Origin of the sequence: Lentibacillus populi (assembly GCA_014642895.1) — a bacterium.
Lineage (GTDB): Bacteria > Bacillota > Bacilli > Bacillales > Amphibacillaceae > Lentibacillus_C > Lentibacillus_C populi.
Window position 1 is genome coordinate 1 of sequence record BMJD01000035.1, and the last position, 44,633, is coordinate 44,633.

The window sequence follows — 44,633 nt, forward strand, 5'->3', positions numbered from 1 at the left end:
AAAAATATTTAAAAAAATAAAATAAAAATAGCCCCTAAGGCGTTGAGCTTCAACGTTTTGGGACAACATTGTTTGATATTCAACTGCAAAACTACGGTAAAAAAATTACAGCATTTGAAATGAAAATGTAATATTATTTTGTCTAAAAATCCTGTTGAAAAATGTTATACTATAGGAGTGTTAATCAAATAAATATGAATAAAAGTGAGATATTGTTTTTATTTATACGAAGCTTCGACATCTTAGAGTACACAACAATAAATTAAAAGGTGATTCAAATATGATAACAATGAAAGATGTTTCAAAAACATATCCGAACGGTGTGACAGCACTTAGTGGTGTCAATATAAGGATTGAACAAGGTGAATTTGTTTACATAGTCGGACCAAGCGGAGCAGGTAAATCAACCTTTGTCAGGCTGATGTACCGGGAAGTAAAAGCATCTAAAGGGTCAATTATTATTAATAATACGGATATGCAACGGTTAAAAGAAAGAAAAGTTCCCTTTTTAAGGCGCAATATTGGCGTTATTTTTCAGGATTTTAAGTTGCTGCCGAAACTATCAGTCTATGAAAATATTGCTTTTGCATTAGAGGTTATTGAAGAATCACCTCGTATGATACGTAAACGGGTAATGGAGGTTCTGGAACTTGTAGGACTGAAAAGTAAAGCCCGGTCTATCCCTGACGAATTATCAGGCGGGGAACAGCAGCGCGTTTCCATTGCCCGGGCAATAGTGAATCATCCGAAAATTGTTATTGCGGATGAACCAACAGGAAATCTGGACCCTGATACATCATGGGGAATTATGCGGATCTTTGAAGAAATCAACTCCAGAGGTACGACCGTTATCATGGCCACACACAGCAAAGAAATTGTCAATACAATTAAAAAACGTGTTATTGCAGTAGAGGACGGGTTAATTGTAAGGGACGAGCAACGAGGTGAATACGGCTATGAAATTTAGAACATTAAAGCGCCACTTTCGTGAGGGCATAAAGAATATTTTTCGTAATGGCTGGATGACGGTTGCCTCAATCGGAGCCGTTACAACAACTTTGATTTTAGTTGGTGTGTTTCTTGCTCTGATGCTTAATCTGAATAAAATGGCAGACAACATTGAAGATGATGTTGAAATAAATGTATTGATCGACCTTACTGCAAAAGAAGATCAGATTAAGCAATTAGGTGACAACATTGAAAAAATGGATGAAGTTGATAAAGTTGAGTTTTCGTCAAAGGATGAACAATTGGAAGGCTTGGTCAAAAGCATGGGGAAGGAAGGGGATTCATGGCAATTATTTGAACAGGATAACCCGCTGAACCATGTATTTATTGTTAAAACAAAAGACCCGCTGGACACAATCGACGTGGCGAACGATATTGCCGATTTTGATAATGTTCAGGAAGTTAATTACGGAAAAGATGTCGTCAATCGATTATTTCAATTTAATCAATATGCGCGCAATATCGGGCTTGTATTAATTGCTGGTTTGGTATTTACTGCGATTTTCCTTATTTCGAATACGATCAAACTGACAATCATGGCGCGAAGTAAGGAAATAGGCATCATGAAATTGGTTGGTGCAACAAACGGATTTATCCGCTGGCCGTTTTTCGTGGAAGGAATGCTTCTTGGAATATTCGGTTCGATCATTCCGATTGCAGCAATTCTCGGTGGTTACTATTACTTGGAAAATAATCTTAGTGAAAGATTTAACCTTAAATTTAGTTTTGTTGAATTATTGCCGTTTAACCCATTTGCCTGGCAATTATCACTCATTATTCTCGTAATTGGTGGATTGATTGGTATTTGGGGAAGTGTGATGAGTGTCCGCAAATTCTTGAAAGTTTAATAGAGGTCCTTCAAAAAGTTGCCAAATGCAAAGCGGTAAACAAAGATTTGGCAGCTTTTTGAAAAAACATAATCCAGAGAAATATTTACAACAGGAGAAGGAGATGCGAGATGAAACGAACAGCCTCATACATACTTGTCGGGTTCCTGTGTGCAGGGACAAGTTTTGCAAGCTTCAGTCATGTTGAAGCAAAGTCAATGGACGATGTAAATGATCAGATCAATCAGTTGGAAAAGGAAAAGGACCAATTAAAAGAAAAACAGGGCGAGGTTACCAATAAAAAAAGTGCTGCCGAACAGAAGATTGATAAAAATTTGTCGAAACAGGATAATGTGGAAAGTCAAATAAAGGGGATAGACCAAAAACTTTCCGATACCAAAAATAAGATCCAGAAAAAGGAAGACGAAATTAAGTCAACAAACGATGAAATTGAGCAATTGAAAGCAAAAATTGAACAGTTAAAGGAAGAAATTAAGGAATTACAAAAAAGCATCAAAGAGCGGGAAAACTTACTTAAGGAACGCCTCCGTGCAATCCAGAAAAGTGGGGGAAGCATGAAGTATATGGAGGTTATACTTGGCTCTCAAAGCTTTGGTGATTTTGTCAGCAGATCATCGGCTGTGAACACCATCATGGATTCTGATAAAAGTATAATGGAAGAACTGGAAGCAGACAAAAGAGCTATGGAAGCGAAAAAAGCTGAAGTACAGGAAAATAAAAAAGAAGTAGAAACCAAAAAAGCTGCATTAGAGAATCAAAAGAAAGAATTGGAGTCACTAAAAGGCCAATTGGATGAACAAGCAGCTGAAAAAGAAAAACTAAAGGCTCAATTGGAAGAAGAACATGAGCATCTGGAAGATTATAAAGTATCCTTGGAAGATGAACAGGAAATTTTACGTGCTCAAGCAGAAGCAACCAGCAAAGCAATAGAACTGGCAAAACAAAAGCAAAACGAGTTGGAACAAAAAGCTAAGGAACAAGCTGCAAAGGCAAGGAGTAATCAAACAAGCTCTAGTTCTTCAGCGCCTCCAACACTCAACAGTTCAAATGGGGGTGCCATGTTTAGCTTCCCTGTTTCCGGACCGATTACTTCAGGGTACGGAAGCCGCTGGGGGACTCTACATGCAGGTATTGATTTTGGTGTAGGAGTTGGAACAGCGGTTTCAGCCGCAGCACCGGGTGTTGTTATTTCTACTAACACGGAATATGATGGTATGATGAATGGCTATGGCAATGTTATACTGGTAGCTCATTCAATTGACGGTGTAACGTATACTACCCTTTATGCACATTTAAGCAGTATTTCAGTTTCGGCTGGACAAAGCGTAAGCAAGGGGCAAACGATTGGAGCTTCAGGTAATACTGGAAATTCAACAGGTCCACATTTACATTTTGAAATCCATAAAGGTGGTTGGAATGCAGCTAAGAGTAATTCAGTAAATCCATTGCAATCACCGTATCTCTACTAACATTTTAATGATATTTGCATTTTTAAAGCATAAAATATATTATTAAAGGCATCGCACATTACGGTGTGATGCCTTTTCCTATAAACTTTGAATCAAAACGTATTGATGGAAATAACTTCTCTTTTACTTGACATATGGGAACAGGAACCACCAATCAGAAAAAAATAAAAATTGGGGTGAAATGATGAAATTCAAAAAACAGTATATTTTTATTTTGATTGCGGCACTTGTTCTAGGTTTTGCTGGTGGTTTTGCTGGCGTTAAGTTAGCACAGCCGGATCAGGCGGAGCAAGACCACAAAGCGGACATTGATTTGCCTTTGGACAAGGATAATGAGGAAATGGAACAACCTAAAAATATGGATAAAGTTGTCCAAGCCTTCAATTTAATTAAAAAGCATTATTTAAAGGATGTTAAGGATCAGGAGCTGATTGAGGGTGCTGTAAAAGGGATGTTAGGCACATTGGATGACCCTTACAGTACATATATGGATGCTGAAACAATGGAACAATTCAATGAAACAATTGAATCATCCTTTGAAGGGATCGGTGCGGAGGTAAGTATGGTTAATGGAAAAGTTACCATCATTGCACCAATCAAAGATTCTCCGGCCGAAGAGGCAGGATTGCGGCCAAATGATCAAATTTTAAAAGTTGATAAGGAAAGTGTTGAGGGATTGGAACTGTACGAGGCTGTTGAAAAGATTCGTGGGAAAAAAGGTTCCAAAGTTGTTTTACAAGTGCAGCGTCCAGGCGTTTCAGAGCCATTTGATGTTACGATCAAACGAGACGATATTCCGGTAGAAACAGTTTATTCCAAAGAAAAAGAAATTGACGGTAAAAAGACTGGTATCCTCGAAATTACTACGTTTTCTGAGAATACAGCAACGGAATTCAAGGAGCAATTAACAAAGCTTGAGGAAGATGGAATAGAAGGATTAGTCATTGATGTGCGAGGCAATCCAGGAGGTCTCTTTAATGCCGTGGAAGATATTTTAAAATTGTTTATTACAAAAGATGTGCCATATGTTCAGATTGAAGACCAAAACGGAGAGAAGACACCATATTATTCGGATTTAAAGGAGAAGAAGGATTATCCGGTCAGTGTTGTCATTGATGAAGGAAGTGCGTCGGCTTCGGAAATTCTTGCTGTAGCAATGAAAGAAGCCGGGTATGATATCGTTGGGACGAAGAGCTTTGGTAAGGGTACGGTACAGCAAGCTGTTCCCATGGGTGATGGCAGCACAATTAAGTTAACATTTTATAAGTGGCTTTCGCCTGAAGGAAATTGGATTCATGAAAAAGGGGTAGAACCGACAATTAAAGTAAAACAAGCCGATTACTTTTATTCGAATCCTGTTCAAATAGATAAGCAGCTAACCTATAATCATACAGGTGATAATATAAAAAACATTCAGATCATGCTACTTGGATTAGGTTATGAACCTGGGCGAAAGGATGGTTATTTTAACAAAGAAACCGAAAAAGCCGTTAAGCAATTTCAGCAGGATAATGATTTACAAGCAACAGGCAAGATTGACAAGGAAACAGCCGGATTGATTGAAGCACAAATTGTTGATCATATTCGCAGTGGCGATGATGATCAGCAAATGGCTAAAGCGCTGGAAGAACTATATAAATAAACAAATCCGCGGGGAAACTCGCGGATTGGTTGTGTTTCGGAAGTAATATCGTGGTAAAATAGGAATTACGGATACGAATAGCAGGAACTAGCTCGCTATATCCCGAATATAAGAAGTGGATATTTAGCTGCTGGAAGGTGATCATATTGATAGAAGCATGGTTAATGGAATTGGCAAAAGGGATTGGCAAGCTATTTTTAAATCCATTATTGTATTGGGCAATTATTATAGTTGTCTTAAGTGGTATGGCCAGAATCAAAAAGGAACGAATGAACTTTGGAACTAAAGTGTTCGATGTGTTTTCAGAATGTAAAAATACATGGCTTGTTTCGCTTGTTACAGGGATTAGTCTGTCAGTGCTTGTTTTGGGTATCGGGATTGCTTTTTCGTATGAAACTATATTCTTGTTAAGCATTGTTACTATTGTACTCGGTCTTGGTTTAAGATTGAACCTTCTTTCGCCAAGCTATACCATTGGATTTACTTACTTTTTATTATTATTTATCCCATACTTTTTGGAGAAGCAAACGTATATTAATCTTGATACAGACCTGCTTACAGAAGCTAACTTTACCGGGTTGGTTATATTGTTGGGCCTGTTGCTACTTGTAGAGGCTGTGTTAGTATTGCGGGTCAAACGAAATGAGTCATTTCCCGATTTGGTTTTGGGGAATCGCGGGAAATGGGTTGGCCAGCATCATATAAAGAAATTGAGTGTCATTCCATTTTTTGTCTTGGTGCCGTCTGGATTAATAACAACATTTGCCCCTTTTTGGCCGTATTTTTCATTAGGTGGGGATACATACAGTTTGCTGCTGGTTCCATTTCTGCTTGGCTTTGATCATGTGGTTAGAGGACATGCACCATACCAGGTTAGGAGAAAATTGGCCAATTCAATCGGTACGCTTGGTGTGCTGGTTTTATTATTCGCTGCCGGAAGTGTGTTTGTTTCCTGGCTTTCACTAGCTGCCGTTATTATTGCTGTTTTAGGCAGGGAGTATATCGGTTATCGGCATCGGATTCATGATAAGGAAAACATACCCTATTTTCATGGATCCGGAAAGGGATTGAAAGTACTGGCTATTATTCCGGATACACCTGCAGATCGATTAGGCATTCTTATCGGTGAAACAATTCATAAGGTCAATGGCAAAAAGGTAAATGATGTAGCCGAATTTTATCATGCATTACAAGCAAGTGGCGCATTTTTCAAGCTGGAGGTTGTGGATGATTCTGGTGAGGTTCGTTTCATAAAGAGTGCACTCTATCAGGGAGATCATCATGAATTAGGCATTGTGTTTACGAAAGAGAAGTACCGGAACGGTGAACGCAAATGGAAAGAAAAGGCTGAATTGAATTGACATCAGGGCGGTGGAACAACACCCAGAGAGCTGAGCATGTTTACGACATCGACAGGAACCGCTAGAATATCGACCGGAAATGCAAGGATATCGTCAGGAAATATGAGACATCGACCGGAACCGCAGGAATATCGTCCAGAAATGCAGAGCATCAACCGGAATTGCGAGAACATCGACTGGATAGCCGGAACATCAACTGGAATGCCGGCAGATCGACAGGAACCGCGCACAAATCAAATGGAATGTGTGCACATCGTCCAGAATCACGTCCGCATTGCCTGGTATCACGGGAATATCGTCCAAAACCGGGCGGAACATCATCCCGTACCACAAGTCTCAGACATAACTAAAAGATAAAGTTACACTTTAAACGTGTATCTTTATCTTTTTTTGTTGTTCGCCTATTAACCCGATTAACACCGTATTCACAGTGTAAACTATAATAATAGAAAAACTCCTTAAATTCAAAAAAATAAATGGTTTTTAGTGATTTGGATCACTAGATAAAGCGATAAAATTTTATATGATATAGCCGATCACTGCTATATTTATAGGACTTTTTAATTGGAAACGCAAAAATTGAATGATGAAGGAGGTTTTACGGTGAGTGTTCAAACCGTGGCATGGGTAACAACATTGTTTTTTATGATGGTTATTGTAATGGTTTTTGGTATTGTTGCACTTAAATCGAGGGAGCGGAGGCCATATGAGCCTATTAAAAAGAAATGGTATGAGGCGCGGAATTTTTATGGTACAGCATTGGTCGTTTTTATGCTGGCCGTAACGATTTATACATTAAGGGAGTTACCGTACGACATACCAGTGTATGGGGAAGAAAACGAACCGACAGTAGTTGAGGTAGAGGCGATACAGTTTGCATTCAAGATGAGTAAAACGGAATTTGCGGCTGGAGAACCGATTGAATTCCATGTAACAAGTAGTGACGTGAATCACGGATTTGGAATTTATGATGAAAATATGACCTTAATTGCCCAAACCCAAGCAATGCCGGATTACACGAACAAAGTGTATATCACCTTTGACAAACCAGGGGCATATCAGGTGCTCTGCTTGGAGTATTGCGGTCTGGCGCATCATGCTATGGTTCAGAAATTTGAAGTCAACTAGTCAAATAGACGGAGGTGTTAAACATGAATGTAAATCAAGTAGCTGAAAAAACGCGGAATAATCAAGTTGTTACCTATCTGGCAATCAGTGGAATTATTGTTATTGCCATGATGATCTTTGGGATTTTGATGCTCCTGCAGCAAGGTGGTGTTATTAATTTGCCACCGGCTACATTCTATCAGTTTCTGACGATACATGGAACAGGAATGATAGGGGTTGCTGCATTAGCTGCCGCTGCAATCATGTGGTATTTTCTAAATAAATATGTAACATTATCTCAAAAAATATTGAGGATAAATTTAGCTTTATTTTTAATTGGTGTCGTAATGGTTATCATTGGTGTTTTTTCCTTCGAATATGCCAGCGCATGGACGTTCTTATATCCGCTGCCGGCTCTGTCAGCAAATGCATGGGGAACGATTGGAGCATTGCTATATCTTGGCGGAATGCTCGTTTTGGGAATTGGGTTTTTGCTCTTCTATCTTGATGCCGGCCGGGCAATTATTAAAAAATATGGCAGTCTGGGCAAAGGACTTGGCTGGGATGTAATTGCTGGCAAAAAGGCTGAACAAGACGCACCGCCCGGGGCTGTTGTGGCAAGTACAATGGTGACAATTGTAAACACGACCGCAATTACAGCTGGTGCGGTTGTACTGATAATGAATATTATTAATGTGATCAATCCAAGTTTTACCTTTGATCCATTACTTGCTAAAAACCTGACATATGCATTCGGACACATTTTTGCCAATGCGGTTATATACATGGCTGTGATTGCTGTATATGAAATCTTGCAGAAATATACGGATCGGCCATGGAAGTCGAGTAAATCATTTTTGGTTGCCTGGACAATGTCGACTGTATTTACGTTAATTATCTATACACACCATTTGCTGATGGATTCCGTTATGCCAAAATGGACATTGATTATGGCGCAGGTTCTATCATATTCGAATGGTTTGCCTGTATTGGTTGTTACAGCGTATGGTGCTTTAATGATCGTATATAAGTCAGGGATTAAGTGGGACATGGCGTCAGGGTTAACGTACGTCGCGATGTTCGGCTGGGTGCTTGGGGTTGTGCCAGCAATTATTGATGCAACAATTGTTGTCAACCATGTGATGCATAATACAAAATGGGTACCAGGTCATTTTCATATGTATATGGGACTCGGTGCGCTTGCGATGATATTCGGATTTATGTATTATGTGGCAAAAGTTGAATGTAATATGCGAATAAATATGCTTGATAAAATGGCGTTTGTTATCTATATACTGGGCATTATGGGGGTAAGCGGATCATTCCTCGTTTCTGGAGCTATTAGTACACCAAGACGCTGGGCCACACATTTCCCGGATTGGATAGGACCAGCACAATTTGGTGCCGTTTCCGGAATCTGTTTGGTCATGGCTGTTTCCATTTTTGTCTGGCATTTTGTGCGTTTTCTAATGAATCGAAATACATTGAATGCTGGCAGCGACTTTAGTAAGAAAAAACTTGCATGATTTAAAAAAAGGGGGAGCCGATAATGAAGCAGGCAGGAATTGGCCTTAGCTTGTATGGGTTGTTAATGATCCCACCTGTTGTTCATTTTTTAGAATCGGTTATGCTGTTCCATATGCTCGTCCAGCTGCCATTACTGATTGTGGCAGGTTGGCTGATGGGCGGAATTTTTATTGGGAAATTCATCAATTTTTTTACAAAATGGAATGCGAGTGGCATCCCAGGTATCTTGTTGTTCATTATTATTACCATGTATTGGATGCTCCCCCGTGTATTAGATGAGGCAGTCAGCCTTTGGTATATGGAGCTGTTCAAATTTATAAGTCTCCCCTTTTTAGCGGGATTGTGTTTACGGGATAGCTGGTGCAAGCTAAAAATAGTCGGTAAAAGTTTTGTTTATTTAAATTACTTGCCAATGTTCGGACTAATGGCATGGCTATACATCGATACACCAATTCAAATATGTAACAATTACTTGGAAGATCAGCAAAAAGTGCTCGGATGGGGATTTTTATTTATCACAATTTGCATGATCATTTATATACTGCAGCAAGTATTTTCAGACCAATCGGAAACCCCGAATCATTAGATTGGTTTTACGAATGCAGCTAGATCATTTTGGATTAAAAATGGAGCGAAAAGGGCACCGATGTTTTTATCGGAATGATCGCTTATATTACCGATATTGAAAAAGGGTAAACGTACAAAGCTTGACATTATTATCAAGAAAAACATGACGCGTTTTTTTGGCAGCCAAGAATATTCCCTCACTACTACATACCTTCAAAGTACTCCCTCCTTGTACGTGAATAGAAATGGTTTGATTGTACTGTATCCGGCTTCGGCCCCAAAACGTTTTAAGGCCATGATCTTAAAATAAATGTTATCAAAATTCCAGGAATCAAACTATCTTTTTAAAATTAAATGCCATTTCCCGCGGGATTTAAAGGCTGCCAAAAAGTAGTGATCGATTTGGTGACATTTTGAACATCCTCTAAAAAATTCCTTTGATATTTTCTTTCCTTTAAAACAAACTATTGATGATGGAATGGAGAAAGGACAGGAAAATGAAAAGTCATTTACTAAGTATGTGGAATGTACTGGATCCCCTTTATTTTCGTTTTACCCGCTTACAATATGTAATGGATCAAAATAAAAAGAAAACACTGTTTCGTGTCAGGCTTACGCGATATAAAGGCAAACCGGTAATACTTCAAGATGGGACAGAAATCAATAAGAATGATGTATTACTTAAAATTCATTTGCACAATGTAAAGATGCTGCATGAATTAAAGCAAGTTAATGGTGATATCAAGCGTGGTGTGTATGTCTATCATATGATTAAACGTTCCTTACCAATACTGGATAGTTATGTCAGACTTCATTGGAAAGCAAATGAAATTAAAGGAATAATCGGAATTACAACATTATATCGAGGTGCTGAACGACTTGGGTTTGAAATTTTTCCGATCAGCAACCCCTATTACATGCTGTATAAAAAATGGACATTTGTACCAATTAACTTTTTAGCAAATGCAGTTTGTCATCATAATCCTGTATATTTGTTTATGTCAAAAGATAAATTATCCCACCTTAACGATCAGTAAGCCCCCTATCATATGCCTATGGATTTCTATAAAGTGTACCGGGGGGCAACTGGCCGTAAAGATTCGATCATAGGAACAAAGACTAAGAACGTCACATCCTTATGCCTTCGTCCTTGTGCCCCACATCGAGTGGGCCTAATGCTAACATTCCGTGGGGAAAAGCGTCCACTTTATTAAAGCGGGGTATCTGACTGAATGGCAATATTATGGAAGGTGATTTCCGGTCTGCTGCCAATGCGGATATTAATTCCGGTTTGACCTAGCCCTTCGCTAATGTAATAAGGCATATTATCTTGTTTGTGCAGTCCTTTAATAATGTGCTGACGTGCAAGTTTTCCCATTTTTGCCAGATGGTATGCTTTAGGGTAGCAGATTTGTCCTCCATGAAAATGCCCCGCCATCAAATAATCAAATTTGTGGTTATCCATATCCAATACTACAGTTGGGTCATGGGTTAAAATGATATTTGTACCTTTTTGAACACGGTGAAATGCTAACGGGACGTCGCTTCGGCCGGTGCTATAATCATCAATTCCAATGATGTTGATCGTACTGCCGTTCACTTCGATTGTTTCACTGGCATTTTGCAATACGTGACAATCATACGCTTCCAGCAGGTTTTTCAGATCGTTTAAATCTTCATCCTTCAGAACGTAATCATGATTGCCAAATACCGCATAAATTCCGTGTCTGGGCTGCAACTCCTTCAGTACTTTCAAATATGGCTTCAGCTTCGGAATACTACGCTTACGATCTAAAAAGTCACCAGTCAAGGCGATGATATCAATAGTTTCATGACGCAATTTTTCTGACAACAGGAGGGGACTCAACGAAATATTTTCCAAATGCATATCGGAAAGATGCAGGATTGATAATGGCTGGTTTTGATTCGTTTGCTCCGTGCCGATTGAAATTTTATTTATGGTAATCTCTTTCGTGTTTTTATAAGCTTTATAAAATAAAATAATTATCGCCATAACAAGCACAATAAGAATAAACAACATTGTATAAACTCCTCTCCAATGGCAATTATAACATGCCAGTGACAATGGTTTTACAGGTAATTGATGGGATTAAAGTGCGTGTTCAAAAAAGAGGATAAAAAGGACCAAGGCCGGCTAAGGTCGCCATGTCCTGTTGCAACGCCGACACTAGCACGTCCAGTAGTCGCAGTTCGAGGCGGCGAAGTTTCGAGCAGCGGGCTTGAACAGGACGTGTCGGTACTTAGTCGAAGATTCCCTATCTCGATGTGTCATTTTTACCGGACTTTTTGAACAACCCCTTAAATGGAGATGATCGAATGAGCCAAACGGTAAAAGCTTTATTTTTACCATTTATGCAACTGCCAACCGGACATCATCATGTTGCAGACGCATTAATCCAGGAACTGGCGAAATGTGAGCGAAACATGAACTGCGACAAGGTTGATATTTTATCCTATAGCTACGGAAAAATGGAGCGCGTGGTCTCGTCCTCTTATTTAACATGGATTAAATTATTTCCAAATGTTTATAATCGCCTTTACCAGTACGTTGCATATAATAAGAGCCAGCAAACCGGTCATTATTTTCTCTATGAAGGACTGTTCTCACATTTTTTAAGGCGGCTAATCAACGAAAAAGACCCAGCGATCATTTTTTGCACCCATGCACTTCCCTCTTACATTGCCAGCAGATTAAAAAGGAAAAAACAGCTTAATAAAATGATCATTAATGTCTATACGGATTTTTTCGTTAATCGGGTTTGGGGGTTGGAAGAAATCGATTATCATTTTGTACCGACCGTTCATGTAAAAAAATTTTTAATGGAAAGAGGCGTTAGCAAGGAACGTATTTTCATAACAGGTATTCCGGTTCACCCAGCCGTTACCAGGCAGGGAAAACAGCGGCCTCTATCCGATAAGCGTGCCGTACTGGTTACGGGGGGAAGTTTAGGAGTTGGGGCAATTGGGCAGATACTTGCCAGCTCAGCAAATGTAAACCGGATTCACTATCATGTGCTTTGCGGTAAAAATGATAGCCTGTACAAACAATTGCTTCGCCAGAACAGACCGAACGTAACCCCATATTCTTATATTACCAGCAAGGATGAAATGAACGATCTGTACGACAAGGTGGATGCAGTTGTCACCAAGCCGGGCGGGGTAACGATTAGTGAAAGCTTGCAAAAGTATAAACCGATTTTTATTTACAATCCTTTACCGGGTCAGGAACAAATCAATGCCAGGCTCCTGGAAAAGCAAGGATTGATTATATCCAGCACAATAAATGAACTGGAGCGGGGGCTTAATCTTTTTTTTTCGGATAAACGTAAACAGGAAATACACAGAAGAAACATGAATGAGTATCATGATAACCTCATGAAGGAGCCAATTTATCAGATTATTGATAAGTGCTTACAAGCTGAATTATTTAAAAAACATTAGCCATTGGCTAATGTTTTTTAATTTGCTTTATTCCGCATGATTTTTTAGCCGAGCATTCGGGTACAATGGACAAAAGAGCACAATGCAAAATGCTCGAATACTTGTTCGGTTTATGTTAGAATAGATAATGGAAATTCCATAGTGGAGCTGAACATTCATTTTTTCCTGTGGAAGATTAGATTTCAAGTTAATTATGATATGATAGATTACAGACGAAAGAACGGAGGCTGGCTTGTGGAAAAACAGTTTGAACTAGTTGCTAACTATGAACCTGAAGGGGATCAACCCAAAGCAATTAAGGAATTAGTTGAAAAAGTGCTGGCTGGTCAGCGGCATCAGACACTGCTTGGTGCAACAGGTACCGGGAAGACATTTACCGTATCAAACGTTGTGAAGGAAATAAATCGGCCGACACTTGTCATTGCCCATAACAAAACATTGGCCGGACAGCTGTATAGTGAGTTTAAGGAATACTTCCCGAACAATGCTGTTGAATATTTTGTCAGTTATTACGATTATTATCAGCCAGAAGCATATGTACCATCAACGGATACGTTCATTGAAAAAGATGCAAGTATCAATGATGAGATAGATAAATTAAGGCACTCGGCAACCTCGGCGTTATTTGAGCGGAATGATGTATTGATCGTTGCCAGTGTATCTTGTATTTACGGGTTAGGTTCACCAGAGGAATATGGAAGTCAGGTTTTATCATTACGGATGGGCATGGAAAAAGACCGTGACCAGCTGTTACGCGAATTAGTCGGTATCCAATATGCCAGAAATGATATTGATTTCCAGCGTGGTACGTTTCGTGTGCGCGGGGACTCGGTTGAGATTATTCCGGCATCACATGAGGAGCATTGTATGCGGGTCGAGTTTTTCGGTGATGAAATCGATCGGATTCGGGAAGTAGATGCATTGACTGGTGAAATAATTGGCGATCGGGAGCATGTAGCGATATTTCCGGCATCCCACTTCGTTACCCGTGAAGAAAAATTGAAAATTGCAATAGAAAATATAAGAAAGGAATTGGCAGAACGACTAAAAGAGCTGCGTGATGAGAATAAATTATTAGAGGCACAGCGCTTGGAGCAACGAACTAATTATGATATTGAAATGATGGAGGAAATGGGCTTTTGTTCTGGAATCGAGAACTATTCCAGACATTTGGCGTTTCGTGAAGCAGGCTCGACACCATATACATTGCTGGACTATTTCCCGGATGACTTTTTGGTAGTTATCGATGAATCACACGTTACACTGCCGCAAATCAGAGGAATGTATAATGGGGACAGGGCAAGGAAGCAAGTTTTAGTTGATCATGGATTCCGGCTGCCCTCTGCACTTGATAACCGCCCATTAAAATTTGCCGAGTTTGAAAAACAAACAAACCAGCTTATTTATGTCTCGGCAACTCCCGGGCCTTATGAAATGGAACACTCACCTGAAGTGACCGAGCAAATCATCCGGCCAACAGGGCTATTGGATCCAGAAATTGATGTAAGGCCGATTAAAGGTCAAATTGATGATCTAATTGGTGAAATTAATAAACGAACCGAGCGAAACGAACGTGTACTTGTGACAACATTAACGAAAAAAATGTCTGAGGACCTGACTGACTATTTGAAAGAAATTGGCATAAAGGTTGCCTATTTGCATTCGGAAATCAAGACGTTGGAACGGATTGAAATTATTCGCGACTTGCGTATCGGTAAATACGATGTACTGGTCGGGATTAACTTGTTGCGTGAAGGACTTGATATACCTGAAGTTTCGCTTGTAGCGATATTGGATGCAGATAAAGAAGGATTTTTGCGGTCAGAGCGTTCCCTGATCCAAACGATGGGCCGGGCAGCGCGAAATGAAAACGGCGAGGTTATTATGTATGCTGACAACATAACCCATTCAATGCAGGTAGCGATTGAGGAAACGAATCGCCGCCGGGAAAAACAAATAGCATATAATGAAGCACATCACATCACACCAACGACGATCAGGAAAGATGTTCGCGATGTGATTAAAGTTACCGTTGCCGCAGAAGATCAGGAGGTTTATGAAGAAAAGGGAACGAACGTGGCGAAACTGCCGAAGAAAGAAAAGCTAAAATTAATCGAGAATATGGAAAAAGAAATGAAAGATGCAGCAAAAGCGCTTGATTTTGAAAAAGCTGCTGAGCTGCGTGATATTATACTTGAGCTTAAAGCTGATGTTTCATAATTACTGCGGAAGGATGACCGTTTCATGCCTAGTAAAGCAATACAAATTAAAGGTGCCAGAGCACATAATTTAAAGAATATTGATATTACCATTCCAAAGAATAAACTTGTTGTTCTGACCGGCTTATCCGGATCAGGGAAGTCATCACTAGCCTTTGATACGATCTATGCAGAAGGGCAGCGCCGCTATGTTGAATCGCTATCTGCCTACGCCCGTCAGTTTTTAGGGCAAATGGATAAGCCGGATGTCGATACGATTGAAGGGTTATCACCAGCGATCTCCATCGATCAGAAAACGACGAGCAGAAATCCGCGTTCAACCGTTGGAACGGTTACGGAAATTTATGATTATTTGCGGCTGCTTTTTGCCCGGGTCGGCCATCCAACCTGTCCGAGACATGGGATTGAAATCAGTTCACAAACGGTTCAGCAAATGGTCGATCGTATTTTGGAATATCCCGAACGTACAAAACTGCAAATCCTTGCGCCGGTTGTTTCCGGACGCAAAGGTGAACATGTAAAAACGCTGGAGAAATTAAAGCAGGAAGGATATGTACGAATTCGTGTTGATAAGGAAATGCGGGAAGTAACGGAAGAAATAACACTGGAAAAAAACAAAAAGCACTCAATCGAGGTTGTTGTGGATCGGATTGTAGTAAAGGACGGGATTGCCGGGCGGCTTAGTGATTCGATCGAAACCGCTTTGGAGCTTGGGGAAGGTAACTTAATCGTTGATGTAATCGGAGAAGAAGAACTGAAATTCAGTGAAAACCACGCCTGTCCAATTTGCGGATTTTCGATTAGTGAATTGGAACCGCGTTTATTTTCATTTAACAGTCCGTACGGTGCATGTCCAACATGTGACGGATTGGGAACTAAACTGGAGGTTGACATTGATCTGGTGATTCCTGACTGGGATAAAACACTGAATGAACATGCGATTGCAGCATGGGAGCCGATTAGCTCGCAATACTATCCACAGCTGTTAAAAAGTGTTTGTACACACTATGGAATTGATATGGATGTACCTGTAAAAAAACTGCCGAAAAAACAAATGGATATCATTTTAAACGGGAGCGGGAAAGAGAAAATTCATTTTCATTATGTGAATGATTTCGGCAATGTCCGGGATAACCAGATCATGTTCGAAGGTGTCTTAAACAATATAGCAAGACGATATCGCGAAACATCATCAGACTTTATCCGGGAAACATTGGAAAAATATATGGCGCAGAAAAATTGTCCGACGTGTGATGGCTACCGGTTAAAAGAAGAAGCACGTGCAGTTTTGGTTAATGGGCTGCATATTAGCCAGGTGACCGATTTTTCCATAACCGAGGCAAACCACTTTTTTAGCCATCTGGAACTAAGCGAAAAAGAAGAACAAATTGCCAGAATGATTTTAAAGGAAATCGGCAATCGGCTTACCTTCCTTAACAATGTTGGACTGGACTATTTAACCTTGTCACGGGCAGCTGGGACATTATCAGGTGGTGAGGCACAGCGGATCCGGTTGGCGACACAAATCGGCTCGGCGTTAACTGGTGTATTATATGTTCTGGACGAGCCATCCATTGGCTTGCATCAGCGTGATAACGATCGGTTAATCAGCACCTTGAAACAGATGCGCGATTTGGACAATACATTAATCGTTGTGGAGCATGATGAGGATACGATGCTTGCTGCCGATTGGCTGATCGATATTGGCCCTGGTGCAGGAGAACATGGTGGTTCGATCGTTGCCAGTGGGACACCTGAAAAAGTAATGAAGAATAAGCATTCCCTTACCGGTAACTATCTATCGGGTGAAAAATTTGTCTCTTTACCTGTAAAGCGCCGTAAACCGACGAAAAAGAAAATTGAGGTCGTCGGTGCGGAAGAAAACAATTTAAAAAATGTTACGGCTAAATTTCCAATCGGCTTAATGACAGTTGTCACGGGTGTTTCCGGTTCAGGCAAAAGTACGTTAGTAAATGAAATTTTGTATAAATCATTGGCAAAACAGCTCTACAAGGGCAAACACAAACCAGGTAAACATAAGAAAATTAATGGCATTACGAACATTGAGAAGGTAATCGACATTGATCAATCACCAATCGGCCGGACACCAAGGTCAAATCCGGCAACCTATACGGGTGTGTTTGACGATATTCGCGATGTTTTTGCCCAAACGAATGAAGCAAAAATTCGGGGCTACAAAAAAGGCCGGTTCAGTTTCAATGTGAAAGGCGGACGTTGTGAGGCATGTCGTGGCGACGGCATAATTAAAATTGAAATGCACTTTTTGCCTGATGTGTATGTTCCATGTGAAGTGTGTCACGGAAAACGCTATAACCGGGAAACACTAGAGGTAAAATATAAAGGGAAAAGTATTGCCGATGTGCTCGATATGACGATTGAAGAAGCATTGGATTTCTTTGCCAACATTCCTAAAATCAAACGCAAATTGCAAACGATCTATGATGTCGGATTAGGCTATATAAAACTTGGTCAGCCGGCTACTACACTATCTGGTGGGGAGGCACAACGGGTGAAGCTGGCCAGTGAACTGCATCGCCGGTCAAACGGCAAGTCCTTCTATATTTTGGATGAACCGACAACTGGACTTCATGTCGATGATATAAAACGGTTACTCAGTGTCTTGCAGCGGCTAGTCGATAATGGTGACACGGTATTGATCATTGAACATAATCTTGATGTCATTAAAACTGCCGATCATATCATTGATCTCGGTCCTGAGGGCGGGGATCGCGGTGGACAGATTATTGCAACCGGAACTCCCGAGAAAATAGCAGAAACAGAAGGATCCTATACCGGACATTACTTGAAACCAATCCTGGAACGTGACCGGAAGCGGATGGAAGAGGTACTTGTGGAAAAAGAGAAGGTGGGGACGAAGTGATAGAAGAGGATGTTCAAAAAGTCACCAAATGATAAGCGGCGAACTCTAGAGTTGGCGGAAGGGGATCTTCTGCTAAAACCGCCCACGACAATCGCCAACAGCAGAAGTCAGCACGTCCTGTGCAAGCCCGCTCCTCATGTACCTGAGATAAGGAACTTCTACTAAAACCGCCCACGTCCTGTGGGCAACGCAGAAGTCACCACATCCTGTGGAAGCCCGGTGCCGGGAGCTACGCCGCCTCGACCTTCAAGACTCGATTCGGCGACTTTTTGAACACGCACTAGAAAGGTAGTAAGCCTGCTCGAGGGTTTGCTGCCTTTTTGTATTTTTGTGAAAAGCAGCTTGGCAGCGTTATGCTGATTCTCGCTCGACAGGGTAATCCAGTAGTCAAATATTTTGACGCATTCCTTCCATTTCGGTAATGTAAAAGAGGAGGTTGTATGAGAGGAGCAAACAGATGAAACCAATAGAAATGGAAGCTGTACAACAGCATTTGGAACGTTTTATAGATAAGGAAGTTTATGTTCATTTAGAAACAACGAACGGTGCTTATGCAAGCCATGTTAATAGTGAAGCGTACAATGTTGGCGCGTATATTCGTAATGCTAAAGTGAAATTTTCGCAAGCAAGGATTGTTGGTGACGGAAAATCTTATCGAGCCGGATTAAAAATGGAATTTGGCTGGATTTACGCGGAAGGATTGAGCGATTGGACGATCCATGGGGACAATCAATTGTTACTCGCCGGTCATGACCGGGAAGGACGTTTAATGGTTTCCCTGCAGTTAAGTGAAGCACCATTCCGTTATTAACTTTTGAGAGGATGATAGACATGGAAAAACATGTTGTTGTAATCTATCCGCATCCAGATGATGAGTCATTTGGTGCTGCCGGTACGATAACAAAATTTCGTAAACAAGGTGTGTCTGTTACATATTTGTGCGGAACACTAGGTGAAATGGGTCGTAACATGGGATCACCGACATTTGCCAATCGGGAAACATTACCGGAAATCCGCAAAGAAGAGCTGATCAACGCCTGTAAAGCACTTGATATCGATTTACGTATGCTCGGCTATCGTGATAAAACACTTGAATTCGAAGACCGGCAGACGGTAGCAGAACACTTGAAAGATATTTTGGAAGAAATTGAACCAAGTCTGGTGATTACCCATTACCCTGACTATGCCGTACACCCCGATCATAATGCACTAGGCGCTGCAGCTGTTGAGGCAGTCCGGCACATGGATGAAACAAAACGGCCGGTAGTGTGGGCGCAGGCAATTTCCAACAATTTTCCTGATGTACTTGGAAAACCGGATATTGTAAATGATGTTAGAGATATTTTCGATAAAAAAATGGCTGCCATATCGGCACATAAATCACAGGCAAACGGCGTGCTTGGTCAATTCCAGCAAAACCCCAAAAATAAAGCAGAAATCCTGGAAGGCGCTAAAAAAGCGTTAGGCAAAGAGCGATTTTATATTTGGGATTATGATAAATAGCTTCCTAAAACAACAACATCCCTTGCCAAAGGAAAATGGCAGGGGATTTTCAAAAAATGAAGCTTTTCATGTTCCGGGAACGTATACATAAGAGTAGAATGTTTATAAAAGTTCAATCAAAGGGAAAATAAAAGGAACCAGGAGGGGTTCGAATGCCAAAACGTTTAACCAGATCAATCAAGGATCGTAAAGTTGCCGGAGTTTTAGGAGGTATTGCCGAGTACTTTAATATAGATGCCACGATAGTAAGGCTGATATTTGTGATTGTATTAATTCCAAGTTTGTTTACATTATCACTGATTTACCTGGTCGCGACGATTATTATACCAAATGAGGGTGAGGTGTATTAATGTTTCTGAGATGGTTTTTATCGATTTTCTTAAATGCAGTCGCATTAATTGCCGTAGCACAGCTGTTTGATTCCTTTTACCTTGAAGGATTCGGGACGGCACTGCTAGCCAGTTTCATCTTATCTATTCTAAATGTTATCGTGAAACCAATCTTAATCGTGTTAACATTGCCGATTACGGTGTTCTCGCTCGGTTTGTTTTTGTTTGTCATTAATGCGATTACATTAATGATTACGCAGGGGGTAATGGATTCCTCATTTGTTATTAATGGATTCGGTACAGCTATCATTGCCTCTATCGTTATTTCTATACTAAATCTTTTATTGAATCAGCTTGTAAAAGATACGATGAGATAAGCTCCAATTTTATACGATATTCGTAATCGCAGGTACGTGCCCTGCGTTTTTTTTAAAAGTAAAGAAAATTTATAATTTTTAGCGATATTAATTCATGATCAAGAATGGCCATGTCCAGCTCCAGCGCCCAGCGGCTAGTGTGCAACACCCGCCTCCGTACGATAAGTCAACATCGGTTCGGGAAGGAGGAAGGCCGACTAAGAACGGACTTTGCGTCCAACGTCGGCATACCCCTATGAAGGGGCATGTTTCCTTTATCTCCTTCGGTTCAGTCCAGCACATACGCCGCTAAACGGGCGCTTGCGCTTTTCTTATGGCCAAGTGTTACTCCATTCGTAAGAAATATGCTACAATGAAAAGCAGTTATTGACTGGAGGAAACCATACATGGAGAAAGTACGGACAAAAGATTTATTGGCAAATTTTAATTTGACGCTTGTAGCTGGTGAGGATGGCATACATAGGGAAATTATTACGAGTGATATTTCACGCCCGGGAATCGAAATGACAGGATACTTTAAATATTATCCGAAAGAACGCCTGCAATTAATCGGTAAAACGGAAATGGCTTATTTTTTGGAACTTACCGATGACCAGCAAAAGGACCGAGCGGAAAAATTGTGTACCGATATAACACCCGGAATCGTTATCAGCAGGGGGATGGATATTCCGGAAGTAATGATAAATGCTGCGAATGACTCTGGTGTGCCTATTTTGCACTCGCCAAGGAAGACAACCCGCGTGATTAGCAGGCTTACCAATTATCTTGAAGCCAAATTTGCCCCGTTTACCGCAATCCATGGTGTACTTGTCGACATTTATGGTGTCGGCGTTTTGATTACTGGGCAAAGTGGTGTAGGAAAAAGCGAAACAGCACTGGAACTGGTGAAGCGTGGTCATCGGCTGGTAGCGGACGATAGTGTAGAAATACGTCAGGAAGATTACGATAGTTTAATTGGAAATGCGCCACCATTAATCGAACATTTACTGGAAATTCGTGGATTAGGAATTATCAACGTGATGACATTATTTGGAGCAGGTGCTGTCCGGAGTTACAAAAAAATTTCCCTAATTATCAATTTGGAATTATGGGATGAAAAGAAACAATATGACCGGCTTGGACTGGACGAAGAAAAAATGAAAATTATGGATGTGGATCTTCCAAAGGCGACTATCCCTGTTCGGCCAGGAAGAAACCTTGCTGTCATTATTGAGGTTGCTGCGATGAATTTCCGGTTGAAAAATATGGGAGTTAATGCTGCAGAAGAATTTTCCGAACGTTTAACAAACATGATTGAACAGGAAAAAGATGATATGGAATAGGAGTGATTTTGTTGACTTGCAGTGCACCTACACTTGATCGAGTATTTTTGGAGCTTGGTCCATTAACCATTTACTGGTACGGCGTTATCATTGCGTTTGGCGCGTTTATCGGACTATTTCTAGCAACAAGAGAAGCGAACCGGCTTGGTCTGAAGAAAGACATCATCGTTGATTTAATTGTCTTTGCTATTCCGATTGCCATTATTTGCGCACGAATCTATTATGTTATTTTTGAATGGGATCAATATAAGGGTGGCACATGGTGGGATGTGTTCGCCATTTGGAATGGTGGAATCGCCATTCATGGGGCATTAATTGGTTCCGTCTTAACAGCAATTGTCTTTGCTCGAGTGAAAAAGGTTTCCTTTTGGCAGCTGGCAGATATTGTTGCACCAAGTCTTATTTTAGGGCAAGCAATCGGCCGCTGGGGGAACTTCATGAATCAGGAAGCACATGGCGGGCCGATAGCAGAAGCTACATATAATAGTTTTCACCAGTACTTGCCCGATTTCATTATGAATCAGATGTGTATTGACGGGGTGATGTACCATCCGACATTCTTGTACGAATCCTTCTGGGACATTCTTGTGTTTATCTTTTTGTTACTATTAAGACGGTTTAATCCGGTTCGTGGTGAGGTGTTCTTAGCATATGCCATGACATACTCGATTGGACGGTATTTTGTTGAATCGATGCGTACCGATAGCCTCGTTTCCGGTGGGCTGCGTGCCGCTCAAGTCATTTCGATCGTGATTATTGTTGTTGGGATTGCCTTAATTATCTACCGTCGTAAATCAGGCATGGCAAAGCATCGTTATGATGGGACCAAAATTGCATCGAAAGATAAAAAGAAATAGCTACAGCATTGTACCAAAAGATAAGCGGTGAATGCAGCTGTTTGCCAACAGACAGTTTTTTGACCATACAACATAGGGGGATTTGGGATTGAGGGGAATTTTCTATCGGGGTTTTAAACAAGGGGTTCACGTAACATGGACATTAGGAAAGGTTATTTTTCCAATTACCCTTATCGTAACAATTTTACAATATACACCAATTTTACCTTGGATTATTAAGCAGCTCACTCCAGTTATGGGACTGTTCGGTTTGTCCGGTGAAGCGGCAGTGCCATTGGTGCTTGGCAATGCACTTAATTTATATGCAGGAATAGCTGCCATCGTATCGTTTGATTTTTCGGTTAAAGAGGTATTTATTTTGGCGGTAATGCTGTCCTTTTCGCACAACCTATTTATTGAATCAACGGTTGCGGCGAGAGTTGGCGTCAGTGGCTGGCTGATATCGGGAATCCGGATCATGCTTGCCTTGCTGGCAGCGACCCTTATTAACTTGCTATGGTCTGGTGGTGTGGAACCTGCCCAGTATGGATTGATTTCATCGTCTGAGCCCAACTTGGACAGCTGGTTAACGATTGTTGTCCAGGGAATCCAAACAGCGCTAGTTGCTGTTACTCAATTAGCATTAATCGTTATCCCATTAATGATTATCATGCAATTTCTTCGGGAAAAAGGCTTTCTGACAAAGTTTTCAAACGGCTTTGCGCCTTTTACTAAATTGCTTGGGATGGAAAAGAACACATCGATGACACTTGTTGCTGGTTTAACGATTGGACTAGCTTATGGTGCTGGACTAATGATTCAGGCAGTAAAAGAAGATGGTGTATCAAAGCGTGATATGTATTTAGCTTTGATTTTCCTCGTTTCCTGTCATGCGGTCGTTGAGGATACGCTTGTGTTTATTCCGCTTGGGATTCCGGTTTGGCCACTGCTTATCATTCGTTTACTTACGGCAATACTATTAACCATCATCATCGCTTTTGTTTGGAAGCGACCAGAATTCAGCAAAAGAAAGGAAGCTTCGCATGAGCATTCATACAATACTTTTTGATTTGGACGGTACTTTAATTGATACAAATGAATTAATTATTGCATCCTTTGAGCATACGTTTCACCATTATGGGAAACCTTTTTCCCGCGAAAAAGCGATTGAATTTATTGGCCCGCCATTAAAAGAATCGTTTCAGCAGATTGACCCGGCTCAAGTTAATGCAATGATTGCGACATATCGCGAGCATAATTTGCAGCATCATGATGAATATGTCACAGCATTTCCATATGTTGTGGAAACATTGACCCGGCTGAAGAAACATGGTTTGCAGCTTGGGATCGTTACCACAAAGATGCGCCATACCGTTAATAAGGGATTAAAGTTAACGGCGATTGATCATTTTTTTGAAACCATCATTACACTTGATGATGTTACCCATGCAAAACCACATCCGGAGCCAATCGTCAAGGCAATGAGCAATCTGAGTGCACAGCCTGAAACTACACTAATGGTTGGCGATAATTCACATGATATAGAGGCAGGACAGAATGCGGGTGTTGCAACGGCTGCTGTAGCATGGTCGTTAAGGGGAAAAGAAGAGCTGCTCGCGTACAATCCAACCTATATGCTTGATGATATAAGAGATTTGTTAACGATTATCGAGGTGTAAAAATCATGCGCAGGACGAACCGGTATCGTGTTAAAGACGCCAATTCTTTATGGCAGATTTATCAGACTGTATCATTCTGGAAGGTTATGAAAAACTTTATTGTGATCCAGATTGCCCGCTACACGCCATTTTTAGCAATGAAAAATTGGCTGTATCGGACGTTTTTACATATGGATGTTGGCAATCACACCGCTTTTGCCCTAATGGTTATGCCGGACATTATGTTTCCAGAAAAAATTACAGTGGGAACAAATAGTGTTATTGGTTATAATACCACGATATTAGCGCATGAATATTTAATCAAGGAATACAGGATTGGTGAGGTTGTCATCGGAAATGAAGTCATGATTGGTGCAAATGCTACGATATTGCCCGGTGTTACCATCGGTGATCAGGCAATCGTCTCTGCTGGGACACTTGTTCACAAAGACGTGCCTGCTGGCGCTTTCGTCGGTGGAAACCCGATGCGGTTGATTTATACGAAAGAAGAAATGGATAAACGGCAGGCCAATGAGGAAGGTTTTTAGAGAAAGGCTTAGTAAATAGTTGGACAAGACACAATCCCTGCATTCAGGAGACGAAGGTAAAATTCTTTCCAAATTGCCATAACTATGGTATGGTAGAAGCAAGTTAATATGCTGGACGGAGAAATGGAGAAACCACAAATCACTAATGTGAAGAAATCATTAGTGCGATTTGTGGTTTTTTTATTGGGTTCCTGTCCTGCCAAAAGAAAATTCCACTTTCATACATGAATTTGCCAGTAGAAGGGTAATTATATCTAGAGAGTGGTTTTAGGGGAGTGATGAAAAGTGACGCAGTTTTCAAGCTTTAAACGCAATGATATTTTTAACAAATTAACGGAAAAACAGCTGGATGTATTTGTAATAGGCGGGGGGATAACTGGTTCGGGTATTGCATTAGATGCTGTCACACGTGGTTTATCGACAGGTGTTATTGAAATGCAAGATTTTGCAGCCGGTACGTCAAGCCGATCGACAAAGCTTGTTCATGGTGGCCTGCGCTATTTAGCACAATTTGAGGTGAAGGTGGTTGCGGAAGTTGGGAAAGAGCGTGCAATTGTTTACGAAAATGGCCCACACGTCACGACACCGGAATGGATGATGCTGCCATTTCATAAGGGAGGTACATTCGGCCCATTTACAACGAACATCGGTTTGCGTGTGTATGACTTTCTTGCCGGGGTGAAAAAAAGTGAACGTCGTAAAATGCTAAGTCCGGAACAAGCGCTGAACAAGGAACCACTGATTAAACAAGAGGATCTAAGAGGTGCCGGTTATTATGTAGAGTATAAAACGGATGACGCTAGGTTAACGATCGAGGTCATGAAAAAGGCTGTCCAAAAAGGGGCACATGCGATAAATTATGCAAAGGCTGCCGATTTTATTTACGGGGAATCAGGAAAATTGATTGGTGTTGTTGTTCGTGACCAGCTGACAGGCGAGACGTACAATGTTTATGCCAAAAAAATTGTCAATGCTTGCGGACCTTGGGTAGATGATCTGCGCGAAATGGATGGTTCGAAAAAAGGAAAATCACTGCACTTGACCAAAGGGGTGCATCTGGTATTTCCAAAAAAACGCTTTCCCTTACAACAAGCGATATATTTTGATGCCCCAGATGGCCGGATGATTTTTGCCATTCCGCGTGATAAGAAAACGTATGTCGGTACAACGGATACGAGTTATGACGGAAATATCGCTCATCCTACCATGACAGAAGCGGATCGTGATTATTTAATTGATGCGATTAATTACATGTTTCCATCACTTGCTATGAAAGCAACCGATGTTGAATCAAGCTGGGCGGGATTACGGCCGCTAATTGCTGAAGAAGGAAAAAGTCCAGACGAAATTTCTCGTAAAGATGAAATATTCATTTCCGATTCCGGTTTGATTTCCATGGCTGGCGGGAAGTTGACGGGCTATCGCAAAATGGCAGAACAGGCAGTCAATACGGTTGTCAAGCAATTGAAAGAAGAGGAAGGTATTTTATATTCCAAGTCAGATACGCATGATTTACCAATTTCGGGTGGTGAAGTCGGTGGCTCTAAAGGATTTGAGCGCTTCAAAAAGCGGAAAGCAGAGGAAGCCAAGGTACTGGGAATAGATGAAGAAATAGCATTAATGTTAATCAAGAAATACGGTGCAAATATTGATACCATTTTTGAACTTTATCAATCCAAGCAGGACGAAGCCAAAAAAGAAGCGATTGACCCGATTGTTTTCGCACAGCTCATATATGCATTAGAGTATGAGTTAACTTATAAACCGGTTGACTTCTTCATTCGTCGTACTGGTGGATTATTTTTCGACATCAACTGGGTACGTACTCATAAAGACAACGTAATTGCTTATATGGCAAAAGTATTGGATTGGACGGACGAACAGAAAAAAGCATACAGTAACGAACTGGATGACTTGCTTCATGAAGCAGTCCATCCTGAAAAATAATGTTATTTTAACAGATAAGTGAAATCGGCTAATTCGCCGATTTCTCCCATTCTGGCTTCTGACCTCTGACCTCTGGTTATGGCAGAAGTTTTTTATTTTGTTTGCAAAAGCAATCCCTTTTCTGATTAAATATGATATACTGTGTTCGGTATTATATAAGAAAAAACAGGGGGATAACAGTGCAGCATTTAGAGAATAATGTAAGAAAGAGCAAACAAAATAATGTTCTCCCTTTTATTCCTGAAGGTGACTTTTATTTCGCGAAAGGTGTCGAGGCCTTCCGCAGAAGAAAATTTGATCGTGCATTGAAATGGCTGCAGAAAGCGGTTGAGCAGGTGCCAAAAGACCCGTTATACCAGTGTCAAATGTCAATCGTATATACGGAAATTGGCGCGTACCATGAAGCAAATCAGCTGTTAACAAACGTGTTGCAATTTACCGGTGATGAATACACCGATTGTTACTATTTATTGGCAAACAACTATGCACATTTGGGCTTGTTAAATGATGCAAAAAAATATGCTGTATCATATCTTGATAAAGAACCGGAAGGCGAATTTAGTGAAGAGGCCAAAAGTTTGCTTGATTTAATTGACATAGATGAAGATGAGGATTGGGATTTAGAAGAAGAGGATGAACTCCTGATCTATCAGGAAACCGTTTTTTATCATATGGAAAATATGGAATGGGACAAGGCGTTGCCTTTAATTGAAGAAATGATTACTTTATTTCCAGAACATACACCAGTGAATCATGACTACGCTCAGGCACTGTTCTTTAGCGGATTTCAGGAAAAGGCGATCCAGCTAGAACTTGATTTGCTGAGGGATGAGCCGAATTCGTTGGTTAGTCATGCGAATCTAGCCATTTTTTATAATGAGATGGAGCAAAAAGCAGAACGTGAAAAATATCTTCAGGCACTGCAAAATGTATATCCGATTCAAGAACAGCAAAAGCTGCGGATAGCGGTAACATTGGCCAGAACAGGGAATTTTCAGGAAGCAAATAAACGTTTTCGTGCACTTCTCAAAGGTATCGTCAAAAATCATCCGTCATATTATCGCTGGTATAGTGTTTCCCTGTATCAGGCAGGCGCCCTGTCAAGTGCGTTAGCCTTATGGAAAGAGGGCTGCGGGAGACATCCAAAGCTTGCAAAGGAAGAAGGGCTTTGGAAGCATTAACTTGAGCAGAATAATAGACGAAAGTAACCGATTCTTATACCATTAGGTTGGCTTAATAAAAATAGATAAAGGGGCTGAATTACATGTCCGAGGAACGTATGTATGACGTGATTATTGCCGGTGCTGGACCTGCCGGGATGACAGCAGCTGTTTATGCGTCGCGTGCTGATTTGGATACACTAATGATTGAACGAGGAATTCCAGGCGGTCAAATGGCTAACACGGAAGATGTAGAAAACTATCCTGGGTTTGAAAATATTTTGGGACCGGATTTATCGAATAAAATGTTCGAGCATGCCAAGAAATTTGGTGCGGAATATGCTTACGGTGATATTAAAGAGGTAAAAGATCATGGTGATTATAAACTGATTAAAGCTGGCAAACATGAGTATAAAACGCGCGCACTCATTATTACAACAGGTGCACAGTACAAGAAATTGGGTGTTCCAGGTGAAGAGGAATTAGGCGGTCGCGGTGTTTCCTACTGTGCCGTTTGTGATGGAGCATTTTTTAAAGGGAAAGATCTTGCCGTAATCGGAGGCGGGGATTCTGCCGTTGAAGAAGGAATCTATTTAACCCGTTTTGCGAATAAGGTAACGATTATTCACCGCCGTGATGAACTAAGGGCACAGAAAATTATTCAACAGCGTGCTTTTGACAATGATAAGATTGATTTTATCTGGGATACGGTCGTGGACACGATCAATGGACCTGATGGCAAAGTAAGCAGTGTTTCGTTAAGCAATAAAGTCAATCGGGAGAAAAGCGAATTTCCTGCTGATGGTGTATTCATCTATATTGGAATGGTGCCATTAAGCGAACCATTTAAGTCACTTGGCATTACGAACGAAGATGGTTATATCCCAACTAATGAAAACATGGAAACGAGTGTACCAGGCATTTTTGCTGCTGGAGATATTCGTGAAAAAGAACTTCGACAAATTGTAACAGCAACCGGTGATGGCAGTATCGCCGCACAATCTGCACAGGGTTATATTGAAAATTTGCTGGAAGAACTAAAAACAGCACAGTCTTAAAAAAATATTGGAAGTAATTGCATTTTAACGCTGTTGTAACACGCTCGAAACATTTTTGGGGTACAATATAAATAACTAATTGACCCCCTTTTAATAGATAAATTAGTTTTTGCACAGGCGCTTGCCGCCTGTGTATTTTTTTGCTTAAGGGGTTTGTTCGATTTTGTCGATCAGTTCTGCCGATCAATTTCTTGTTGCTTACGAAAGGTTTCTTGTATAATAGTAATAACGGTTTTACGTTCAAAAATCACCTTATTGTAAGCAGTAAATGACAATATTGCTTGCTAATCTGGAATTTTTCAACGTACATTGTAAAATGATTTCCTCTGCAGAAAGAGGTGTAATGTATATGCAACGAGTTACAAACTGCATATTAATAAATAATGACCATGTATTAGTCTTAAAAAAACCGAGACGCGGCTGGTATGCGATTCCTGGCGGGAAGATGGAACAAGGTGAATCCATTAAAGAATCCGTAACAAGGGAATATAACGAAGAAACAGCGTTAACCTTAATGGATCCGCAATTAGCCGGTGTATTTACATTTAATATCTTTGAACAGGAGACATTTATTCAGGAATGGATGATGTTTACCTTTATTTGCCGCCAGTATACTGGTGAATTAACGAAGCATTGTAAAGAGGGGGAGCTTGAATGGGTTCCTGTTAATCGTGTTTGTATGCTGCCAATGGCGGAAGGTGATCGCTTGATATTTAAACATGTGCTTCAATCAAATGACATGTTATATGGTTCATTCCATTACACGACAGAGTACGAGCTGCTTGATATGCGGCTGGATCCGTTCGTTTCCGTCACATCATATGAGGGGGATGCACAGTGAGCAATACCGAACAAGAAACAAAATTGGTCATCATTACCGGAATGTCCGGTGCGGGAAAAACAGTTGTCGTACAGAGCTTTGAAGATTTAGGGTATTATTGTGTAGATAACTTGCCCCCAGCCCTTTTACCGAAGTTTTTGGAATTAATGCGGGATGCAACAAATAATATTCAGCGCGTTGCTTTAGTCATGGATCTGCGCGGCCGTGAATTCTTTGATTCATTGTTTGAAGCCCTCGATATTTTAGGGGAAGAAGATTGGCTTGAAGAACATATTATTTTTCTTGATGCAAAAGACGAAGAACTTGTTACAAGGTATAAGGAAACACGGCGTTCCCACCCGCTTGCTGTCGGAGGACTTCCGCTCAATGGTATTAAACAGGAACGAAAGATTTTGGATGAGTTAAGGGGAAGAGCTCAGCGCGTTATTGATACAACGAATTTAAAGCCACGGGAGTTACGTGAAAAAATTCTCAAGGCATACACAGAGGAGAAACAGGAAATATTCTCTGTTCATATGGTTTCATTTGGTTTTAAATATGGTGTGCCAATTGATGCGGATCTCATGTTTGATGTCCGATTTTTGCCAAATCCGCATTATGTTTCCCACTTACAGCCATTAACTGGGCTGAATCAGGAAGTTTCGTCATATGTATTTAAATGGTCGGAAACAAGAAAGTTTATTGAAAAAGTACTTGATTTACTGCAATTTATGCTGCCGCAATACAAAAAAGAAGGCAAGTCACAGCTTGTTGTGGCGATCGGCTGTACGGGCGGTCAGCATCGGTCTGTCGCTTTGGCCGAACACTTTGCAAAGCAATTATCATCCGGCTATATTACGCACATTACGCACCGGGATATCGATAAACGTAAGGGGCATCACGTATGAGCAGCAAAAAACAGCCAAATGTTGTCGTAATCGGTGGTGGAACCGGAATGCCGGTTCTTTTGCGCGGGTTGAAGGATTTGCCGATTCATCTTACCGCACTTGTGACGGTCGCAGATGATGGAGGAAGTACGGGAAGATTGCGTTCTGAAATGGCGATTCCCGCACCAGGAGATATCCGTAATGTAATTGCTGCTTTATCTGATGCTGAGCCAATGCTGCTTGATTTATTTCAGCATCGCTTTGCCAATGGAAACGGGTTATCCGGTCATTCGATGGGGAACCTGTTACTCGCGGCGATGACTTCTATAACCGGGGATTTTTATACCGGTATTAAAGAAATCTGCCGGGTACTTAATGTAAAGGGAAAAATCTATCCGATATCAAATGAAAATATGTCACTGCATGCGAAAATGACGGATGGCTCTATTGTGTCTGGAGAATCCTCCATTACGCTTGCAAATAAAAAGATTGAGCGGGTATTTTTAAAACCGCAGCCTGTTAAACCATTACCTAATGCGGTTAAGGCAATTGAGCAGGCGGATTTAATCGTGATTTCACCTGGAAGCTTGTACACGAGTATTATGCCGAATCTGATTATCCCGCAAATTGATGTGGCGATCCAGGAAGCAGAAGCTAAGGTCGTCTATGTTTGCAATGTCATGACGCAAGCAGGAGAGACTACTGGATTTACCGCCAGTGATCATGTAAAAGCCATCCATGATCATATTGGAGAGGGATGTGTGGACGCCATTATTGTCCACAATGAACCGATCAAAAAGTCTGTCCGCAGTATTTATGCAGAGGAGAATGCCGATCCTGTCATCTATGATACGGATCAATTGCTTGCCATGAACCTGCAAATTATTGAAGGGGATATTATCAATCATTCACAAGTAACCCTCAGGCATGATACACATAAAATTGCAAAACTGCTTTATTCGATTATTGATTGATAAGCAGCACTTTTAGGGCAGGGAGGTGTTAAGGTGTCCTTTGCATCAGAGATAAAAAAAGAATTAACGTCGATTGAGGTGGATGAATGCTGTAAAACAGCTGAACTCGCCGCATTAATTCGCATGAACGGTGCCATCTCACTGTCGAAACAGGTTTATATGCTTGATGTACAGACGGAAAATGCCGCAATTGCCCGTCGTATTTATACATTAATTAAATCCTCCTATTCGCTGCCTGTTGAACTGCTTGTCAGGAAAAAAATGAAACTGAAAAAGAATAATGTTTACATTGTCAGGTTGAAAGCGAATGTCCGTGAACTATTGGCGGATCTTGACATCCTAATAGAACCTTATACTTTTGTTCGGACAATTTCCGACCAGTTTACAGAAAAAATATGTTGTAAGCGAGCATATTTACGTGGTGCTTTTTTAGCAGGAGGTTCGGTTAATAATCCGGAAACATCTTCCTATCATCTGGAAATTTTTAATTTTTATCAGGAGCATAACGATGCATTGTGTGATCTGTTAAACAGCTTTCATCTTAAAGCCCGTAAACTGAAACGAAAAAAAGGCTATATTACGTATATTAAAGAAGCAGAGAAGATTACCGAGTTTTTAAATTTAATCGGTGCCCATAATGCCTTATTCAAGTTTGAGGATGTCCGGATTGTGCGCGATATGCGTAATTCTGTCAATCGATTGGTAAATTGTGAGACAGCTAATTTAAATAAAACAATTGGTGCTGCATTTCGGCAAATTGAAAATATTAAGCTTATCGAGGAGACAGTTGGATTGGATGTACTACCGGAAAAACTTCGGGAAATCGCCGTTTTACGTGTTCAACACCAGGATGTTTCCTTAAAGGAATTGGGAGAGCTCGTAACAACCGGAAAAATTTCCAAGTCCGGTGTCAATCATCGCTTAAAAAAGATTGATCAGTATGCGGAGCAGATTCGTCGTGGCGGAAAATTTGCCGAAAGTTGAGCAAACATTCATTTTGGATACATTCCATGGTATACTAGTTGAAAATTTAGTTGTCCGTCGTGCTTACAGGTTGAGCAGAACCGATTCTTTAAGCGGACACATGGATGAAGGTTTCCTTTTTTTATAAACTCTCCTTCTTTTAAAGGAGGAGGGTTTTTGTAAGGATAATGATAGCGTTTACAAAACAGGGAGGATGATGAGATTGGTTGAAAGGTCTGTGACGGTGGGGCTTGAGACAGGATTGCAGGCAAGACCGGCGGCTCTATTTGTACAAGAGGCAAATCGTTATGGCTCGCATTTGTTTTTGGAAAAAGGTGGGAAGCGGATTAATGCAAAAAGTATTATGGGATTAATGAGCTTAGCCGTTGGAACTGGAGAAACCATTACGTTAATTGCTGAGGGTGCTGATGAGGAGGTTGCCATTAATCATTTGGTTTCTTTTGTAACAGCAACAAAGGTCTGACAAGAGTCCAATGAAGTAGACAATCAATGGAACCTGGTATTGTATTACCGATAGTTTCTATCCAAGTAACAGAAAATCCCCTGACCACTAGCAGTTCAGGGGATTAATCTATTATTTATCCGTTTTTTTCTCCATAACCTTATCAATTAAACCGTATTCTTTGGCTCTAGCTGCGGTCATGAAATTATCGCGTTCGGTATCACGTTGAATTACTTCCAGCGGCTGGCCGCTTCGTTCAGCAAGGATTTGGTTGATTTTTTCCCGCATTTCAAGAATACGTCTTGTGTGAATCTCAATATCTGTTGCTTGCCCTTGTGTACCGCCAAGTGGCTGATGGATCATGACCTCACTATTTGGTAACGCATAGCGCTTGCCAATTTCGCCGGCTGTTAATAAGAAGGCACCCATTGATGCAGCCATTCCGGTACAAATAGTTGATACGTCAGGCTTAATGAATTGCATGGTATCGTAAATAGCCATTCCAGCTGTGATTGAGCCACCTGGTGAGTTAATATAAATCGAGATGTCTTTATCGGGATCCTCTGCTTCAAGGAAAAGCAATTGGGCAACGATCGAATTTGCCACATTATCATCGATAGCACTGCCTAACATGATAATGCGGTCTTTAAGTAAGCGCGAGTAAATATCATATGCACGTTCTCCGCGGTTAGTTTGTTCAATAACTGTTGGTATTAAATTCATGTGTAAATCCTCCTTGATTCATTCAAATTAATCCATTGGTTTGGATAGTTTTATCATAACCTAATAGGTCAAAAAAGGTCAAACAAAAACGATCGACAAAAAAAGTGGCATTGGCGTTCTATGTATAGTTTGTACAATTGCCCGACATGACCGAAAGAATACACTTTCCATCATACCCTCTTTTATGGAATATAAACTATATTCCATCATATAAGTTTGTATGTATTTTTTGGTCGGCCTTTTTTACCGTATTGGGATATCACTTCAACTTCACCTTTTCCCTCCAGGTAGTTAAGGTAGCGGTGCACCGTTTGATATGCAACAGGCAATTCGTTTTGAATCTGATTGATGGTCAAAGGTCTTTCTTGCTGGAACAAATAATTTTTAATGGACATTAAAGTTGCCTGGTTTATCCCTTTATCAACAAACACATTGTCTTTACCCCCTATTAGCCTGCCGATTTTTAAATTAATCCGGATTCGTGATAACAGGTCTGGAGCTTTAATTGGTTTTAACGCAAAATCAGTTGCCCCGGCATTCAGAAATGTGTTGGCGATCTCCTGCCGTTCGTCAACTGTTAAAATGATAATCGGAACTGTCTGATTGAGCTTTCGTATTTCTTTTGTTGTTTTAACTCCATCCCAATCGGGCATATGATAATCCAGCAATACCAGATCCGGGTCCATTTTTGCAAATAATTCCGCCGCTTGTTTACCTGTCGCTGCTTCTAATACCTTCCATTCAGCAAACTTGCAAATTTCTTTTAATGTAAAACGAATAGCTTCATTATCATCAACGATAAGAATGGTTGTGCTCATTTCTTTGTTCACCTTCTTTTTGGATGGGCAGCATAATATTCATTTGCGTATGGCTTCCGGGGATGCTGTTCACTGAGATGCTTCCATGATGATTTTCTACTACTTTTTTAACGAAAGATAGTCCGATACCGGAAGAATTCTTTGTGCTGAAGCCGTCCTCCCATATATTTCTTAAATGGGATGTTTTGATGCCTGGACCATTATCCTGAACACGAAGTAAAATACCGTTATCTATTCTTTTGACATAGATGTGGATATATCCTGCTTTTCCAGCAAAAGAAGTAATCGCATTTTCTAAAATATTGGAGATTGCCCGGGAAAAACGTATTTTGTTTATATAAATTGGTGGTAAATTTTCCTCGATGTCAATGCCGAGATCAATTTGTTGTTCATTTAAATCGAGATGACTTGTTACATATTCCAATAATTCCTGAATGGAAATTTCCTGTTTGATATTTTCAGATAAAATTTCTGCAATCATGTCCTTCATTTTCAGCAGTGATTTATCCATCCGATTAAAATATTCCTGCAAATCGTCATTTTCCAGTGGCTGCATTTTTAACTGGATTAATGAGGTTAATCCTTCCACCGTTACCAGTGGTGTTTTCAGATCGTGCACCAATGTATTTATTTCCTGATAGACACTTGATTCGATAAGGGCGATCCGTGTTTCCTTTAACTCTTCCTCCTGTTGCTGATATTTTTTCAAGGTGTAAACTTGTTTATTTACCAAATGGACTAATAAGCTTAAAATGACCGCAATAGTGAGGAAAGCTGTAAAAAAGATCGTTGCTAGTGTATTGAATAATTTATTTTCGGTGAAATAGCTGTCGGCAATTTTAATGCTGACCGCAATATCGTTTGTACCGAACCCGAGATGTGAAAGTCCTGGAATAAGCTGCAACCAACTACTTGCCATTAAAATGAAAAACAGGATAAGCGAAAAAATAAAATAAAAGTACTTTTGCTTCGGTATGTAAAGCTGGAGCAGTGAGATAGCTCCAACCGTTACGATATGGCCAAGATAGGAAAAATGCTCATTGTAAACTTGATTAAACAGGATCATTGCTGCCATTGTTAAACCGATAAAGCCTAAAGAAAATGTGATCGATTTCAAATCTCTGGAAAGGGCGAGGGCAAAAAGCATTGCTCCAAAATAAATAAAAAAGGAAATAAGCACGTATTTTGCAATATACGCGAATGCCGTCACTAGAAGCTGTCCACTATCAAGTAACATAATACTGTTGTTTAAATTATCGATGATGTATAATGACCAGTTTGTGATAAATGTTGGAAACATCTCGCCGTATATAAGTAAAAGCAAACCCAGAAAACCTATAAGGGAATAATTCTTTTCTTTGGACATGATAAATTCCTTTCCGAGGGCAGTCATTAAAACTATTGGAAAGCTTTGATGAGCAAAGGATTACCCTCATTTGCTAACGGAATGCTGAATTAAATGGGGTGGACAAATCATCCAACCGGGTAACAAGCGTCGCAGGTACATGGTGTTTTTTCAATGTGGTAAGCAGTTTGTCCGGGTGCTTTACATTTTTTAATCCAATGTAATAATCGGCAAAAGGAACGATCTGCACAAATAACTTCTCCGTTTCGTCATTCTCACGTTGTTCACCGGAAAGATCGACGAGTACAACAGGTAAATTCATATGTTCTGCTTCTTCGACGAGCTGATCTGTTCGTGTCAATTCTTCTGCAAATGATCTTGGTGTATGGGCTATACCGTTGGCACTGTATCCAAGGACGATCACAACGCTTGCATAATCATATAGATCTGTTGCTAGTGCTCTTGGCCGATAGTCCGCTTCCAGATTGAGGTTCTCTGCGATTTTTAACAGAATTGTTCCTTCTGCAGCCTGGCCGGCCGATGTAATTAAAATTTTTTCCCCGCCAATCGGTGCCGGCAAATTAGGATAGGAGTTAATAGGCTTACTCGGGGAAGAACGGATGGTTGTACATAATAAGATGAAGGCCAACATGATACATATAAATACCGGAATATATTTTTTCATTTACTCACCCCCGTTACATGAATTATTTTTTCAAATAAAAAAGGCAAAGCGATTGCTTCACCTTCTATCATACAATAGTACTATCTGAAATGTCATTATTGTTTTAATCTTGGATCCAGTGCATCACGTAATCCATCACCGAAAAGGTTGAAACCAAGCACAACAAAGAAAATGGCGATTCCTGGAAATGCAACAACCCACGGTGCATTTTGCAAAGCTGCACGTCCATCACTGAGCATTGCTCCCCATTCCGGTGTTGGTGGCTGTGCGCCAAGCCCCAAAAAACTTAAGCCGGCTGCATCCAAAATTGCTGTACCAATGCTAAGTGTTGTTTGAACAATAATCGGGGCAAGGCAATTAGGGAGAACGTGCTGCATTAATACTCTTCCATGTTTTGCACCAATTGCACGTGCCGCTTCCACGTATTCCGTTTCTTTAACGGACAGCACCGCCGATCGGACAATTCTGGCAAATTGCGGAACACCGACAATCCCGACAGCAATCATCGCATTCCGTAAACTGGGACCGAGAACAGCTACAAGCGCTATTGCCAGCAGAATACTGGGAAAAGCCATCATAATATCAATTATTCGCATAATGATCTGATCAACCCAGCGCCCAAAATATCCAGCAATCCCTCCTAGGAGAACACCAACGATCAAAGCAATACCTACTGCAATAACCCCGATTTGAATCGAAATACGGGAGCCATGGACAATCCGGCTGAAAATATCCCGCCCAAGTTCATCGGTTCCGAGCAAATGATCGGATGATGGTGCCTGATACCGGTCAATAATATTTTGTTCTATTGGGTTATGGGTGGCAATCATCGGTGCGAATATCGCCGTTAAAATTAAAATTAAAATAATACACAATCCAATGAAGGATGTTTTGCTTTTAATGATTCTTATTAATGAATCTACCCATAACCTGCTTGACTTGGGTTGGATAGACTCATCGACCCTGGTGGCGTCTGGATCAGGTATCGGGTTTGGCTGAAGTGACATATGTTGCACATCCTTTCCTGGTAGTTTTTAACTCTGAAACGCTGCTGTATGTGTCATCAATCGAATCTAATCCTTGGATCTACATATTTATAAAGGATGTCCGTAAGCAGGTTAACCAAAACAAATATTGTCGCAATCATTAATATTGTGCTTTGTACAACCGGATAATCCCGACCAAGAACAGCAAGGTATACATAACGCCCAACCCCTGGCCATGAAAAAATTGTCTCCGTTAAGACGGCTCCGCCCAGCAGTAAACCGAATTGCAATCCTATAACTGTTAACACAGGCAGGAAAGCGTTTTTTAATGCATGTTGAAAAACAACCAGATGCTTCTTCAACCCTTTTGCACTCGCTGTCCGGATAAAATCCTGCCGCATCACTTCCAGCATACTGGAACGGGTCATCCGGGCGATAATCGCCATTGGAATCGTTCCAAGTGCAAGTCCAGGCATTAACAGGTGGGAGAATGCGTCTTTAAAGGCTGACCAGTTTCCGGTTAGGATGCTGTCCAATAAATAAAAGTTTGTTATCGTATCCAGTTTGATCCCTGCTGTTAATCGTCCTGAAGGAGGCAGGATATTTAACTTGACCGAGAGCAGCCAAATCATCATTAAACCAAGCCAGAATATTGGTAAAGATACACCAAACAATGCGCCGGTCATACTAATATTGTCAAACCAGGAATATTGTTTAACAGCGGCAATTACCCCTGCAAAAATACCAATCACTATTGCTAGAATCATGGCAAAGATCGTTAATTCGATTGTTGCCGGAAGTTTATGTAATAGTTCATATCCAATATTCTCTTTTGACTGGACGGATTCACCTAAATCACCCTGAAGGATATCTCCGATAAACCGCCCATATTGGATGATATACGGATCATTCAACCCCAGCTCAGCACGTAATGATTCAAGCTGTGCCTCCGTTGCTTTTTCCCCAAGCATACTTCTTGCCGGGTCACCTGGGATAAGATGAATGAGAGAAAAAGTAAGAATGGAGACACCGATTAGCACGGGGATAAGCATCAATAGTCTTTGTACAATGTATTTAAGCATGATTTGATTCCTCCGTTTAGTGCAGTTATATCCAAGAACCGGCTAATACCATGGTGAAGAAATTGCCAATTCTTGGATTGATTCTCCATAAAATGTGTTCAAACAGTCGCCGCTTATTATTTGCTGACTGTTTGAACCTCCTCTTAAGGGAAATAACTATTAACACCAATTAAAATGTCGGTAAGCTGCTATTTAATGTTCAGTAAATTAAATGGTTCACTGCCTGTTGCATGTGGTACATAATCAACGACCTTTTTACTTGCTGCAATTGGAGGTGTTGTATGAGCAATTGGGAACCATGGCGCATCTTCGTGAATAAGCTCCTGTGCTTGTAAATAAAGCTCTGTACGTTTCTCTTGATCCATTTCCGTTTGCGCTTGTTTTAACAAGTCATGAAGCTCATCACTCTTGTAAAATGCAATATTACCGGCTGAACCCATTTTTGCATTATCTTTGTCCAGCAATACATATAAGAAGTTATCCGGGTCACCATTATCACCTGTCCAGCCCAGGAACGCCATATCATGTTCGCCGTTTTCGGTTGCTGCCAAGTGGGTATCCCAGTCATTTTCAACGATTTCTACGTTGATGTTTACTTCCTTGAGCATTTCTTGAATTGCCTGGGCGGTTACTTTTGGCTGCGGCATATAGTCTCTTGGATTTGAGAAAATATAAAGGTTGGTATCAAAACCATCCGCATATCCAGCCTCGGCCAATAGTTTCTTTGCTTCCTCGACATCATAGCCATAGTCTTCAATATCGTCATTGTATCCCCATAATGAAGGTGGAAGCGGGTTTTTGGCTGGCTTGCCAATACCTTCATATAATGTAATGAGCTTTTCTTTGTCAATTGCTAAATTAATGGCTTGTCGAACTAATTTTTCGGACATTGGACCTTCTTTTTCCGTGTTCATTGCCAGATAGCTCACATTCATTGACGGTCTGCGGATAATCTGCAGGTTTTCGTCATCCTCTGCCGTTTGAATATCCTGTGGGTTTAACCCTGTCATCATATCAATCGATCCAGACTGAAGTTCCATAAATCTGGCACCATTATCAGGGATTGTACGGAAAATTACTTTCTCTACATTGGCAACCTCACCAAAGTAGTCGTCGTTTTTCGTAACAGTAATACTGTCATCAGGAACCCACTCATCAAACACGAATGGACCTGTTCCGACCGGGTTTTTAAAATAATCTTCCCCATATTTTTCGACCGCCTCTGGACTTGCAATACCGAACGGTGGCATCGCTAGTGTTTGCAGGAATGGAGCATTTGGTTCGGACAATGTAATCGTAACCTCGTAATCACCGGTTGCTTCCACCTTTTCAATAATCCCGCCAAGATCATCCTCCGAAGCACCAAACATGTAGCCATAGTAAATAAATTCGGCTGATGTTGCCCAGCGTTCGAAATTATAGACAACATCCTCAGCAGAAAAGTCATTGCCATCATGGAATTTTACATCGTCACGCAGTTGGAAAGTCCAGGTTAAACCGTCATCCGAAACATTCCATTCTGTTGCGAGGGCAGGTCTTACCTCTGTATTTTCTTCTTTATAGCGTACTAATGTATCATAGATTTGATTGGTTACGTAAATCGATTCGCCATCTGTTATTTTTGATGGATCCAATTGAATGGAATCAGCGCCACGCCCGAAGATTAGTGTTTTCTCGCCATCTGTTTTTTCCGTTTCTGTACTTCCATCACTTTTGTCAGTTCCATTACTATTCGATGAACTTGAATTACTGCTGCAGGCACTGACAACTAGTACGAAAAATAAAAGCAAGGTAAACAGTGATAATAAATTACGCTTTCTCAAAATAGTTCCCCCTTGGAAATTAGTATTCTAGTAAATAATGAACCGTCGTGTCGATTAAGAATTTACCACCTCCTCAACTTCCTCAACGAAGTGACATGCGGCCATTTGTCCAGTCGCCGAAACTTTTTTGAGCTGTGGCTCCTCTGTACGGCATATAGCTTCAGCAAATGGGCATCTTGTATGAAATTTGCATCCCTGTGGCGGATTTGCCGGTGAGGGAAGGTCACCAGATAAAATAATTCGCTGTTTGTCGTGATGTGGATTGGCCTCTGGAACGGCGGATAATAATGCTTGTGTATATGGGTGTTTCGGATTTTGGTACAGCTCGTGAACGTCGCCGATTTCTACAAGTTCACCAAGGTACATCACAGCAACGCGGTCGCTAATATGATGGACAACGCTTAGGTCGTGTGCAATGAAAATGTATGTAAGATTAAATTCTTCCTGCAGCTCTTCCATTAAATTAATAACCTGTGCCTGAATGGAAACGTCCAATGCTGAAACAGGCTCATCACAAATAACCAGTTCCGGATCTAATGCGAGTGCACGGGCAATACCAATCCGCTGGCGCTGCCCGCCACTAAACTCGTGCGGATAGCGTTGCTTATGGTACGAACTTAGGCCAACAACATCAAGCAAACGGGATAATTTTTTCGTACGCTCCTCTTTGGTGATATTAAATATTTTCATCGGCTCCGTAATTGTTTGTTCAATCGTCTTTCTCGGGTTGAGAGAAGCATACGGATCCTGAAAAATAATTTGCATGTCTTTGCGGAGCTTTCGCAATTTTTCACCACGAAATGTTGCAATATTTTCTCCTTTGAAATGGATATCGCCATCCGTCGGTTCTAACAGTTTTAGAATGGTTCGTCCGGTTGTTGATTTCCCACATCCACTCTCCCCTACAAGACCTAATGTCTCCCCGGACTGGACGGAAAAAGAAACACCGTCAACAGCCTTTAGTACGGGTTTATCCTTGGCAAATAGTTTTTTACTTTTTAGCGGGAAATGCTTTTTTAAATTTTTCACTTCTAATAATGTACTCATGTTGATACCGCCTTTTTTGATTCCTCGTAAAGCAAACAACGAACGAGATGACCGTCATCGACTGGTTTTAAATCAGGGTCAATCGATAAACAGCTCTCCATTACATGCTTACACCGAGGTGCAAAACTGCAGCCCTTAGGTAAGGCTCGTAAATCTGGCGGACTTCCGTAGATCGCTTCCAGTTTTTGCTTCTCGGCTGTTATTTTAGGTATGGAGTTCATCAAACCTAGTGTATAGGGGTGTTTTCCTTGATCAAACAGTTTATTAGTCTCGGTAAATTCCACTGGCTTACCGGCATACATTACCATTACCCGATCACAGACCTCCGCAACGACACCTAGATCATGGGTAATCATGATAATCGCCATATCAAGCTCCTGCTGCATTTTTTTAAAAAGTTCCAGGATTTGCGCTTGGATAGTGACGTCCAATGCGGTTGTAGGTTCATCTGCAATAAGCAGGGAAGGGTTGCACGATAAGGCCATCGCGATCATGACGCGCTGACGCATGCCACCACTGAATTCGTGTGGGTAATTTTTTATACGTTTTCTTGAGTCAGGAATTCCAACTAAATCCAATAATTCAACCGCACGTTCCTTTGCCTGTTTTTTGTTGATATTTTCGTGTGCCAAAATGGTTTCAATCATTTGTTTTTCCACGGTGAAAACCGGATTTAGTGATGTCATTGGATCCTGGAAAACCATAGCAATTTCTTTTCCGCGAATCTTGCGCATTTGTTTCTCTGTTTTTTGGAGAAGATTTTCCCCCTTGTAATAGATTTCTCCATCAACAATTCTGCCAGGTGGAGAAGGAACTAAACCGAGAATAGACAGCGCAGTTATACTTTTGCCTGATCCTGATTCACCAACGATTCCGAGTGTTTCCCCAGGTTTAATAGTCAGGTCAACACCATCGACGGCTTTAACCACACCAGACTTTGTAAAAAAATGTGTATGTAAATTATTGATCTGCAGGAGCGGTAATTCCGTTTCCATAATATCCTCCTTTGTCATGAAGTAAATTGACTCTTTTGAATTGACATATATTATACATGCCTTTATTCCTAATTTGATATTTTTCTCTTTTTTCTCAAAAAAATAAAATTACCTTGTAAAGCGTGAAATTGAAAAAAAGGCTTGTATCTAATAAGGTGTGGCGTTATAATAGCATATGTGCGTGATTTGGATTTTAGTATGCGCCCGTAGCTCAGCTGGATAGAGCGTTGGTTTCCGGTACCAAGTCTGCCGGGGGTTCGAATCCCTCCGGGCGCGCTTACACGTTATAAACGTTGATATGACGGTAAAGAGACACGAAATTTTAAGGCGAAATCGTAAGCGTTGGTTGAACGAATGACACGGTTTCATAAAAACGTCTCTACCGAAATAATACGCGAACAGTTCATTCTATATGCGTTTACGTCGTATCTATCGTTAATCAATAGCAGACCGCTATGCCTCTCGGTAATTAAATTTACTGGGAGGTTTTTTTGTGTCCAATTTTAGACGGTACGGAGTTGTGAAGCGTCGGGAAACCGGAATCAAGCATGAAATAAGTCGCCGTAGTCTGCATTACGAGAAAGCTATGGACGACATAGCACGGATATTTAAGGTGGAGAGCTACATCGATAGGACCCTAAAAGAGTATCGCAGGCATTGGAAGGAGTTTTTCGGAGTAATCGACAAAGAAGACGTATTCGATGTGAAAAGTAGTTTAAATAAAAATAAGCCCCGTCCTTAGTTTGATGGGGCTACTTATTTTTCCATAATTTCAACCTTAACAGCATGTCCACTAGGAGGAATACTCTCTACAGTACTATCAAACCATACTCGTATTGGTTGACCTACTTCTATCTCATTTAAATTAAGATCTATATCTGATAAATTCACATATATGGCATCTGGATAGTTTTTTCCTAACTCACCCTGCTCATATTTTTCCAACAGATCCTTTTGCCAAGTAGGTGCAAATAAAAAGGTAGTCTCCTTCTTTTGTATTACATACCCAACTTCAGCTGATTCTTTCTGTAGTGAATCACTTGGAGTGACATCTTGACCTAATTCTTCCTGATTGGTTTCATTGTTAGTGCAACCCACAATAAAAATATTTAATATTAACAAATAGCAACAAAAGATGCTTTTATTTAACAAGATTTAAAGCCTCCAAAATATATTGTTATTCACATAATAAGTTAGGAGATATTGATTTGTAAATAGAACCCCGTAAAATGTTACGAGGTTCTATTTTATCTAAGAAATTTACACTATGGCGCTATTGTGAGTACAAAAGTTATTAGTTCATCGTTAGCTTTTGGCCCACCATTGTAAATAGGTTCTCTATCTGCATCAACCCAACTACCCCTATGCACCCCGACAACTTCGTTATTAGTATTTAACACAGGAGAACCTGATTGTCCATTATTTGTATCAAGTGTATAATAGACCATATTCTGATTCCAGTCGTAAACAGAACTAGACATGCCCCATTGAGAAATCTGACCATCCTCTGCCATCAAATCTCCTGGGTATCCATAAACACTAACGGTCTCAGAATTCAAATTTTGGTCTGTCATACCAAGTGTCCCAGTAATTTCTCCTACATGAAGATCACCTAGGGGTTCTACCTTTATTACTGCATAATCATATTTTATATCGCGATTTTCAGACCAACCTCTCGGGATATACGCTTCTTCCATTTGCCATGCACCGTAACTATAATGACTATCATAAACTGCAGGGTAGACAGTAGAACTAACGGCATTTCCATTATCTTCATTATCAAGACAATGAGCATTTGTGAGAATTAAATCTCTAGCAACTACTGTGCCAGTACAAGTACCAGATCCCTCATTCTCAAATGTTAAAGAGATGAACGAGATTGCTCTGTATGGCATCACGTCAGTATCATTAACCTTTTCTCTTCCATCAGTACCAATTACAGCAAATGGGATTATTTCATTTATCGTATTTGAAATACCAATAGTTTGATTTTCCATTGCTTTATAATTATTTTTATTTAAATATTTTGTTTCAAAAGGGTTATTGTATTTAGGCTCAGTAGGTTCTATGTTGGTAATTGGATCTATGTCAAGAAATTGGACACTAGAAATGGTGAATTTTTTAAATTCCTACCGCGCTCCGCTTGCTTCCCTCTCTGTTAAAATAAGGGGA

General features: G+C 40.6%; 43 protein-coding genes and 1 tRNA gene. 32 read left to right on the forward strand and 12 right to left on the reverse strand.

All coding sequences use genetic code 11. The features are described 5' to 3' along the window. Positions 1 to 280 precede the first annotated feature (280 nt). From ftsE to IEX12_RS17080, 10 genes are all read left to right on the forward strand, one after another. A complete protein-coding gene (gene ftsE, locus IEX12_RS17035) occupies positions 281 to 967 on the forward strand; it encodes a cell division ATP-binding protein FtsE (RefSeq protein WP_088052962.1) in 687 nt (228 codons plus the stop codon). Next, positions 957 to 1,856, forward strand: a complete 900-nt coding sequence (gene ftsX / locus IEX12_RS17040) for a permease-like cell division protein FtsX (RefSeq protein WP_088052963.1) — start codon at positions 957 to 959, stop codon at positions 1,854 to 1,856. The genes ftsE and ftsX overlap by 11 nt, the downstream gene beginning before the upstream one ends. Positions 1,857 to 1,966: 110 nt before the next feature. Next, entirely contained in the window at positions 1,967 to 3,325 is a 1,359-nt protein-coding gene (locus IEX12_RS17045) for a murein hydrolase activator EnvC family protein (protein WP_088052964.1), read from the forward strand. A 184-nt stretch (positions 3,326 to 3,509) separates the two neighbouring features. Beyond that, the gene (locus IEX12_RS17050; RefSeq protein WP_188725561.1) at positions 3,510 to 4,967 is read left to right on the forward strand and encodes a S41 family peptidase; all 1,458 of its coding nucleotides are present in this window, start codon (positions 3,510 to 3,512) and stop codon (positions 4,965 to 4,967) included. 146 nt (positions 4,968 to 5,113) lie between these two features. Further along, a complete protein-coding gene (locus tag IEX12_RS17055) occupies positions 5,114 to 6,328 on the forward strand; it encodes a PDZ domain-containing protein (RefSeq protein WP_088052965.1) in 1,215 nt (404 codons plus the stop codon). 36 nt (positions 6,329 to 6,364) lie between these two features. Next, positions 6,365 to 6,685, forward strand: coding sequence for a hypothetical protein (locus IEX12_RS17060; protein WP_088052966.1), 321 nt, complete (start codon positions 6,365 to 6,367; stop codon positions 6,683 to 6,685). A gap of 246 nt (positions 6,686 to 6,931) precedes the next feature. Beyond that, positions 6,932 to 7,456 (forward strand): cupredoxin domain-containing protein, encoded by a 525-nt coding sequence (locus tag IEX12_RS17065; protein ID WP_235000483.1) that lies wholly within the window; start codon positions 6,932 to 6,934, stop codon positions 7,454 to 7,456. A gap of 23 nt (positions 7,457 to 7,479) precedes the next feature. Continuing rightward, on the forward strand, positions 7,480 to 8,961 hold the full coding sequence (locus tag IEX12_RS17070; RefSeq protein WP_088052967.1) for a cbb3-type cytochrome c oxidase subunit I: 1,482 nt from the start codon (positions 7,480 to 7,482) through the stop codon (positions 8,959 to 8,961). A gap of 23 nt (positions 8,962 to 8,984) precedes the next feature. After that, positions 8,985 to 9,548 carry a hypothetical protein gene (locus IEX12_RS17075; protein ID WP_188725562.1) on the forward strand — a complete coding sequence of 188 codons (564 nt, stop codon included), beginning with the start codon at positions 8,985 to 8,987 and terminating at the stop codon, positions 9,546 to 9,548. Between the two features lie 478 nt (positions 9,549 to 10,026). Continuing rightward, complete coding sequence (locus tag IEX12_RS17080) at positions 10,027 to 10,566, forward strand: YkoP family protein (RefSeq protein ID WP_102414932.1); 540 nt, start codon at positions 10,027 to 10,029, stop codon at positions 10,564 to 10,566. Between the two features lie 173 nt (positions 10,567 to 10,739). On the opposite strand, the gene IEX12_RS17085 is transcribed toward IEX12_RS17080, so the two are convergent. Then, positions 10,740 to 11,570, reverse strand: a complete 831-nt coding sequence (locus IEX12_RS17085; RefSeq protein WP_088052971.1) for a metallophosphoesterase — start codon at positions 11,568 to 11,570, stop codon at positions 10,740 to 10,742. A 296-nt stretch (positions 11,571 to 11,866) separates the two neighbouring features. Here IEX12_RS17085 and IEX12_RS17090 point away from each other — a divergent pair, with 296 nt between their 5' ends. The 20 genes from IEX12_RS17090 to IEX12_RS17185 all read left to right on the forward strand — a co-directional run bounded on the left by IEX12_RS17090 (position 11,867) and on the right by IEX12_RS17185 (position 32,978). Then, positions 11,867 to 12,991 (forward strand): MGDG synthase family glycosyltransferase, encoded by a 1,125-nt coding sequence (locus IEX12_RS17090; RefSeq protein ID WP_188725563.1) that lies wholly within the window; start codon positions 11,867 to 11,869, stop codon positions 12,989 to 12,991. A gap of 234 nt (positions 12,992 to 13,225) precedes the next feature. Then, the gene (gene uvrB / locus IEX12_RS17095) at positions 13,226 to 15,211 is read left to right on the forward strand and encodes an excinuclease ABC subunit UvrB (RefSeq protein ID WP_088052973.1); all 1,986 of its coding nucleotides are present in this window, start codon (positions 13,226 to 13,228) and stop codon (positions 15,209 to 15,211) included. Between the two features lie 24 nt (positions 15,212 to 15,235). Beyond that, complete coding sequence (uvrA, locus tag IEX12_RS17100) at positions 15,236 to 18,112, forward strand: excinuclease ABC subunit UvrA (protein WP_102414935.1); 2,877 nt, start codon at positions 15,236 to 15,238, stop codon at positions 18,110 to 18,112. A 457-nt stretch (positions 18,113 to 18,569) separates the two neighbouring features. Beyond that, positions 18,570 to 18,923, forward strand: a complete 354-nt coding sequence (locus IEX12_RS17105; RefSeq protein ID WP_188725564.1) for a YojF family protein — start codon at positions 18,570 to 18,572, stop codon at positions 18,921 to 18,923. 20 nt (positions 18,924 to 18,943) lie between these two features. After that, positions 18,944 to 19,615, forward strand: a complete 672-nt coding sequence (gene bshB2, locus IEX12_RS17110; protein WP_188725565.1) for a bacillithiol biosynthesis deacetylase BshB2 — start codon at positions 18,944 to 18,946, stop codon at positions 19,613 to 19,615. Between the two features lie 152 nt (positions 19,616 to 19,767). Then, positions 19,768 to 19,965, forward strand: coding sequence for a PspC domain-containing protein (locus IEX12_RS17115; RefSeq protein ID WP_088052978.1), 198 nt, complete (start codon positions 19,768 to 19,770; stop codon positions 19,963 to 19,965). Beyond that, on the forward strand, positions 19,965 to 20,321 hold the full coding sequence (locus IEX12_RS17120) for a phage holin family protein (RefSeq protein WP_088052979.1): 357 nt from the start codon (positions 19,965 to 19,967) through the stop codon (positions 20,319 to 20,321). The genes IEX12_RS17115 and IEX12_RS17120 overlap by 1 nt, the downstream gene beginning before the upstream one ends. A gap of 386 nt (positions 20,322 to 20,707) precedes the next feature. After that, positions 20,708 to 21,643 carry an HPr(Ser) kinase/phosphatase gene (gene hprK / locus IEX12_RS17125; protein ID WP_088052980.1) on the forward strand — a complete coding sequence of 312 codons (936 nt, stop codon included), beginning with the start codon at positions 20,708 to 20,710 and terminating at the stop codon, positions 21,641 to 21,643. 11 nt (positions 21,644 to 21,654) lie between these two features. Further along, on the forward strand, positions 21,655 to 22,500 hold the full coding sequence (gene lgt / locus IEX12_RS17130) for a prolipoprotein diacylglyceryl transferase (RefSeq protein WP_088052981.1): 846 nt from the start codon (positions 21,655 to 21,657) through the stop codon (positions 22,498 to 22,500). A gap of 88 nt (positions 22,501 to 22,588) precedes the next feature. After that, positions 22,589 to 23,548 carry a nucleoside recognition domain-containing protein gene (locus tag IEX12_RS17135; RefSeq protein WP_088052982.1) on the forward strand — a complete coding sequence of 320 codons (960 nt, stop codon included), beginning with the start codon at positions 22,589 to 22,591 and terminating at the stop codon, positions 23,546 to 23,548. After that, complete coding sequence (gene ppaX, locus IEX12_RS17140; protein WP_088052983.1) at positions 23,523 to 24,158, forward strand: pyrophosphatase PpaX; 636 nt, start codon at positions 23,523 to 23,525, stop codon at positions 24,156 to 24,158. The genes IEX12_RS17135 and ppaX overlap by 26 nt, the downstream gene beginning before the upstream one ends. A 5-nt stretch (positions 24,159 to 24,163) precedes the next feature. Continuing rightward, positions 24,164 to 24,685, forward strand: a complete 522-nt coding sequence (locus IEX12_RS17145; protein ID WP_088052984.1) for an acyltransferase — start codon at positions 24,164 to 24,166, stop codon at positions 24,683 to 24,685. A 285-nt stretch (positions 24,686 to 24,970) separates the two neighbouring features. After that, entirely contained in the window at positions 24,971 to 26,632 is a 1,662-nt protein-coding gene (locus IEX12_RS17150; RefSeq protein WP_088052985.1) for a glycerol-3-phosphate dehydrogenase/oxidase, read from the forward strand. Positions 26,633 to 26,811: 179 nt separating this feature from the next. Next, entirely contained in the window at positions 26,812 to 27,813 is a 1,002-nt protein-coding gene (locus IEX12_RS17155; RefSeq protein WP_188725566.1) for a tetratricopeptide repeat protein, read from the forward strand. A gap of 83 nt (positions 27,814 to 27,896) precedes the next feature. After that, the gene (trxB, locus tag IEX12_RS17160) at positions 27,897 to 28,850 is read left to right on the forward strand and encodes a thioredoxin-disulfide reductase (protein WP_088052987.1); all 954 of its coding nucleotides are present in this window, start codon (positions 27,897 to 27,899) and stop codon (positions 28,848 to 28,850) included. A 349-nt stretch (positions 28,851 to 29,199) separates the two neighbouring features. Next, entirely contained in the window at positions 29,200 to 29,691 is a 492-nt protein-coding gene (locus IEX12_RS17165) for an NUDIX hydrolase (RefSeq protein ID WP_088052988.1), read from the forward strand. Further along, entirely contained in the window at positions 29,688 to 30,578 is an 891-nt protein-coding gene (gene rapZ / locus IEX12_RS17170; RefSeq protein WP_088052989.1) for an RNase adapter RapZ, read from the forward strand. The genes IEX12_RS17165 and rapZ overlap by 4 nt, the downstream gene beginning before the upstream one ends. Further along, positions 30,575 to 31,531, forward strand: coding sequence for a gluconeogenesis morphogenetic factor MgfK (gene mgfK / locus IEX12_RS17175; protein ID WP_088052990.1), 957 nt, complete (start codon positions 30,575 to 30,577; stop codon positions 31,529 to 31,531). Before rapZ ends, mgfK begins: the two co-directional genes overlap by 4 nt. A gap of 33 nt (positions 31,532 to 31,564) precedes the next feature. After that, positions 31,565 to 32,515 carry a DNA-binding protein WhiA gene (gene whiA, locus IEX12_RS17180; protein WP_188725567.1) on the forward strand — a complete coding sequence of 317 codons (951 nt, stop codon included), beginning with the start codon at positions 31,565 to 31,567 and terminating at the stop codon, positions 32,513 to 32,515. Between the two features lie 202 nt (positions 32,516 to 32,717). Continuing rightward, complete coding sequence (locus tag IEX12_RS17185; protein ID WP_088052992.1) at positions 32,718 to 32,978, forward strand: HPr family phosphocarrier protein; 261 nt, start codon at positions 32,718 to 32,720, stop codon at positions 32,976 to 32,978. 111 nt (positions 32,979 to 33,089) lie between these two features. On the opposite strand, the gene clpP is transcribed toward IEX12_RS17185, so the two are convergent. The 9 genes from clpP to IEX12_RS17230 form a co-directional block, all read right to left on the reverse strand. Continuing rightward, complete coding sequence (clpP, locus tag IEX12_RS17190; protein WP_088052993.1) at positions 33,090 to 33,680, reverse strand: ATP-dependent Clp endopeptidase proteolytic subunit ClpP; 591 nt, start codon at positions 33,678 to 33,680, stop codon at positions 33,090 to 33,092. 206 nt (positions 33,681 to 33,886) lie between these two features. After that, positions 33,887 to 34,498, reverse strand: a complete 612-nt coding sequence (locus IEX12_RS17195; RefSeq protein ID WP_088052994.1) for a response regulator — start codon at positions 34,496 to 34,498, stop codon at positions 33,887 to 33,889. Further along, on the reverse strand, positions 34,473 to 35,864 hold the full coding sequence (locus IEX12_RS17200; RefSeq protein WP_159457849.1) for a sensor histidine kinase: 1,392 nt from the start codon (positions 35,862 to 35,864) through the stop codon (positions 34,473 to 34,475). The genes IEX12_RS17195 and IEX12_RS17200 overlap by 26 nt, the downstream gene beginning before the upstream one ends. 73 nt (positions 35,865 to 35,937) lie before the next feature. After that, positions 35,938 to 36,528: a DUF6305 family protein gene (locus IEX12_RS17205; RefSeq protein ID WP_088052996.1), complete on the reverse strand. Its 591-nt coding sequence runs from the start codon at positions 36,526 to 36,528 to the stop codon at positions 35,938 to 35,940. Positions 36,529 to 36,623: 95 nt separating this feature from the next. After that, positions 36,624 to 37,535, reverse strand: a complete 912-nt coding sequence (gene nikC / locus IEX12_RS17210) for a nickel transporter permease (protein ID WP_088052997.1) — start codon at positions 37,533 to 37,535, stop codon at positions 36,624 to 36,626. A gap of 56 nt (positions 37,536 to 37,591) precedes the next feature. Then, the gene (locus tag IEX12_RS17215) at positions 37,592 to 38,596 is read right to left on the reverse strand and encodes an ABC transporter permease (protein ID WP_088052998.1); all 1,005 of its coding nucleotides are present in this window, start codon (positions 38,594 to 38,596) and stop codon (positions 37,592 to 37,594) included. 188 nt (positions 38,597 to 38,784) lie between these two features. Beyond that, entirely contained in the window at positions 38,785 to 40,419 is a 1,635-nt protein-coding gene (locus IEX12_RS17220; protein WP_088052999.1) for an ABC transporter substrate-binding protein, read from the reverse strand. 54 nt (positions 40,420 to 40,473) lie between these two features. Next, entirely contained in the window at positions 40,474 to 41,466 is a 993-nt protein-coding gene (locus IEX12_RS17225; RefSeq protein ID WP_155554857.1) for an ABC transporter ATP-binding protein, read from the reverse strand. Continuing rightward, positions 41,463 to 42,461: an ABC transporter ATP-binding protein gene (locus tag IEX12_RS17230; RefSeq protein ID WP_155554856.1), complete on the reverse strand. Its 999-nt coding sequence runs from the start codon at positions 42,459 to 42,461 to the stop codon at positions 41,463 to 41,465. Before IEX12_RS17230 ends, IEX12_RS17225 begins: the two co-directional genes overlap by 4 nt. A 200-nt stretch (positions 42,462 to 42,661) precedes the next feature. Here IEX12_RS17230 and IEX12_RS17235 point away from each other — a divergent pair. Together IEX12_RS17235 and IEX12_RS17240 are read left to right on the forward strand one after the other, a co-directional pair. Further along, positions 42,662 to 42,737 (forward strand) — tRNA-Arg (locus IEX12_RS17235). A gap of 217 nt (positions 42,738 to 42,954) precedes the next feature. Further along, entirely contained in the window at positions 42,955 to 43,203 is a 249-nt protein-coding gene (locus tag IEX12_RS17240) for a hypothetical protein (RefSeq protein ID WP_088053002.1), read from the forward strand. A 14-nt stretch (positions 43,204 to 43,217) separates the two neighbouring features. Here the strand turns inward: IEX12_RS17240 and IEX12_RS17245 are convergent, their stop codons facing one another. After that, positions 43,218 to 43,613: a DUF3221 domain-containing protein gene (locus tag IEX12_RS17245; RefSeq protein ID WP_159457850.1), complete on the reverse strand. Its 396-nt coding sequence runs from the start codon at positions 43,611 to 43,613 to the stop codon at positions 43,218 to 43,220. 113 nt (positions 43,614 to 43,726) lie between these two features. Further along, on the reverse strand, positions 43,727 to 44,458 hold the full coding sequence (locus tag IEX12_RS17250) for a trypsin-like serine peptidase (RefSeq protein ID WP_188725568.1): 732 nt from the start codon (positions 44,456 to 44,458) through the stop codon (positions 43,727 to 43,729). Between the last annotated feature and the right edge of the window lie 175 nt (positions 44,459 to 44,633).

Bases quoted from the DNA above. Each gene is read 5' to 3' on its own strand.
- ftsE (WP_088052962.1), top strand. From the start codon at position 281: ATGATAACAATGAAAGATGTTTCAAAAACATATCCGAACGGTGTGACA.
- ftsX (WP_088052963.1), top strand. From the start codon at position 957: ATGAAATTTAGAACATTAAAGCGCCACTTTCGTGAGGGCATAAAGAAT.
- IEX12_RS17045 (WP_088052964.1), top strand. From the start codon at position 1,967: ATGAAACGAACAGCCTCATACATACTTGTCGGGTTCCTGTGTGCAGGG.
- IEX12_RS17050 (WP_188725561.1), top strand. From the start codon at position 3,510: ATGAAATTCAAAAAACAGTATATTTTTATTTTGATTGCGGCACTTGTT.
- IEX12_RS17060 (WP_088052966.1), top strand. From the start codon at position 6,365: ATGTTTACGACATCGACAGGAACCGCTAGAATATCGACCGGAAATGCA.
- IEX12_RS17070 (WP_088052967.1), top strand. From the start codon at position 7,480: ATGAATGTAAATCAAGTAGCTGAAAAAACGCGGAATAATCAAGTTGTT.
- IEX12_RS17075 (WP_188725562.1), top strand. From the start codon at position 8,985: ATGAAGCAGGCAGGAATTGGCCTTAGCTTGTATGGGTTGTTAATGATC.
- IEX12_RS17080 (WP_102414932.1), top strand. From the start codon at position 10,027: ATGAAAAGTCATTTACTAAGTATGTGGAATGTACTGGATCCCCTTTAT.
- IEX12_RS17085 (WP_088052971.1), bottom strand. From the start codon at position 11,570: ATGTTGTTTATTCTTATTGTGCTTGTTATGGCGATAATTATTTTATTT.
- IEX12_RS17090 (WP_188725563.1), top strand. From the start codon at position 11,867: ATGAGCCAAACGGTAAAAGCTTTATTTTTACCATTTATGCAACTGCCA.
- uvrA (WP_102414935.1), top strand. From the start codon at position 15,236: ATGCCTAGTAAAGCAATACAAATTAAAGGTGCCAGAGCACATAATTTA.
- IEX12_RS17105 (WP_188725564.1), top strand. From the start codon at position 18,570: ATGAAACCAATAGAAATGGAAGCTGTACAACAGCATTTGGAACGTTTT.
- bshB2 (WP_188725565.1), top strand. From the start codon at position 18,944: ATGGAAAAACATGTTGTTGTAATCTATCCGCATCCAGATGATGAGTCA.
- IEX12_RS17115 (WP_088052978.1), top strand. From the start codon at position 19,768: ATGCCAAAACGTTTAACCAGATCAATCAAGGATCGTAAAGTTGCCGGA.
- IEX12_RS17120 (WP_088052979.1), top strand. From the start codon at position 19,965: ATGTTTCTGAGATGGTTTTTATCGATTTTCTTAAATGCAGTCGCATTA.
- hprK (WP_088052980.1), top strand. From the start codon at position 20,708: ATGGAGAAAGTACGGACAAAAGATTTATTGGCAAATTTTAATTTGACG.
- ppaX (WP_088052983.1), top strand. From the start codon at position 23,523: ATGAGCATTCATACAATACTTTTTGATTTGGACGGTACTTTAATTGAT.
- IEX12_RS17145 (WP_088052984.1), top strand. From the start codon at position 24,164: ATGCGCAGGACGAACCGGTATCGTGTTAAAGACGCCAATTCTTTATGG.
- trxB (WP_088052987.1), top strand. From the start codon at position 27,897: ATGTCCGAGGAACGTATGTATGACGTGATTATTGCCGGTGCTGGACCT.
- IEX12_RS17165 (WP_088052988.1), top strand. From the start codon at position 29,200: ATGCAACGAGTTACAAACTGCATATTAATAAATAATGACCATGTATTA.
- mgfK (WP_088052990.1), top strand. From the start codon at position 30,575: ATGAGCAGCAAAAAACAGCCAAATGTTGTCGTAATCGGTGGTGGAACC.
- clpP (WP_088052993.1), bottom strand. From the start codon at position 33,680: ATGAATTTAATACCAACAGTTATTGAACAAACTAACCGCGGAGAACGT.
- IEX12_RS17195 (WP_088052994.1), bottom strand. From the start codon at position 34,498: ATGAGCACAACCATTCTTATCGTTGATGATAATGAAGCTATTCGTTTT.
- IEX12_RS17200 (WP_159457849.1), bottom strand. From the start codon at position 35,864: ATGTCCAAAGAAAAGAATTATTCCCTTATAGGTTTTCTGGGTTTGCTT.
- IEX12_RS17205 (WP_088052996.1), bottom strand. From the start codon at position 36,528: ATGAAAAAATATATTCCGGTATTTATATGTATCATGTTGGCCTTCATC.
- nikC (WP_088052997.1), bottom strand. From the start codon at position 37,535: ATGTCACTTCAGCCAAACCCGATACCTGATCCAGACGCCACCAGGGTC.
- IEX12_RS17215 (WP_088052998.1), bottom strand. From the start codon at position 38,596: ATGCTTAAATACATTGTACAAAGACTATTGATGCTTATCCCCGTGCTA.
- IEX12_RS17225 (WP_155554857.1), bottom strand. From the start codon at position 41,466: ATGAGTACATTATTAGAAGTGAAAAATTTAAAAAAGCATTTCCCGCTA.
- IEX12_RS17230 (WP_155554856.1), bottom strand. From the start codon at position 42,461: ATGGAAACGGAATTACCGCTCCTGCAGATCAATAATTTACATACACAT.
- IEX12_RS17250 (WP_188725568.1), bottom strand. From the start codon at position 44,458: ATGGAAAATCAAACTATTGGTATTTCAAATACGATAAATGAAATAATC.